45 protein-coding genes, 2 tRNA genes, 1 rRNA gene and 3 pseudogenes are annotated in these 44,608 nt (G+C 51.9%); 15 read left to right on the forward strand and 36 right to left on the reverse strand.

The genetic code is table 11. The features are described from left to right. Positions 1-277: 277 nt before the first annotated feature. On the reverse strand, positions 278-1,189 hold the full coding sequence (gene mak, locus EHN07_RS17340; RefSeq protein ID WP_124025288.1) for a fructokinase: 912 nt from the start codon (positions 1,187-1,189) through the stop codon (positions 278-280). A gap of 125 nt (positions 1,190-1,314) precedes the next feature. On the opposite strand from mak, the gene rdgC reads away from it, so the two are divergent. Then, entirely contained in the window at positions 1,315-2,226 is a 912-nt protein-coding gene (rdgC, locus tag EHN07_RS17345) for a recombination-associated protein RdgC (RefSeq protein ID WP_124025289.1), read from the forward strand. A 43-nt stretch (positions 2,227-2,269) separates the two neighbouring features. Here rdgC and ppnP read toward each other — a convergent pair whose 3' ends face one another. The 5 genes from ppnP to EHN07_RS17370 form a co-directional block, all read right to left on the reverse strand. After that, complete coding sequence (gene ppnP, locus EHN07_RS17350; RefSeq protein ID WP_124025290.1) at positions 2,270-2,563, reverse strand: pyrimidine/purine nucleoside phosphorylase; 294 nt, start codon at positions 2,561-2,563, stop codon at positions 2,270-2,272. 79 nt (positions 2,564-2,642) lie between these two features. Further along, the gene (locus tag EHN07_RS17355; protein WP_124025291.1) at positions 2,643-3,320 is read right to left on the reverse strand and encodes an AroM family protein; all 678 of its coding nucleotides are present in this window, start codon (positions 3,318-3,320) and stop codon (positions 2,643-2,645) included. 281 nt (positions 3,321-3,601) lie between these two features. Next, positions 3,602-3,793, reverse strand: a complete 192-nt coding sequence (locus EHN07_RS17360; RefSeq protein WP_124025292.1) for a YaiA family protein — start codon at positions 3,791-3,793, stop codon at positions 3,602-3,604. Between the two features lie 44 nt (positions 3,794-3,837). Further along, entirely contained in the window at positions 3,838-4,362 is a 525-nt protein-coding gene (aroL, locus tag EHN07_RS17365; protein ID WP_124025293.1) for a shikimate kinase AroL, read from the reverse strand. A gap of 79 nt (positions 4,363-4,441) precedes the next feature. Further along, positions 4,442-4,903, reverse strand: coding sequence for a YaiI/YqxD family protein (locus EHN07_RS17370; RefSeq protein ID WP_124025294.1), 462 nt, complete (start codon positions 4,901-4,903; stop codon positions 4,442-4,444). Positions 4,904-5,050: 147 nt separating this feature from the next. Between EHN07_RS17370 and proC the strand changes: the two genes are divergently transcribed. Continuing rightward, complete coding sequence (proC, locus tag EHN07_RS17375) at positions 5,051-5,860, forward strand: pyrroline-5-carboxylate reductase (RefSeq protein ID WP_124025295.1); 810 nt, start codon at positions 5,051-5,053, stop codon at positions 5,858-5,860. 233 nt (positions 5,861-6,093) lie between these two features. On the opposite strand, the gene EHN07_RS17380 is transcribed toward proC, so the two are convergent. From EHN07_RS17380 to EHN07_RS17390, 3 genes are all read right to left on the reverse strand, one after another. Next, complete coding sequence (locus tag EHN07_RS17380; protein WP_124025296.1) at positions 6,094-6,417, reverse strand: PsiF family protein; 324 nt, start codon at positions 6,415-6,417, stop codon at positions 6,094-6,096. A gap of 222 nt (positions 6,418-6,639) precedes the next feature. After that, positions 6,640-6,903: an anti-adapter protein IraP gene (gene iraP / locus EHN07_RS17385; RefSeq protein ID WP_124025297.1), complete on the reverse strand. Its 264-nt coding sequence runs from the start codon at positions 6,901-6,903 to the stop codon at positions 6,640-6,642. A 278-nt stretch (positions 6,904-7,181) separates the two neighbouring features. Beyond that, positions 7,182-7,880, reverse strand: a complete 699-nt coding sequence (locus tag EHN07_RS17390) for an extensin-like domain-containing protein (protein WP_124025298.1) — start codon at positions 7,878-7,880, stop codon at positions 7,182-7,184. A 133-nt stretch (positions 7,881-8,013) separates the two neighbouring features. On the opposite strand from EHN07_RS17390, the gene ddlA reads away from it, so the two are divergent. Continuing rightward, positions 8,014-9,114, forward strand: coding sequence for a D-alanine--D-alanine ligase (gene ddlA / locus EHN07_RS17395; RefSeq protein WP_124025299.1), 1,101 nt, complete (start codon positions 8,014-8,016; stop codon positions 9,112-9,114). 2 nt (positions 9,115-9,116) lie between these two features. Here ddlA and EHN07_RS17400 read toward each other — a convergent pair whose 3' ends face one another. Beyond that, positions 9,117-9,341, reverse strand: a complete 225-nt coding sequence (locus EHN07_RS17400; RefSeq protein ID WP_124025300.1) for a DUF2754 family protein — start codon at positions 9,339-9,341, stop codon at positions 9,117-9,119. A gap of 265 nt (positions 9,342-9,606) precedes the next feature. Here EHN07_RS17400 and EHN07_RS17405 point away from each other — a divergent pair, with 265 nt between their 5' ends. After that, a complete protein-coding gene (locus EHN07_RS17405) occupies positions 9,607-9,930 on the forward strand; it encodes a DUF2755 family protein (RefSeq protein WP_124025301.1) in 324 nt (107 codons plus the stop codon). Between the two features lie 51 nt (positions 9,931-9,981). On the opposite strand, the gene EHN07_RS17410 is transcribed toward EHN07_RS17405, so the two are convergent. The 4 genes from EHN07_RS17410 to lpxP all read right to left on the reverse strand — a co-directional run bounded on the left by EHN07_RS17410 (position 9,982) and on the right by lpxP (position 13,764). Beyond that, entirely contained in the window at positions 9,982-11,091 is a 1,110-nt protein-coding gene (locus EHN07_RS17410; RefSeq protein WP_167467332.1) for a DUF1615 domain-containing protein, read from the reverse strand. A gap of 128 nt (positions 11,092-11,219) precedes the next feature. Beyond that, positions 11,220-12,434: a peptide antibiotic transporter SbmA gene (gene sbmA, locus EHN07_RS17415; RefSeq protein ID WP_124025302.1), complete on the reverse strand. Its 1,215-nt coding sequence runs from the start codon at positions 12,432-12,434 to the stop codon at positions 11,220-11,222. A gap of 99 nt (positions 12,435-12,533) precedes the next feature. Next, the gene (locus EHN07_RS17420) at positions 12,534-12,929 is read right to left on the reverse strand and encodes an isochorismatase family protein (protein ID WP_124025329.1); all 396 of its coding nucleotides are present in this window, start codon (positions 12,927-12,929) and stop codon (positions 12,534-12,536) included. Beyond that, on the reverse strand, positions 12,838-13,764 hold the full coding sequence (gene lpxP / locus EHN07_RS17425; protein ID WP_124025303.1) for a kdo(2)-lipid IV(A) palmitoleoyltransferase: 927 nt from the start codon (positions 13,762-13,764) through the stop codon (positions 12,838-12,840). Before lpxP ends, EHN07_RS17420 begins: the two co-directional genes overlap by 92 nt. 420 nt (positions 13,765-14,184) lie before the next feature. On the opposite strand from lpxP, the gene ampH reads away from it, so the two are divergent. Then, complete coding sequence (ampH, locus tag EHN07_RS17430; protein ID WP_124025304.1) at positions 14,185-15,342, forward strand: D-alanyl-D-alanine-carboxypeptidase/endopeptidase AmpH; 1,158 nt, start codon at positions 14,185-14,187, stop codon at positions 15,340-15,342. 78 nt (positions 15,343-15,420) lie between these two features. Here the strand turns inward: ampH and proA are convergent, their stop codons facing one another. Beyond that, on the reverse strand, positions 15,421-16,674 hold the full coding sequence (proA, locus tag EHN07_RS17435; protein WP_124025305.1) for a glutamate-5-semialdehyde dehydrogenase: 1,254 nt from the start codon (positions 16,672-16,674) through the stop codon (positions 15,421-15,423). Between the two features lie 10 nt (positions 16,675-16,684). Further along, positions 16,685-17,788 (reverse strand): glutamate 5-kinase, encoded by a 1,104-nt coding sequence (gene proB / locus EHN07_RS17440; protein WP_124025306.1) that lies wholly within the window; start codon positions 17,786-17,788, stop codon positions 16,685-16,687. Between the two features lie 299 nt (positions 17,789-18,087). Here proB and phoE point away from each other — a divergent pair, with 299 nt between their 5' ends. Further along, entirely contained in the window at positions 18,088-19,143 is a 1,056-nt protein-coding gene (gene phoE / locus EHN07_RS17445; protein WP_124025307.1) for a phosphoporin PhoE, read from the forward strand. A 45-nt stretch (positions 19,144-19,188) separates the two neighbouring features. Here phoE and crl read toward each other — a convergent pair whose 3' ends face one another. The 3 genes from crl to gpt form a co-directional block, all read right to left on the reverse strand. Continuing rightward, positions 19,189-19,590: a sigma factor-binding protein Crl gene (gene crl, locus EHN07_RS17450; RefSeq protein WP_124025308.1), complete on the reverse strand. Its 402-nt coding sequence runs from the start codon at positions 19,588-19,590 to the stop codon at positions 19,189-19,191. A 57-nt stretch (positions 19,591-19,647) separates the two neighbouring features. Continuing rightward, positions 19,648-20,895 (reverse strand): esterase FrsA, encoded by a 1,248-nt coding sequence (frsA, locus tag EHN07_RS17455; protein WP_124025309.1) that lies wholly within the window; start codon positions 20,893-20,895, stop codon positions 19,648-19,650. Positions 20,896-21,008: 113 nt separating this feature from the next. Beyond that, positions 21,009-21,467 (reverse strand): xanthine phosphoribosyltransferase, encoded by a 459-nt coding sequence (gpt, locus tag EHN07_RS17460; protein WP_034493602.1) that lies wholly within the window; start codon positions 21,465-21,467, stop codon positions 21,009-21,011. Between the two features lie 266 nt (positions 21,468-21,733). Between gpt and pepD the strand changes: the two genes are divergently transcribed. Continuing rightward, positions 21,734-23,191 (forward strand): cytosol nonspecific dipeptidase, encoded by a 1,458-nt coding sequence (gene pepD / locus EHN07_RS17465; RefSeq protein WP_124025310.1) that lies wholly within the window; start codon positions 21,734-21,736, stop codon positions 23,189-23,191. 88 nt (positions 23,192-23,279) lie between these two features. Here pepD and dinB read toward each other — a convergent pair whose 3' ends face one another. From dinB to EHN07_RS17505, 8 genes are all read right to left on the reverse strand, one after another. Then, complete coding sequence (dinB, locus tag EHN07_RS17470; RefSeq protein WP_124025311.1) at positions 23,280-24,335, reverse strand: DNA polymerase IV; 1,056 nt, start codon at positions 24,333-24,335, stop codon at positions 23,280-23,282. A gap of 113 nt (positions 24,336-24,448) precedes the next feature. Next, positions 24,449-24,673 carry a (Na+)-NQR maturation NqrM gene (nqrM, locus tag EHN07_RS17475; RefSeq protein WP_124025312.1) on the reverse strand — a complete coding sequence of 75 codons (225 nt, stop codon included), beginning with the start codon at positions 24,671-24,673 and terminating at the stop codon, positions 24,449-24,451. An 11-nt stretch (positions 24,674-24,684) separates the two neighbouring features. Further along, entirely contained in the window at positions 24,685-25,908 is a 1,224-nt protein-coding gene (gene nqrF / locus EHN07_RS17480) for an NADH:ubiquinone reductase (Na(+)-transporting) subunit F (protein ID WP_124025313.1), read from the reverse strand. A gap of 12 nt (positions 25,909-25,920) precedes the next feature. Further along, positions 25,921-26,517: an NADH:ubiquinone reductase (Na(+)-transporting) subunit E gene (gene nqrE / locus EHN07_RS17485; RefSeq protein ID WP_124025314.1), complete on the reverse strand. Its 597-nt coding sequence runs from the start codon at positions 26,515-26,517 to the stop codon at positions 25,921-25,923. Positions 26,518-26,523: 6 nt separating this feature from the next. Beyond that, positions 26,524-27,162 carry an NADH:ubiquinone reductase (Na(+)-transporting) subunit D gene (locus tag EHN07_RS17490; RefSeq protein ID WP_167467333.1) on the reverse strand — a complete coding sequence of 213 codons (639 nt, stop codon included), beginning with the start codon at positions 27,160-27,162 and terminating at the stop codon, positions 26,524-26,526. Next, a complete protein-coding gene (locus EHN07_RS17495; protein ID WP_124025315.1) occupies positions 27,155-27,949 on the reverse strand; it encodes a Na(+)-translocating NADH-quinone reductase subunit C in 795 nt (264 codons plus the stop codon). The genes EHN07_RS17490 and EHN07_RS17495 overlap by 8 nt, the downstream gene beginning before the upstream one ends. Continuing rightward, a complete protein-coding gene (locus tag EHN07_RS17500) occupies positions 27,942-29,180 on the reverse strand; it encodes an NADH:ubiquinone reductase (Na(+)-transporting) subunit B (RefSeq protein WP_124025316.1) in 1,239 nt (412 codons plus the stop codon). The genes EHN07_RS17495 and EHN07_RS17500 overlap by 8 nt, the downstream gene beginning before the upstream one ends. A 3-nt stretch (positions 29,181-29,183) precedes the next feature. Next, the gene (locus EHN07_RS17505; RefSeq protein WP_124025317.1) at positions 29,184-30,527 is read right to left on the reverse strand and encodes a Na(+)-translocating NADH-quinone reductase subunit A; all 1,344 of its coding nucleotides are present in this window, start codon (positions 30,525-30,527) and stop codon (positions 29,184-29,186) included. Positions 30,528-31,010: 483 nt separating this feature from the next. On the opposite strand from EHN07_RS17505, the gene dpaA reads away from it, so the two are divergent. Next, the gene (dpaA, locus tag EHN07_RS17510; protein WP_124025318.1) at positions 31,011-31,748 is read left to right on the forward strand and encodes a peptidoglycan meso-diaminopimelic acid protein amidase; all 738 of its coding nucleotides are present in this window, start codon (positions 31,011-31,013) and stop codon (positions 31,746-31,748) included. Here dpaA and EHN07_RS17515 read toward each other — a convergent pair. Further along, positions 31,719-32,486, reverse strand: coding sequence for a class II glutamine amidotransferase (locus tag EHN07_RS17515; protein WP_124025319.1), 768 nt, complete (start codon positions 32,484-32,486; stop codon positions 31,719-31,721). The genes dpaA and EHN07_RS17515 overlap by 30 nt on opposite strands. A 69-nt stretch (positions 32,487-32,555) precedes the next feature. Beyond that, positions 32,556-33,137: a D-sedoheptulose 7-phosphate isomerase gene (lpcA, locus tag EHN07_RS17520; protein ID WP_124025331.1), complete on the reverse strand. Its 582-nt coding sequence runs from the start codon at positions 33,135-33,137 to the stop codon at positions 32,556-32,558. 213 nt (positions 33,138-33,350) lie between these two features. Here lpcA and fadE point away from each other — a divergent pair, with 213 nt between their 5' ends. The 3 genes from fadE to hpxZ all read left to right on the forward strand — a co-directional run bounded on the left by fadE (position 33,351) and on the right by hpxZ (position 37,309). Then, a complete protein-coding gene (gene fadE, locus EHN07_RS17525; RefSeq protein ID WP_124025320.1) occupies positions 33,351-35,795 on the forward strand; it encodes an acyl-CoA dehydrogenase FadE in 2,445 nt (814 codons plus the stop codon). Positions 35,796-35,904: 109 nt separating this feature from the next. Then, positions 35,905-36,672, forward strand: a complete 768-nt coding sequence (locus EHN07_RS17530) for an amidohydrolase (RefSeq protein WP_124025332.1) — start codon at positions 35,905-35,907, stop codon at positions 36,670-36,672. A 253-nt stretch (positions 36,673-36,925) separates the two neighbouring features. Beyond that, the gene (hpxZ, locus tag EHN07_RS17535; RefSeq protein WP_124025321.1) at positions 36,926-37,309 is read left to right on the forward strand and encodes an oxalurate catabolism protein HpxZ; all 384 of its coding nucleotides are present in this window, start codon (positions 36,926-36,928) and stop codon (positions 37,307-37,309) included. A gap of 143 nt (positions 37,310-37,452) precedes the next feature. Here the strand turns inward: hpxZ and EHN07_RS17540 are convergent. Then, positions 37,453-37,529 (reverse strand) — tRNA-Asp (locus EHN07_RS17540). Positions 37,530-37,663: 134 nt separating this feature from the next. Beyond that, positions 37,664-38,394 (reverse strand): annotated as a pseudogene (dnaQ, locus tag EHN07_RS17545) (DNA polymerase III subunit epsilon). Here dnaQ and rnhA point away from each other — a divergent pair. Next, positions 38,348-38,924, forward strand: a pseudogene (rnhA, locus tag EHN07_RS17550) (ribonuclease HI). The pseudogenes dnaQ and rnhA overlap by 47 nt on opposite strands. On the opposite strand, the gene EHN07_RS17555 reads toward rnhA, so the two are convergent. After that, positions 38,872-39,639, reverse strand: coding sequence for a methyltransferase domain-containing protein (locus EHN07_RS17555; RefSeq protein ID WP_124025323.1), 768 nt, complete (start codon positions 39,637-39,639; stop codon positions 38,872-38,874). The pseudogene rnhA and the gene EHN07_RS17555 overlap by 53 nt on opposite strands. A gap of 36 nt (positions 39,640-39,675) precedes the next feature. On the opposite strand from EHN07_RS17555, the gene gloB reads away from it, so the two are divergent. Continuing rightward, positions 39,676-40,431 (forward strand): hydroxyacylglutathione hydrolase, encoded by a 756-nt coding sequence (gloB, locus tag EHN07_RS17560; protein ID WP_124025324.1) that lies wholly within the window; start codon positions 39,676-39,678, stop codon positions 40,429-40,431. 72 nt (positions 40,432-40,503) lie between these two features. After that, positions 40,504-41,862 (forward strand): murein transglycosylase D, encoded by a 1,359-nt coding sequence (gene mltD / locus EHN07_RS17565; protein WP_124025325.1) that lies wholly within the window; start codon positions 40,504-40,506, stop codon positions 41,860-41,862. Between the two features lie 68 nt (positions 41,863-41,930). On the opposite strand, the gene EHN07_RS17570 is transcribed toward mltD, so the two are convergent. Together EHN07_RS17570 and EHN07_RS20730 are read right to left on the reverse strand one after the other, a co-directional pair. Further along, positions 41,931-42,734, reverse strand: a complete 804-nt coding sequence (locus tag EHN07_RS17570; protein ID WP_124025326.1) for an endonuclease/exonuclease/phosphatase family protein — start codon at positions 42,732-42,734, stop codon at positions 41,931-41,933. A gap of 150 nt (positions 42,735-42,884) precedes the next feature. Next, positions 42,885-42,980, reverse strand: a pseudogene (locus EHN07_RS20730) (hypothetical protein); the annotation flags it as partial. A 104-nt stretch (positions 42,981-43,084) separates the two neighbouring features. Between EHN07_RS20730 and yafC the strand changes: the two are divergent. Continuing rightward, complete coding sequence (yafC, locus tag EHN07_RS17575) at positions 43,085-43,996, forward strand: DNA-binding transcriptional regulator YafC (protein WP_124025327.1); 912 nt, start codon at positions 43,085-43,087, stop codon at positions 43,994-43,996. A gap of 160 nt (positions 43,997-44,156) precedes the next feature. Here yafC and EHN07_RS17580 read toward each other — a convergent pair. Continuing rightward, positions 44,157-44,233 (reverse strand) — tRNA-Asp (locus tag EHN07_RS17580). A gap of 188 nt (positions 44,234-44,421) precedes the next feature. Beyond that, positions 44,422-44,537: ribosomal RNA gene (gene rrf, locus EHN07_RS17585) — 5S ribosomal RNA — on the reverse strand. Between the last annotated feature and the right edge of the window lie 71 nt (positions 44,538-44,608).

Below are 44,608 nucleotides of genomic sequence, written 5' to 3' on the forward strand. Positions count from 1 at the left end.
GGGGTCGTTCGCGACCCGTTCCCGACGATCGCTCACTCACGTGGTTCCCGACCACGTGACCCCGACTGAAGGGCGAAAAACGGTGCGATTGAAGCCGGGAACAAGGGCGTCGCGTTAAGCCTTAGAAAGACATTAGCATCAGTGTTGCTGACACTCATAAAAAGATGTGACTAAGAGATAGCAACCTGGCTGAGGTTTTCTTAGTCAAAAAATTCCCGGCGAACAGGCCGGGGATTTATGCATAAGAGATAGTTTCAGAGGAAGGTCAGGACAAAAATTACTTCTCCAGCGGCCACAGCCATGCCGCACCGCGCACGCCGCTGGAATCACCGTGTACCGCTTTGCGGATTGGCGTCTCGAACTCGCCACCGAATACCCACGGTTTCACCAGCTGCGGCACCGTTTGATACAGCCGGTCGTTATTACTCATCCCGCCCCCCAACACGATAACATCGGGATCGAGAACGTTGACGATGTGCGCCAGCGATTTGGCGAGACGCATTTCATAGCGGGCGATCGCCAGCTCGGCAACCGGATCCTGCCGATCCACTAATTGCATAATCTCACTGCCCTTCAGCAGCTTGCCGCTCAGACGTTGATAGTCAGTGCTAAAACCGGTGCCTGAAATAAAGGTTTCAATACAGCCCTGTTTACCGCAATAGCATGACACTTCTTCACAAAAACGCTGCTCGTCTGCATCCATCCAGGGAAGTGGATTATGGCCCCACTCCCCCGCGGTGCCGTTGCCGCCAATTAAGCTGCGTCCGTTAATGGCGATACCCGATCCACACCCTGTCCCCACAATCACCGCAAAAACGATAGCCGCGCCCGCTGCCGCCCCGTCGGTGGCTTCGGAGACGGCAAAACAGTTGGCATCGTTTGCCAGGCGAACCTCACGGCTTAGCGCATCGCACAGGTCTTTATCGAAAGGCTGGCCGTTAAGCCAGGTGGAGTTGGCATTTTTTACCACGCGGGTATACGGCGAAATAGAGCCGGGAATGCCGATACCGATAGTTCCCCTTTCACCCGTGGCCTCTTCTGCCAGACGCACCAGCTCAACGATGGTGCCTATGGTTTGCTGATAATCATTTTTCGGCGTCGGCAGGCGATGTCGGAAAAGCTGTTGGCCGTCATCCGCCAGCGCGATAACTTCTGTTTTTGTCCCACCTAAGTCGATACCAATGCGCACGACGATGCCCTCATTTAATTAGTGTTATCAACAGAATAGAAGTGTGCCACCGTAAAGGCAATGAAACACAGCGGCCGATTCGCTATCATGCCCGCTGCGTTTAACTGACAGTCCGGGAAATAATCATGCTGTGGTTCAAAAATTTAATGGTTTACCGTTTAAGCCGTGACATCACGCTTTCAGCGGATGAGATGGAAAAACAGCTGGCCGCGTTTACCTTCACCCCCTGCGGTAGTCAGGATATGGCCAAAACCGGCTGGGTGCCGCCAATGGGGTCACACAGCGATGCATTAACCCATGTCGCCAACGGGCAGATTGTGATTTGCGCCCGTAAAGAAGAAAAAATTCTCCCGGCCCCGGTGATTAAGCAAGAACTGGAAGCGAAGATTAGCCGTCTTGAAGCCGAGCAGGCTCGTAAGCTAAAAAAAACCGAGAAAGATTCGCTGAAAGATGAAGTGCTGCACTCTTTACTGCCGCGCGCTTTTAGCCGTTTCAATCAAACCATGATGTGGATTGATACCGTAAACGGTTTGATCATGGTGGATTGCGCCAGTGCGAAGAAAGCTGAAGACACGTTAGCATTGCTGCGTAAAAGCCTTGGTTCGCTGCCGGTTGTGCCGCTGGCGTTGGAAACGCCGATTGAGCTGACGCTGACGGAGTGGGTTCGTTCAGGTGACGTGCCTGCAGGTTTTGCGCTGATGGATGAGGCTGAACTAAAAGCGATCCTGGAAGGCGGCGGCGTGATTCGCTGTAAGCAGCAGGATCTGGTATGCGATGAGATCGCAGCACATATCGAAGCCGATAAAGTGGTCACCAAATTAGCGCTCGACTGGCAGGAACGTATTCAGTTTTTAGTTGCTGATGACGGCTCGATCAAACGCCTGAAATTTGCCGATACTCTGCGAGAGCAGAATGATGATATCGATCGTGAAGATTTCGGCCAGCGCTTTGATGCCGATTTTATTCTGATGACCGGCGAGCTGGCGGCGTTGATTAAAAATCTGGTTGAAGCGTTAGGTGGGGAAGCCGAACGTTAAGCTAGTGCGCCCCTCTTCCCACAGGGAAAAGGGGCATGAAACTTTACTTATCAGCCAGATAGCGGCAAAGATAGGAAGTGGGTTCAGCCACCTGTAAATGGAATTCACTGTGCCCGGGAACATGAAACACGCTACCCGCCGCATAAGTTTTCCACTCGGTTTCGCCCGGGAGTAAAACGTGCAATGCGCCACTGATCACCGTCATCTCTTCAGGTTGAGCAGTACCGAAAGTGTATTCACCTTCAACCATCACCCCAACGCTCGCGCGGCCGGTGCTGCTGCTGGTAAAGCCAATAGATTTCACCTTACCGGAAAAGTACTCATTACTTTGAAGCATAGCCAGCCCCTTTTAAAATAGTTGAAAAAACAATATAGAGGGGATCCTGAGAGCCTGTCACGTAAATTATTGCCCGCTATCAGGTAAGCAACTCCGCGGCTAAACGCGCAATCAGCACGTTCGATAACAATACCGGAACCTGTAACGATTTTTGCAGCAAATCGCGATGTTTTTGATGAAAACCTAAACAATCCAACAGCAGCACATCGGCACCATTATTAACCAGTTTTTTTCCGGCATCGATGAGTTCCTGCTCGGTTCCATGAACCGGGTTTGCCAGCTCATACAGCGGTTCGTTGGCTAAATGCTGCCATTTTTTATGCTGGAATTTCAGCATCTCAGGAACAGGAATAATAATACCAACCTGGTGACCATCAACAATAGAGGCCACCAGAGGCGGGATTATGCGCTCAGGCTCCAGCAAAATACTATTACGCGCCGTAAGATTTGCGAAACGGTGGGAACTCATCAGTAAAATGACGGCAAAACCCTGGCTATCGAGCACTTCGATAGCCGCCTGCAAAGCCTGCTCCACTTTATTCTTACCCAGCGAGATCAAAAGATTACCGGATAAAAGCGTCAAAAGTAGCTCTTCCCCTGCTGCTGGCGCATATTTGGCCATCACTTCATCATCCGCAAGAGTGCCGAACAGGCTACATAGCTTGATTTGCTCGGCAGAGATATGATCGGTGAGGAGCGGCAGTATCTCACTGACCGGGACAATACCGATGGTGATGATTGCCAATGTCTGTTTCATGTTTCATTCCGCCTTTGTCCCATATCAGCTCTCCACTGCTGTACTGGTATCAATCCTCATAAAGGATACTCTGCTGAAGGTCGCTCAATAATCAACCACAAAGCGTAGCAGCATAGTTGCAGAGTATCTGCCGGAATCGTCAACGAAACGCCAACGGCATCATTACAACATCACGTTAATTAACTATTAACAAATGAATTAACTGAAAGTGGTGTTTTATCGTCAGGCCATTGAGCCGGTTTGCAATACGAGGAGGGAGTCATGGCATCCTTGCCGGGATATTACGTTTTTTGCGGGTCTTCATAACGCCGCCTGGCATCCAGCGCTTCCTGTTCGGTTTGGTGCTCGCTAATCAGCGTATCAGGGTGGGGATGGTCTGCACGGAGTTGATACCAGGTGACCGTTTGGTCTTTTGCACCCTTTTCAACGGCAACAATACGCGCTTCCCGGGGGTATGGAGGTCTGCTCGCCATCGCTCTTCCTTTGGTGATGAATGAGCGTTAAGTATAGCGAAGAATTAGCAGGCTCTAGCCGTATGCAATGCGGCGAGCACCGCCTCAACAATTTCCGCCGGAGGACGGGCGGCATCAACCACGTGGTGCGCGACCTGGTTATACAGCGCTTCACGCGCCGCGAGAACCTCGACAATCTCGTCGGTAATCGACCTGCCGGTAAGCGTAGGACGCTGGCCTTCTTCCGGGAATGCCGCTAAACGGGAAGCCAGGATCTGCGCCGGGGCGCGCAAATAGATGACTACACCCTGTTCACGCATAAACTGACGATTACTCTGCGCCAGAACCATACCGCCGCCGGTAGCGATAACCGTACCGGGTGCGGTAACACTTTGCAGGGCAGCAGATTCACGGCGACGAAAACCTTCCCAGCCTTCCTGAGCCACAATATCGGCGACGCTCATTTTGGTGCTGGTGAGAAGATAGTGGTCGGTATCAACAAAGTTACAGCCCAATGCCTGCGCTAAAGCAACACCGACGGTTGTTTTGCCGCAGCCTCGCGCGCCGACTAAATAAATGGGTTGAGTCATCGGTGGCTAATCCTTAGAAATTCGCCAAAGAGCATCATCATACCAGCAAGCTAGTACGCGTTGTAGCGTTACCTCGGTATTAAGCGCTTTTTGAACGACTGGCAGTGAGCAGCCATTTTTCCAGTTCGTTGGCAAACAGCTGGCGGTCGCGCTGGTTAAGGCTGTCCGGCCCGCCGGTCTGTACCCCACTGGCTCTTAATGTATCCATAAAATCACGCATCGTCAGGCGTTCACGAATGGTGGCTGGCGTATAAAGCTCGCCGCGAGGATTTAATGCAATAGCCCCCTTCTCCAGCACATCGGCGGCCAGAGGAATGTCTGCGGTGATAACTAAGTCACCTTTCGCACAGCGGCGTACGATTTCGTTATCTGCTACATCAAAACCGGAGGCCACTTGCAGGCTGCGGATAAAGCGCGACGCTGGAACTTTTATTGCCTGATTGGCAACCAGCGTGACCATGATTTGCGCGCGCTCTGCGGCACGGAACAGCACTTCTTTAATCACTTTTGGACACGCATCCGCATCCACCCAAATTTGCATCACGACTCCTGATAGTCGGTAGGAATGGGGCGATCTTGCCGTGCTTTTTCAGAATCGCCAACTTTATCTTTGCGCCTGGTTAGCCGAAGCCGCAGAAATCACGTTAAGCTATGCTCATCACACAACTCAAAACGATGGAGTGGGACTTTGGATAAGAAAATTGGGTTTATCGGTTGCGGCAACATGGGAAAAGCCATTCTTGGCGGCCTGATAGCCAGTGGACAAGTGCTACCAGGCAATATCTGGGTCTACACGCCATCGCCGGACAAAGTAGCGGCATTGCGCGATCGATACGGCGTGAATGCGGCGCAAAGCGCACAGGAAGTGGCACAAATCGCAGATATCGTTTTCGGGGCGGTGAAACCCAACGTGATGCTAAAGGTGCTGGGCGAAGTCAACTCCAGCCTGAATAAAGATACCGTAGTGATTTCAATTGCCGCGGGCGTGACGCTGGGCTCACTGGCGAAAGCGCTGGGACACGATCGCAAAATTATCCGCGCCATGCCCAACACCCCGGCGTTAGTCAACGCGGGCATGACCTCGATTACGCCGAACGCGCTGGTGACGTCAGAAGATATCGCCGACGCGGTGAATATTTTCCGCAGCTTCGGGCTTGCGGAAGTGGTAACGGAAAATATGATCCATCCGGTCGTTGGCGTCAGCGGTTCAGCACCGGCTTATGTGTTTATGTTTATCGAAGCGATGGCTGATGCCGCAGTACTCGGCGGAATGCCGCGTAAACAGGCGTATCAGTTTGCCGCCCAGGCGGTGATGGGGTCTGCCAAAATGGTACTGGAAACCGGGCAGCATCCGGGGGAGCTGAAAGATCAGGTTTGCTCGCCGGGCGGCACCACGATTGAAGCGGTAAAAGTGCTGGAAGAGAAAGGCTTCAGAGCCGCAGTGATGGAGGCCGTGGTGAAATGCATGGCGAAATCCGAGCACTTAGGCAAAGCATAATTCGCGCCCCTCTCCTGCCCTGGCTGTCTCTTCGTCACATCTTGATGAGCGTCAGCAACATTGACGCTCACGCATTGCTCAGGCTTAACGCGGCGAACTTGTCCCCGGCGTCAATCGCACCGTTTTTCGCCCTTCAGTCAGGCCCACGTGGTCAGGAAGGGTCCAGAAGGAAGTCTGCGCCGGGGGAAAGTATGATTTTTGGGTGAGCCAGCGAGCCGGCTCACCCATTCAGGCTATCGGACTTGTTTTTTCAGGCAAGCACTCATGAAAGTTTTTCGCGCCTCGCCGGACAATGTTTGCCTGCCCGCTTCGGCATTACACTCTTTCATTTTCTGCTGTTGTGGCGTCAGGCTTTTATCTGCTGGCGCCGACTGGCTGTTTTTCAGACAGCGACTCATGTAGGCCTTACGTTCATCCCCTTTCAGGGTTTGTGCGCTAGCCTGTTGGTTACAGGTGGTCATACGCTGCTGCTGCGGCGTCATCGTTTTCTCTGCCGCCATAGCCATACCAGACCCGACGACTCCCGCCAGTAACGCGATCGCTAATACGTTTTTCATAGCACCATCCTTTTTATTGTGGTGCGTTAATTTTGGTCGCTGGTGGCGAAAAACGCGAACGGTTAAGCCAGATATTGCGTAACTTATTACCCGGATACAACGCTGGCGGCCGCAATTTTGCAGGTAATATCGAGAAACCACATTGAGATAAGAATATGGGCTAGCGCATTGCTTAAATTATGCTAATAAATAATTAAGCAATTAATAAAACAGAAATAGCGACTATCCAATACAGGGATCGGCTAACAGCCGCGATAAATATTGTTTCAGCAGCGCGGTATCATACACAGAGACGGCATCATCTGGCCTGGTTTCGTTTAAAGCATCTTCAATATGTGTGACGATAGCCTGCCTGTCACCCTGTTCCATTCTGGCAAGCATCGCAAAAACCACTATTTCCAGCGCTTCAATCTGCGCCACGAATTCTTTCGACTCAGCTTCTTTTTCGGCAAGTTTAGCCAGTAATTCAGAAATAAGATTTTTCATAATTCCAGCCACCAGAGATGTGAAGCATGACGTTAGCATTATGATTTCCAGTTGCCTAGAGGGTGGCAAAATTATTTTTCCACTACTTTAACGATCTGCATCTAAACGCAAAAATATCACTAAAGAGTTATTCCATTTCTGACATTAATCGCCAACGTTATTGCCAACAGAACAGGCTTATTCGGTGCGCTCTTTAAATAAAAAATAGCTCAGTAATAACTGCAAGTTATTATGAGTGTGCTGACAAAACGGCAAGACGTTTATCATCCAGTGCAAATTTATCGACAAAGCCCATAGCCACGCATTCCCAGGTGGAAGTGGCTGGCATGGGCGGCGTTATACTCGGGCCCCAGCGCGTTTCCAAAAAAGGGGCACCCATTTTTGAATACCGCATGCAGGTATTCGCGCCCCTTTCCGCTGCCCTTCCACTCTTTCAGCACGCTAATTTGCTGCTGGTTGGCAAAACGGAAACCGCTGACGTCCAGAGCATCGGCTGTTGCATGCTCACTGCGGCGAGCATCCTCACGGTGATAAATATTTCGACAGGCGAAACTGCCCAGATGATTGATGCGCGTAAGCTTGCTGCCAACCTCTATCTGCGCGAGCGGCACCGCACGCTGGTGAACAAACATGGTGGTACTGAGTGCGAGCGGGCAGCTTGCCAGAAAGCTACTGCTAAGCCCTACGCTGCCAAAATCCTGCACCCGCACGACATTCGTCAGCGGGCAATTGCCCTTAGCGTCTGCGCTGCTGCGGAAATTCAGTTGCCCACGGGCTTTCGCCTGCTCTAACAGCGCAAGACATGCCTGCGGATGATTGGCCATCTGGCGCAATTTGTAGGTAGTCACCAGCGTCGGCGGGTCGTCAATGGAGAGCGGCGTAAACGGATTGTACTGCGCGGGCAGGCGCTCATACAGCCAGAACCCTGCGGCGACCATAATGGCTAAACCCATCACTCTTTTTACTCCTTTCGCCATTCCATCACCTGATTTTGTTTACGGAATAATCATTATAGAAGTTACGCGGTTTTAAGCGGCAGGAAGCACATGAATCCTCGTAATGAGCATGATATGTTGTCCGCCTTTGTTGAGTTTAAGGATGGGTTTGGGCATGGCAAAACTGCGGGTGGGTATCGTGTTTGGCGGCAAGTCAGCGGAACACGAAGTGTCGTTACAGTCGGCGAAAAATATCGTCGACGCCATTGATAAGTCAAAATTTGAAGTGGTGTTGCTGGGCATTGATAAACAGGGCCAGTGGCATATCAATGATGCGTCCAGCTATCTGTTAAACGCAGAAAACCCGGCGCTGATCGCCCTGAATCGTTCAGGAACGAATGTTGCCGTGGTGCCAGGGCTGACTGAAAACCAGCTGATTGACTCCTCCTCCGCTCAGCTTTTGCCGCCGGTTGATGTCATTTTCCCGATTGTTCACGGAACCTTAGGTGAAGATGGCTCCCTGCAGGGGATGCTGCGTATGGCTAACCTGCCGTTTGTTGGCTCCGCGGTGCTCGGCTCTGCCGTCAGTATGGATAAAGACGTCACCAAACGTCTGCTGCGCGATGCCGGGCTGAATATCGCGCCGTTTATTACGCTCACCCGCGCAAACCATAACAAAACCCGCTTTAGCGAAGTTGAAGCCAAACTGGGCCTGCCGCTGTTTATTAAACCTGCCAACCAGGGCTCGTCTGTCGGCGTCAGCAAAGTGAGCCACCCTGAGCAGTACGCTGCGGCGGTTGCGTTAGCCTTCGAATTTGACCATAAGGTCGTGGTGGAAAACGGTATTAAAGGCCGTGAAATTGAATGTGCGGTGCTGGGTAATGATGAGCCGCAGGCCAGCACCTGTGGCGAAGTGGTGGTAAGCCACGATTTTTACTCTTACGACACCAAATACATTGATGATAAAGGCGCACAGGTTGTGGTGCCTGCGGCAATTCCGGCGGAAATTAACGATAAGATTCGCCAGATAGCAATACGTGCCTATCAGACGCTGGAATGCAGCGGAATGGCGCGAGTGGATGTGTTCCTGACGGACGAAGGTGATGTCATTATTAATGAGATCAACACGCTACCGGGCTTTACCAATATCAGCATGTACCCAAAACTCTGGCAGGCAAGCGGTTTAGATTATCAGACGCTGATTACGCGCTTAATTGAGCTGGCCCTTGAGCGCCACCGGCAAGATTGCGCTCTGAAGAGTTCAATTACCGCCTGAGCCTACTCTTTCGCCGTCTCTTCGGGTTGCGGACGACGGCGAATGATAAACCCCGCCAGCCAGAAACAGATCACCCAGGTCACCAGCCCCACGGCGTAATTCTGCCAGCCTTCAGTTTTAAACCCCAGCAGGCCAATCACACCATTGAGAATAAAGATCAGGCCAATCGCTACGGCGTAATAGTGCCAGTCACGGCGCATTTTTGCAGATAATGTTTTCGCAGACATGGTGCCATCCGTCAGGACAAAAAAGAGCGGTTATTGTCGCACAGGCCGCGGCGAGAAACCGCACGTTACTGCGCAGCAGGCGCAAGATTGTTACCTAACTAGCCACTAAGTTACAGATATGTGATCTAAAACATAGATTGATAAACCAGGAATATTCTGCCCGCAAAATTACCAACAATCTGATATTGACAAAGCAGATGACCTGCCAGACTCATCGCAATCGCATCCGGATTCGAGTTGCTTTAGCTATGTGTGAGAGGTCGTGATGGCTGAGATGAGTTTGTCGAAACAGGTGGTTCCTGTTGAGCCCGTTTCAATAACCAAAACAGAGGGATCTACCCGCAGTAATCTGGCTTACGCGGTCTTCATTTTATTCTGCTTTTGGGTGGGTATGCAGTTCCTGAGTTTAGTGGTTCACGCACCCGGCGTGCTTGAACACCTCGCCCAGAGCAACGATGCGACACGTCCACGTATTGAAATGGGGCTGGTAGTCAGCACCGTCTTTGGTCTGGTGCCGTTTCTCGCAGGCTGCGCGCTGCTAAGTTTGATGGGGCTGGCGGTAAAATTTCACCATCGCCATCATTTCTAAGTCAAAAATGAGTAAACGCAGAGCCGATAACTCTGCGTTCCCGCTTAGCACTTACCGTTTCATACAGGCCGCGCGCCGCTCATCAACTCGTTTAGCAAACCACGCCGTTGTCAGATTGCGGGTAATTTTTGGACTTTCAAGGGTAATCCCCGGCAGTATTGCACGCGGTAACTTGTTACCCGCTTTTTTCTCCGCCAGAGCATAAACCTGCTGGTATAAATCCGTGCTCTCGAAGTCGATGCTGTCGCCTTTCTGCAGCGCCCGGTGGATCTGGCTTTCGCTCATATCAAGTTGGCCTGCCAGTTTCCTGACCGCCAGCTCCGTGCTGCCCGCCTTATCGGTATTATACAAAATTAAGTCGCCATCCAGCGCCAGCTTCACCCCGCTCGCTTTGCTGAGCGCACTCTGGAATGCAGCATTGCGGCTGGCATACCACCCGGCGTTAAAATCTGCAAAACGGTATAGCGGCTGAGGGTAATTTGCCGGGTAATTCAGCAGGTGATAAGTACCGAACCATAGACCCCCACGCCGGGAGAAGACTTCCTGGCGGACGGTGCCTTCCATCTTCCACGGATACCCCTCGGTATGAAGCTCCGCAAATGCGATACTGACCTGCATCGGGCCACCGGTATGTACCGGGTTCAGGTTGCCAAATAATTTTTGCCCCATCGGCACCATGCCGATGAAATCATCAAAAATCGCACTGAGCTGCCCTTCGGTTCTGACGCTATCCAGGCGTTCGCTATAGCTTTTTCCATTCGGCGATTTGATAAGTAAAGCGGTGTGGACCAGAAATACCGGAATATGCATTTTCTCGGCCCGGCGGTCGATCTCTTGCCAGGCAATTTTGCTGAGATTGGGCACCGAGGGATCGGGCACCAGATTAGACTCCTGTTGCGCCACCGCCAGTACCGAACAGATATTCTCTTCGGTTGGGGCGATGTTCTGGCTCTTAAACGTGGTAGCCAACTCTTTCGCCCAGCCGCTGCGATTCTTTACGCTGGCAGGAATTTTCTGCTTTACCACGGTTTCGACATCAACCGTTTTTGTGGTTTCCGAAACCGAGGGGGCAGTTTTAGTCGTACACCCCGCCAGCACAAATAACGCTGCCATGCCGAGGGTGAAAAGCCCATGCTGCCTGCTAAAGGTCAAAGTTGTCATCGCGTTCCGTAGGGATTATTTTTGCTGGTTCGACGAAATAATAGCCGTTCTGTGACCAGACGTTTATCAATAAACTTCAGCTGCGGGGAATGAATTAATCGGGCAGAAGTGACCTGCCCGACTCAGTGTTACACCGGCTCACCTGCTTTGAGCGGAATATCCTGCAACGTCAGCTCAAAGCTGCGCAGACGTTTGTAGATAGACATCAGTTCCACAAGCGTGGTCCACGAATTTATCAGATACTGGAATGAACCCCGAACCTGGCCAAATACGTTGGTAATTTGCGTCATCAGACCGAGCGTGATAGTCCCCGCCACAATCGACGGGAACAGCAAGATCAGGCCAAATACGTTATCAACCTGCAAGTAGAGAATGCGGGCAATGTTGAAGTACATATAGTGGAAGTACAGGCGGAAATAGTTCCTGCGAACCCCGTCGAACAGCTCTTTAACGGTTGGCGGAGAGGCACGAGAAGGGTCGTCTTCGCCATAAACCAGCTCTTTACGATAAGCCGCTTCCACACGTTGATTCTTGAACTCAAGCCCTGGCAGCTTGATCCCCACCGCCGCCAGCAAACCGGTCCCCAACAGCGACCAGATAATAGCAGCGATCACCAGACCGTAAGGGACATGCCCAACAACAGGCAGCTCAGGAACGTGGTCGGAAAGAGTCACCAGCACCGGTAAGAAGGCGATAAGCGTCATAATGGCGTTAATAAAGCTGACGCCCATATTTTCCAGCGTCGAGGCAAAGCGCATGGTATCTTCCTGCACACGCTGCGCGGCACCTTCGATATGGCGCAGCAGCTGCCAGTTCTCCATATAGTATTCGTTCATCGCGGTGCGCCAGCGGAAGACATAGTGGCTGACGAAAAAATTGTTCATCACGCCAACAATCACGGCAATCAACGCAATCCCCAGAAACACACCAATTTCATGATAGAACTGTTCGATGGTCACTTTATGCGGCGTACTAAGGGCCGTCTGGATGAGATCGTAAAACGGGGCATACCATGCATTTATCGCGACCCCCACTTCCACCAGAAACCAGGTGACGAAAACGATCAGCGAGGAGCCGAGAATGGACCAATACTGCCAACGGTGCGGGCTGTAGATAAACCAGAACAGAGCAAACACGCCTACACAGAGTGCGTAATAAGCATAAAACACCAGATAGCCCATCGACCAGAATCGGGCGGCGCTGATTGGCGCTTCGCCACCCGCGCCGGTGATATGCTCAAGCCACTGCCCTCCGCCAAACTGCCAGAAGATTATGGCGATCAGCGCCCAAATAAAAACCGACAGGAAAAACGCTGTCGGGCGTGGGAAAAACGATTTAAACATCTACAACACTCCTGAAAACAAACTCTTATTGTTATGAACCGTCGGGCACAATAAGGCTCGCGAAATGTTGTATCAAGAGATATCAGGCTACATGTTGTTTTACCACTCGCTGAGAATCTCTGCGGTCGTTTTTACCCGCAGGGGATTGCCAGGAATGATAAAGTCACGCCAGACATCGTTGTCATGCTCGATCAACACTTCAGCAAACGCTGCCTGACGATTTGCTGTGGTATGGGCATCAAGAGCGACAGCTATCGCATAGCCGCGACTGGCGCCGTTTTTAATAGTAGCGCCCACGCAATAAACCGTTGTACAACCGCAAACGACAAATTCGTTTATCTGGTGGCCACGGAGTATTTCTCCAGGCTTTGTGCGATAACACAAATCACCGGCTGATTGGGCCTTAAACGGTATAAAGCTTAGGTTCGCCCTGCGGCCGGGTTTTAAAGCGCCGATGCAGCCACAGATACTGCTCCGGGGCGCGCATGATTTCATGTTCAATTTTACGGTTCATGTATTCGGCGGCGGCCTGTTCATCATCGAGCGGGTAGTCACAAAACTCCGGTTCGATAACCAGCTGATAGCCTGACCCATCGGCCTTGCGGATCAGAACGATAGTCAGAATGGCGGGTTTTGCCAGGCGAGCTATGGTGTGGGTTCCATTAGTGGTTGCAGCCTGTTGTACCGCAAAGAAAGAGGCAAAAGAACTGCCTTTGGGGCCGTAATCTTGATCCGGGGCAAACCAGACGGCCTCGCCCGATTTAAGCGCTTTTACCATCCCTTTCAGATTACGGCGATCCAACATCGCTTTATTGGAGCGCGAACGGCCACGCGTCTGCACAAACTCCATCGCTTTGTTATTGTGCGGACGGTACATTGCCATCATCGGACGGCAAAGACCCATCACGCGGCCCCCCAGTTCCAGCGACATAAAATGCACGCCGATAGCCATCACGCCCTGCCCTTTTTCACAGGCCGCGGTAATATGTTGAAGCCCGCTGACTTCGAACCACTTACGCACGCGCGCATCTGACCAGAACCAGGCCATGCCGGTTTCAATCAGGCCCATACCAAGCGACGAGAAATTCTGCTCAACGATGGCATCAATCTGCGCATCGGTATACTGCGGGAAACAAAGTTTAAGGTTCTGGCGGGCAATAGAAACCCGGCGTTTGAGAAAACGCATCGAGGTTCGGCCAATCAGATCGCCCATTTTCAGCAGGACGGGGTAAGGCAGTTGCACCCACAGCCATAAAATAGCCAGACCAAACCAGGTCAGCCAGTAGCGGGGGTGCAGGAGTTCTGTTCGGAAGTGTGGTTTACGGGACATTATCAGCTTCTGTATGCGTAATAAGTGTGTATCGCATAAGGAAGTCATTCATTAGCGGTACAGCATGGTGCTATGACTAAGACGCCGCCTGGCGGTAATAGTTGCAGCAGTGTAATCAAAGATCTTCCGATCATACGCACTTTTTGATCAAGCCATGTATAGATGTTGTCAGTTTTTTTTAGATATTTCGCTTTCTGGTGTCAGCATCAGCAGTTATGAGCATGTGGCTACTCAAAAAACAGGCTGTTTAAATAAACTTGCTGGCTGCTGCCTGGCGGGTGCGGCAGGCAACATAGCCTCGCTGAAATGGCGCGTTACGTTTTTTCTTATTCCATACCTCTTTTTCCACGTTTGCGCAGCACCATAGCGTAGTATAAATACGATTAATCTCGCTTCACTTCGTTTAATGGGTTATCCGCGTTGAAAATTCGTCTCCCGCGCCTTGCCGCGCTCGTTATTGCTGCGCTGCCAATGTTGAGCTTTGCACAAACCTCTCCCGATCCTGTTTTTGCCGCAGAGATTGTGGACCGCTATGCCAACCATATCTATTACGGCAGCGGCGCAACCGGCATGGCTATCGTCGTTATCGATGGCAATCAGCGTGTGTTCAGCAGCTTTGGTGAAACCCGTCCCGGTAATAACGTGCGCCCACAGCTTGACTCGGTTATTCGCATCGCTTCGCTGACCAAGCTGATGACCAGTGAGATGCTGGTAAAAATGTTGGATCAGGGAAAAGTGCGGCTTAACGATCCGTTGAGCAAGTATGCTCCGGCTGGAGCCAGGGTCCCGACCTACCAGGGTAAACCTATCACCCTTGTCAATCTGGCAACCCATACCAGCGCTTTGCCTCGCGAACAGCCAGGCGGGGCGGCGCATCGAACCGTGTTTACCTGGCCGACTCGTGAACAGCGCTGGAACTGGCTTGCCACCGCCAGTTTAAAAAGCGTGCCGGGCACCATCGCCTCCTATTCAAATCTGGCTTTTGATTTGCTCGCCGATGCGCTCAGCCGCGCGGCAGGTAAACCTTATCCCGCCCTGTTCGAAGAGCAAATCACTCGTCCGCTGGGTATGAAAGATACTACCTTTACCCCCTCACCCGATCAGTGTAAGCGCCTGATGGTAGCCGAAAAAGGGGCCAGCCCGTGCGATAACGCTCTGGCGGCAATAGGTAGCGGTGGCGTTTATTCCACCCCAGACGACATGATGCGCTGGATGCAGCAGTTCCTCAGCTCTGATTTCCATCGCCGCAATACCCAGGCCGACAGAATGCAGTCGTTGATCTATCAGCGTGCTCAGCTCAGCAAAATTATCGGTATGGATGTACCAGGAAAAGCGGATGCGTTGGGGCTTGGCTGGGTCTATATGGCACCGAAAAACGGCCGCCCTGGCATTGTGCAGAAAACAGGCGGCGGCGGTGGTTTTATCACTTATATGGCGATGGTACCGGAAAGCAACGTCGGCGTATTTGTGGTTGTCACCCGCTCACCGTTAACCCGCTTTGTGAATATGAGCAACGGCGTGAATGATTTGGTGGCGGAATTAAGCGGCTTTACGCCGAAAATCAGCCCGGCTTCCTGATAAGAGAGCAGATTGGCCCTGGATGGATCAGGAAGGAAAACGTGCGGTTTTCCTTCCTGGTGACGATCGGCCGACTGGCTATGCACGAATCGTATCGTTACCGAAACCAATCCATTTATAGGTTGTCAGTGCTTCAAGCCCCATAGGACCGCGGGCATGCAGCTTTTGCGTACTGACGGCAACTTCGGCCCCCAGGCCGAACTGCGCACCATCGGTAAAACGCGTAGAGGCATTGACGTAAACCGCTGAGGAATCGACTTCATTCACAAAGCGGTTCGCATGGCTTAGCGTGCGCGTCAGGATGGCATCGGAGTGCTGGGTGCCATGCTGCCGAATGTGATCGATGGCATCATCCATATCGGCGACAACTTTCACATTCAGATGCAGCGACAGCCATTCATCATCGTACTCTTCCGCTTTTACCGGCAACACTTCTGCCGGGCCGTTTTGCAACAGTGGCAAAGATTTTTCATCAGCATGGAGCGTGACACCGGACTCTGCCATTTGCTGGCTTAATACGGGTAAGAAAGTTGTGGCAATTCCCTGATGCACCAGCAGAGTTTCAACAGTATTACAGGTGCTCGGGCGCTGTGTTTTCGCATTTACGATGATATTCAGTGCTGGTGTAAACTCAGCACTTTCATCAACAAAAATATGGCACACGCCAATGCCACCAGTGATTACCGGAATAGTGGATTGTTCACGACAGAGCTTATGCAGCCCGGCACCGCCACGCGGGATCAGCATGTCGATATACTTGTCCATACGCAGCATTTCATTGACCAGCGCCCGCTCCGGGCTTTCAATTGCCTGTACCGCCGCTGCGGGCAACCCACATTCAGCCAGCGCTTGCTGAATAACTTTTACCGTGGCGGCGTTGGTGCGCCAGGTCTCTTTCCCACCGCGTAAAATTGCCGCATTGCCTGTTTTCAGGCACAGCGAGGCGACATCAACGGTGACGTTCGGTCGTGCTTCATAAATCACGCCCACCACGCCCAAAGGCACGCGACGGCGCTCAAGACGCAGGCCGCTATCCAGCATGCCGCCATCCATTACCTGGCCGACGGGATCGGCCAGATGACACACCTGGCGGACATCATCGGCGATGCTTTTTAAACGCGCCGGTGTCAACAGCAGGCGATCGAGCATCGCTTCGCTCAGGCCGTTAGCTTTTGCCTGCGCTAAATCCTGCTCGTTAGCCGTCAGGATATTTTCAGCCTGTCGTTCCAGATAATCTGCGATACGTTCCAGCGCGCGATTTTTTTCGCGGCTCGAGAGCAGCGCCATCTGATAAGAGGCTGCTTTGGCAGCTTTACCCATTTGTTCCAGCATTGCCTGCTCCTTAGTTAACTATCATGTCGTCACGATGAACCGCCACCGGGCCGTATTCATAGCCAAGGATCTCATCGATTTGTTGGGAGTGATGGCCCGCAATGCGGCGTAAAGCATCGCTGTTATAACGGCAAACACCGTGGGCGACATCACGGCCTTCAAGGCTACGGATACGGATAACTTCCCCACGAGAGAAGTTTCCTTTCACGCTTTTAATCCCCTTAGGCAATAAAGAGCTGCCGCGTTCAAGCATCGCCGCCAGCGCGCCATCATCAACCGTGATTTCACCGGCAGGGGGGGCACCAAAGATCCAGCGCTTACGATTTTCTAACGGAGATTGCTGTGCATGGAAACGCGTACCGACAGCGGTCCCTGCCATCACATCACCGATTACGCCAGGTTTACTCCCTGCGGCAATGACTACCTCAATGCCGGCACGGCAGGCAACATCGGCAGCCTGCAGCTTGGTACCCATGCCGCCCGTTCCCAGGCCGGAAATGCTGTCGCCCGCGATGGCACGCAGCGCATCATCAATGCCATGCACTTCTTTGATTAACTCTGCGGCTGGGTTATTACGCGGGTCGGCGGTGAAGAGCCCCTGCTGGTCCGTTAACAGCAGCAGCTTATCGGCACCAGCCAGAATGGCGGCCAGCGCGGAAAGGTTATCATTGTCGCCAACTTTGATTTCAGCCGTCGCCACAGCATCGTTTTCATTGATGACGGGGACGATGTTGTTATCCAGCAGGGCGCGCAGGGTATCGCGCGCGTTCAGGAAACGTTCGCGATCTTCCATATCGGCACGCGTCAGCAGCATCTGCCCGACGTGAATACCATAGATAGAAAAGAGCTGTTCCCACAGTTGGATCAGCCTGCTCTGCCCTACCGCCGCCAGCAATTGTTTTGAAGCAATCGTGGCGGGAAGGTCGGGGTAGCCTAAATGCTCACGTCCCGCGGCAATCGCCCCGGAAGTCACAATAACGATACGATGCCCGCAGGCATGAAGTTGCGCGCACTGGCGCACCAGCTCAACAATATGAGCCCGATTCAGGCGGCGTGAGCCACCGGTTAATACGCTGGTGCCTAGTTTAACCACCAGCGTCTGGCTATCACTCATGATTCTCTGCCGTTTCAACAAAATGGGAAAATTAAAATGCCAGATGACGTTGTAACAGGACTGGTGCGGCTTGCCAACTCTCCTGAAAAGGAAAGCGCCAGCCACAGGCTAAAGGATCAGCTAACGTAGCGGCAAAGTTTTACACATTTATGACGTTGCAAATTAATTAATTTTATTTAGTCTTTATCTTATTCTGTCATAAATCCTTCATCTCCAGACGATAAAACTCTCTGCGTTTTTAACGGGATATTTCCCGATTAATTTAGCGCGTACCACACTTATACTTATTGGGATGAAAAATGAAAAAGTCCACGCTGGCATTAATGGTATTAGGTTTCCTTGCGTCATCAACTTCTTCTCAGGCGGCAGAAATTTATAATAAAGACGGCAATAAGCTTAATGTTTATGGCAAAGTTAAAGCAATGCATTACTTAAGCGATGACAACAGCAAGGACGGCGACCAGACTTATGTTCGTTTTGGTTTTAAAGGTGAAACGCAAATCAATGACCAATTGACCGGTTATGGTCAGTGGGAAGCTGAGTTTTCAGGAAATAAAGACGAAAGCAGCTCCACGACGAAAACACGTTATGCTTTTGCCGGGCTAAAATATGCCAATGTTGGTTCATTTGATTATGGCCGTAGCCTTGGTGCGTTATATGATGTGGAAGCCTGGACCGATATGTTCCCTGAATTTGGCGGTGACTCGTCTGCCAAAACAGATAACTTTATGACTAAACGTGCGTCTGGCCTGGCTACATTACGCAGCACAGATTTCTTTGGCGCGATAGATGGCCTGAACATGACGCTGCAATATCAGGGCAAAAACGAAGGCCGTGATGTGTCTAAGCAAAATGGTGATGGTTTCGGTAGCGCGCTGACCTATGATTTTGGCGGCAGTGACTTCCAGCTGGGCGGCGCCTATACCACATCTGACCGTACCGACGCACAGCAGGCTACGACACGTGGTAATGGCGATCGGGCTGATGCCTGGGCGACGGGCGTAAAATACGATGCGAATAATCTGTATGTCGCATCCATGTATTCTGAAACACGTAATATGACCCCAATTTCTGGGGGCTTTGCCAATAAAACGCAGAATTTTGAAGCGGTTATTCAATATCAATTCGATTTCGGCCTGCGTCCATCATTGGGCTATGTGCAGCAGAAAGGCAAGGATATTGAAAATATTGGTGATGCCGACCTGGTTAAATATATTGATGTTGGCGCAACCTACTACTTTAATAAAAATATGTCGGCCTTCGTCGATTATAAAATTAACCAGCTGGATGACAATAACCCGCTGGGTATTAAAAATGATGACATCGTCGCATTAGGTATGGTTTATCAGTTCTAACCTGTAAATACCCCTCCGTTCTCATCAAAGGACGGAGGGGTTAATTTATGCAGAAAGCTTAACCGGTTTTTCCGTAAAGTCTTCCGCAGGTACCAGAGCAAGTTCGAGAGTATTCAACAACGCAAACAAACGTTCATGGAAGCCACGTAAAGTCTGTTCAAGTCTTTCATTCACTTCCTCGTCTTTTGCCGAGGTTGCGCTCCACTTCCCGTCTTTGTCAAACAGACCAAAATGGTAAGTGTAGGTAAATTGCTTTTCCTGCGCTTCCAGCTCCATCCACCAGCCCCAGAATTCACGCTTTTCTGGCGCAGGCTTCACGTTGACGCACACAGCCAGGCAATCGAAGAAGAAACGGTTACCTTCACATTGCTCTTCCCGGATATAGGGGCCAAGCGCGGCGAATTTTTTAATCAATCTACTTTTCGGGTGTCCACTCGGTAACGTCATTGCGATCTCCTGTTGTGAAGCAACTGTTTTACCAAACCGCTGAAATTTAGCAAATCATTAACGTAATCTCTGCTTGATCCATCCGGTAATTTCTTTCAGCGCCTTGTCAAAATTTCGATACACCGGGTTAAACGGGATCGCTAACAGCTTACCATCCGCAGATGACGAAGTGATTAAACGCGAGTCGTCTTCAGGGCTAAAGGGATCGTTTACCCAGTAGCCAGAGAGCATCGGCGTTGGGCAGTGGCGCCCCAGCAGGCCCTGGGTTTTTAATGAATAGCGATTCAGCTCCACGCGCAACGCGTTATCCGAAGCGTCATTCATTCCAAGGCGGCTGGCCAGCACGTCAATATACATTTCCGGCACCTGCGCCTGGCGTGTGGCATCGCTAAGTAAGCTATGCACCACCGGCCCAAGACAGGCCACCGCTTTCAGACGCGATGCTTCGATATAGCCAAGGCGCACGGCGACGTTGGCGCCAAAACGGAAGCCAAACGCCGCCACGCGGGTGTGGTCAACCCATGGGATATTTGGCAACGCTTTTAAAACGTGCTGGTGTAACAGGCTGGAATCCTGGGTCAGTTTCCATTTAGAGGAGAAACCAACCGACGGCATATCGATGGTCAGCATCGCCATCCCTGCAGGGGCAAAATATTTCTCAAACAGGGTGTAATAATCGCTTTGCAGGGCGTCAAGACCGCCGCAGATTAGTACCGTCGGGAAAGGGCCCTGCCCCTCTTTTGGCATATGGAGGAACCCGGTGATGGTACCGCCGCCTGCGATAGGGAATTCAAGCTCCCGTAAACCACCGGCAAGACGAGGTGCGGCTTCTTCATAAGCACGATTGGCCAGAACCTGGGCCTGCTCCGCCAGTTGATCGCCCTTCAAATGTGGGTAGGCGGCGATGCTATAAAGATTAGCCGCCTGCAGCCAGTATTTGCCGCTTCGGACCTGGTCCGTTTCCTGATTGGCACGCTGCTGCCACACCATGGCCTGCTTCGACCATTCATAGATCCAGTTACCGCCGCGATAACCCACCACCGTATCAAACAAATCATCGCTGGTGCGCTCGCCGGTGTTAGCAGCGATTCGCGCCTGAACTTCAAGGATTTCGCGTGGGTCAACGCCGCGCCAGACCCAAAGCAGGCGGTTGATCATGCGGTACCACTGGGGAACGGCAGCACCGTCCAACGCCGACTGGATAACAGGGGCAGCCTGATGCTTAGTGCGCCGAACTAAGGTCGAGGTCTCGGGGTGCTTAAAGCGCGGTTTAAACAGGGTTTCGCTAAGATTGGCCTGCGACATCGTTATCTGCCTCCATACAAACGTCAGAAATGGGGCCATTGTACTCTGTCGGCTGCTAAATAACACAAACGCCCGGCGATGCCGGGCGTAAATCAATGCAAATCCTGAGGCTATTAACGACCAGCTAAAGGTGGAATAAAGGCAACCCCCATGTCCCACGGCTGCTCAATCCAGGTATCCTGCGGGATATCGATAACGTAATCGTCAACCAATGGCTGGCCAGCAGGCTTGGCGAAGATCGTGACGAAATGCGCTTTCGGGTACATTTCACGGATAGCCACAGCGGTGCCACCGGTGTCGACCAGGTCATCAATCACGATGAAGCCTTCGCCGTCACCTTCAGCGCGTTTGAGCACGGTCAGCTCGCGCTGGTTGTCGTGGTCATAGCTGGAGATGCAGACGGTATCAACATGACGAATCCCCAGTTCACGCGCCAGCAGTGCGCCAGGAACCAGGCCACCGCGGCTAACAGCAATAATGCCTTTCCACTGTTCAGCAGGAAGCAGACGGCTTGCCAGTTTACGCGCGTGAATTTGCAACATGTCCCAGGTGACGATGTATTTTTCGCTCATGTGAAATTATCCCAGCCAGTTATTAACGGCTTAAAAATGTTCAAAGGGGTTTTGGTTGCGCGAGATTATAGAGATCTGGCGCACTAAAAACCAGTGCTCAAGGCCTGCCCCCCTCGTTTTTACCTGCTTTAGGTCGTCACAGCCTTAGTTATAGTGGTATTCTCAGACCAGCGCACAATGCTTATTTGTGTTGTATTTTTATTAAGATCAATCCTGCGCTCTGCGAACCCCCTTAGCCAGCAGAGTCGATGTCAAGGAGACTTATCGTGTCTGAATTGTCTCAATTATCTCCACAGCCGCTGTGGGATATTTTTGCCAAAATCTGTTCTATTCCGCACCCTTCCTATCATGAAGAACAACTTGCGGAACATATTCTGTCATGGGCAAAAGAAAAAGGCCTGCACGTTGAGCGCGACCAGGTGGGCAATATCCTGATCCGTAAACCTGCCACCGCGGGGATGGAAAACCGTAAAGCGGTCGTCCTGCAGGCTCACCTTGATATGGTGCCGCAGAAAAATAACGACACCGTCCATGATTTCACTAAAGACCCGATTCAACCGTATATCGACGGTGAGTGGGTTAAAGCACGCGGTACGACGCTAGGTGCTGATAACGGCATCGGTATGGCATCCGCGCTGGCGGTGCTGGCTGATGAGAGCCTGTCTCATGGCCCACTTGAAGTGCTGCTGACCATGACCGAAGAGGCCGGTATGGACGGCGCGTTTGGTCTGCAGGCAGGCTGGCTGCAAGCCGATATCCTGATCAATACCGATTCTGAAGAAGAAGGCGAAATCTATATGGGCTGCGCGGGCGGGATTGACTTTATCTCTACCCTGCCGCTGCAGCGTGAAGCGGTTCCTGCCGGTTACGAAACCTATAAGCTGACCATTAAAGGGCTGAAAGGCGGCCACTCCGGCGGTGAAATCCATCTGGGTCTGGGTAACGCGAATAAATTGCTGGCGCGTTTCCTGTTTGCTCACGCCGCACAGCTGGATGTACGTCTAATCGATCTGAATGGCGGTACGCTGCGTAACGCTATTCCACGTGAAGGTTTTGCGACCCTTGCCGTTCCTGCTGACCAGGCGCAGCAGCTGAGATCGCTGGCTGACGAGTTCCTGTCAATTCTGAAAAACGAGCTGGCTGCAGTTGAGAAGAACATCACTGTGGTGCTTGAATCAGCCACCAGCGATAAGCAAGCGCTGACGACCAAAAGCCGCGATACCTTCCTCGGCTTGCTAAACGCTACGCCAAACGGCGTTATCCGTAATTCCGACGCGGTTAAAGGCGTGGTGGAAACCTCGTTAAACGTGGGCGTGGTCACCATGACTGACGAAAATGCAGAGATTATCTGCCTGATTCGTTCGTTGATTGATAGCGGTAAAGAGTACGTAGTTGACATGCTTAACGCCCTGGGCCAGCTTGCCGGCGCACAAACCGTGGCGAAAGGCAGCTATCCTGGCTGGCAGCCGGATGCCAACTCTCCGGTGATGCATCTGGTGCGTGAAACTTACCAGAAGTTGTTCAACAAGACGCCGAATATCATGGTTATCCATGCGGGGCTGGAGTGTGGTCTGTTCAAGAAACCTTACCCGGAGATGGATATGGTTTCTATTGGGCCAACCATCACCGGCCCGCACTCCCCGGATGAGCAAGTTCATATTGCAAGCGTAGGCCAGTACTGGATCTTGCTGACTGAGTTGCTGAAAGCCATTCCTGCTAAGTAAGCCACCCGTTAGCCATGCAAATCCTCTCAATGAGAGGATTTGCATGTGGCAATCCGCTGAAAATCAATAAGTTGATTTCCCTGGCTTTTTATAGCCCGAGCACCAGCTGGCGCTCCATCTGCGGGTCCAGCAACGTAACATGTAACCCCACCAGCCTTACCCCTCGCCCACCCCGACGCTCTTCCCACGTTTTCATCGCGGTGGCAATTAAATCTGCTTTATTGAGCTGCGGCCAGACATGCTCCTGGGTGGTTTGCTGGAAATCAGTAAACTTGAGTTTGATCCCCTGGCGGGCAATCAGTAAATCGGGTTTCACCTTTTTCAGACGTCGCTCAAGCTCGGGGTAGAGTAAGTCAATGATGGCCTCGCACTCCTGCCACTCATGGATATCCTCAGCCAGCGTTTTCTCAACTCCCACTGATTTACGCTGCCGCTCGCTGTTTATTTCGCGCTCATCGATGCCCTGACTGCGTTCCCATAACACGCGCCCAAACTTACCAAAACGTTTCAGTAATGAGGCTAAATCGGTGTTTTGTACGTCATAACAGGTGCGCAGCCCTAAACTTTCCAGCTTTCCCGCCGTCACTTTGCCCACGCCCGGAATTTTCCCCAGCGGCAAAGTTTGCAAAAAACCGGGAATCTCATCAGGGGTTATCACATATTGCCCGTTGGGCTTATTCAGGTCAGAGGCGATTTTGGCAAGAAACTTTACCGGAGCGATACCCGCAGAAGCAGTGAGATGAAGCTCATCGGCGATGGCCTGACGAATTTCCCTGGCCATCAGCGTCGCTGAACCGTGGCAGTTCAGGCTATCGCTCACATCCAGGTAGGCCTCATCCAGCGACAGGGGTTCGATAAGCGTGGTGTAGCGGCTAAATATTTCACGGATATGGTTCGAGGCGGCTTTGTATGCGTCAAAACGCCCCGGTAAAAGCGTCAGATGCGGGCATAATTTAAACGCCATTGCCGTCGACATCGCGCTGTGCACGCCAAATTTTCGCGCCGGATAATTAGCGGTGCTGATAACGCCACGCCGTTGCGCGCTGCCGCCAATCGCTAACGGGATATCCCGTAAGGACGGGTTATCACGCATCTCTACGGCGGCAAAAAAGCAGTCCATATCGACATGAATGATTTTACGCATACTTTTTACACCCGTTAGTTTACTGGATAAGTATACAGTTAAAATAACAGGAGAGGAAAGTCGCTATAGTCGCGGTAAAAAAAACCTCCCGGCATACGGGAGGTTTCAGAGGCTTATAAAATGCGGTTTTGCTGAAGTTTTGCCTGCCGCTCAGCTTTCGCGATGCGTTTCTTACGCGCATCGCATGGCTCAGGACAATTACAAACTTTCTCCATGCCAAGCGCGGCAATCCCTCCGCAGCTTCCCTGAAGCGTTTTGCGCTTCACAATCACGCCCAGCGACATACCGAATATCACCAGAATAAAAATGGCGAAGGTGGCTAAAAATACCGTCAGCATAGGTGCTCCCGTCAGCCGCCGAAGTCGTCGAGCATGATATTTTCATCCTCAACGCCCAGCTCTTTCAGCATCTTGATCACCGCAGCATTCATCATTGGCGGCCCACACATATAGAATTCACAATCTTCCGGAGCCGGATGGCTGCGCAGATAGTTTTCCAACAATACGTTATGAATGAAGCCGGTGTAACCCGTCCAGTTATCTTCAGGCTGCGGATCGGAAAGCGCCACGTTAAACGTGAAGTTCGGGTTTTCCTGCGCCAGTTTTGCAAACTCGTCTTCATAGAACATTTCACGCAGAGAACGGGCTCCGTACCAGAAGCTCATTTTACGCGTGCTGTGAAGGCGTTTAAGCTGATCGAAGATGTGTGAACGCATTGGTGCCATACCGGCGCCACCGCCAATAAACACCATTTCAGCATCCGTTTCTTTGGCAAAGAACTCACCAAACGGCCCGGAGATGGTCACTTTGTCACCCGCTTTCAACGACCAGATATAGGAGGACATAATGCCCGGAGGCGCATCTGGCACATTCGGCGGTGGCGTAGCGATACGCACGTTCAGCATAATGATGCCGGCTTCATCCGGGTAGTTCGCCATGGAATAAGCACGAACACACGGCTCTTTCACCACTGATTTGAAGCGGAAAAGGTTGAACTTATCCCAGTCGCCACGGTACTCCTCAGGAACGTCGAAGTCCTGATAGTTCACTTCGTGAGGCGGGCTTTCAATCTGGATATACCCCCCCGCACGGAATGGCACTACGTCGCCGTCAGGAATGCGCAGCTTCAGCTCTTTAATGAACGTTGCTTTGTTATCGTTAGAGATAACCTCACATTCCCATTTTTTCACGCCGAAGATCTCTTCCGGCAGCTCAATTTTCATATCCTGCTTAACCGCCACCTGACAGGCAAGACGGCACCCCTCTTTCGCTTCACGCCTGGTGATATGCGAAAGCTCGGTTGGCAGAATATCACCGCTGCCTTCTTTAATCGTCACCCGGCACTGCCCGCATGAGCCACCGCCGCCGCAGGCTGAGGAGATAAAAATCCCCTGGTTTGACAGCGTATTAAGCAGCTTGTCACCTGCCGGTGCATGAAACTGTTTATCTGCCTCGTTGTTAATCTCAATCAGCACATCGCCGGAGTTCACAAGCTTTGACTTGGCAAACAGAATCATCAGCGCCAGAGCCAGAACAATTAGCGTGAACATCACCACGCCAAGAATAATTTCCATACTTTTTCGCCCTTATAGCTGCACACCGGAGAATGACATAAAGCCCAGCGCCATTAATCCAGTGGTGATAAAGGTAATTCCCAAACCACGCAATCCTGCGGGCACATTGGCATACTTCATCTTTTCGCGAATACCAGCCAGCGCGACGATTGCCAGCATCCAGCCCACGCCGGAGCCGATACCGTAAACAATGGATTCGCCAAAGCTGTAATCACGCTGCACCATAAACGACACGCCACCAAAGATGGCGCAGTTAACGGTAATCAGCGGCAGGAAGATACCTAGCGCGTTGTAGAGCGCCGGGAAGAAACGATCGAGGATCATTTCGAGGATTTGCACCAGGGCGGCAATCACGCCAATGAAGGTGATAAAGTTGAGGAAACTAAGATCTACCCCCTCAACCAGCGCGCCGTCACGAAGCACCAGGTTATAAACCAGGTTATTCGCAGGTACTGCAATCCCTAAAACAACGGTGACCGCAATTCCCAGGCCAAATGCCGTGGATACCTTCTTGGAAACCGCAAGAAAAGTACACATGCCGAGGAAGAACGCGAGCGCCATGTTTTCGATAAACACCGCGCGCACAAACAGACTAATCATATGTTCCATAGTCAGTTAGTCCTTTTCCTGCTGCGCAGGCTTCAGCGTACGCAGTGCCCAGATAAGCAGGCCGATAATAAAGAATGCACTCGGCGCCAGCAGAAACATCCCGTTTGGCTGATACCAGCCACCGTTCTGCACCGTTTCTAACACCGTGATACCAAATAGCTTGCCGCTTCCGATAAGCTCACGCAGGAAGCCCACCAGCAGCAGAATAACGCCATAGCCGAGGCCGTTACCGATACCATCCATAAAGCTCGCCAGCGGCGGTGACTTCATGGCGTAGGCTTCGGCACGCCCCATAACGATGCAGTTAGTAATGATCAAACCGACAAACACCGATAGCTGCTTGGAGATCTCGTAAGCATAAGCGCGCAACACCTGATCCACGACGATAACCAGCGAAGCAATAATCGCCATCTGCACGATGATGCGCACACTGTTTGGGATCAGGTTGCGGATCATTGAGATGAACATGCTGGAAAACGCGGTCACCACTGTTACCGCGATGGTCATCACGAACGCGGTTTCCAGTTTCGTCGTCACCGCCAGCGCCGAACAAACGCCGAGTATTTGCAAGGCAATAGGGTTGTTATCCACCAGCGGGCTAACCAGTACCCGCTTGACCTCTTTCATGTCTGACATATCAGCCATTGTTGAGCGCTCCTTCACGAACCTGTTTCAGGAAAGGGCCAAAACCAAGCTCACCCATCCAGAAATCAAAAGTGTGTTGTACTCCATTTGCCGTAAGCGTGGCGCCGGATAAACCATCTACCCCGTATTCATCGCCCTGACGCGCCCCGCCTTTTACTACGCGTAGCGCTGGCTGGCCGTTGTCGTCCAGCAATTTCTTACCGACCCACTTCGCCCGCCAGGTTGGGTTTTCAATTTCCCCTCCAAGCCCGGGGGTTTCCCCCTGATCGTAGTAAGTGATGCCTTTCACCGTGCGGCCATCCGTTTGCAGGGAGACAAAAGCGTTCATCATCGACCACAAACCTTTGCCATAAACCGGCAGGACAACTTCCTGCACTTTGTTTTGCTCGTCACGCACCAGATAGATTTCCACGATGTTGCTGCGGCGTTTGATCCCGGCGCGGTCATCATTTGACGCAAGCTCTACGCTTTGCTGCGGGTCACGCAGTGCGGCGGCCTGGTCGAACTTAGCCGGGTCTTTATCGAGCATTTCACCAGATTTCAGATCCAACAAACGCGGTGTAATGCGGGATTCAAAAGTCGTTTTCACCGCCTCGCCGCTCATCTTTGGGGTGGCAAGGCCTGCCACGTCCAGAATGTTGCGCTGTTTATCCAGGGCTTTTTGCTGCTGCTGACGCGATTTCAGACCAACGGCTGAACCGGCCACCACCACGGAGCACACCAGACAAAGCACCAGCACCACCAGCAGCGTTCTGCCAATGCTATCGTTACTTTTCATTTCAGCCACGCGACTTCCTCCGCTTGATATTGGCTTGCACCACCAGGTAATCGAACAATGGCGCAAAGAGGTTGGCGAACAGGATCGCCAGCATCATCCCTTCTGGATAGGCCGGGTTAACGACGCGAATCAGGACGCACATCACACCGATGAGTGCCCCGTACCACCATTTACCTTTATTGGTAAACGAGGCTGAAACCGGGTCGGTTGCCATGAACATCATGCCGAAAGCAAAGCCACCCAACACGAGGTGCCAGTACCACGGCATCGCAAATAGCGGGTTGGTTGCAGAACCAATGAAGTTAAACAAGGTTGCAGTGGCAATCATGCCGAGCAAAACGCCCGCCACAATGCGCCAGGAGGCTACGCGGCCAAACAGAATAATGGCACCGCCAATCAGGATCATCAGCGTGGAAACTTCACCAATGGAACCCGGAATGTTACCCAGGAAAGCATCCATCCAGGTGACAGGTTGGCCTGTGACAACATTAACTAATGCTTCGCCGCCACCATGAGACCACTGTGAAAGCGGAGTCGCACCGGAGAAACCATCCGCCGCAGTCCACACCAAATCACCAGAGATTTGCGCAGGGTAAGCGAAGAACAGGAACGCGCGCCCCGCCAGTGCCGGGTTGAGGAAGTTACGCCCTGTCCCACCGAAGATCTCTTTCGCAATCACCACGCCGAAACTGATACCCAATGCCGCTTGCCAGAGAGGTAACGTCGGCGGAACCACCAGCGCAAACAGGATGGAGGTCACGAAGAAACCTTCGTTAACTTCATGTTTGCGGATGATGGCAAACAGCACTTCCCAGAAACCGCCGACCAGGAATACCGTCATGTAGATTGGCAGGAAGAAGACCGCACCCAGGGTCATCATGCTTATCCAGCCGGCATCAGGCGTGAAGTTCACCCCCAGCCACTGCGCAACGGCATAATGCCAGTCAGCAGCAATCACCTGTTGGAGCTGCTCTGCGCCGTACATCTTGTTCAGCGCCGGAATAGTTTGCAGCCCGACGTTGTACATCCCCCAGAACATGGCGGGGAAGACCGCAAACCACACCAGAATCATCATGCGCTTCAGATCGATGGCATCACGAACGTGGGAGGCTCCCGGCGTGACGATGCCTGGCGTATAAAACAGCGTCGCCGTCGCTTCAAAGAGCGGGTAATATTTTTCTAGCTTTCCGCCTTGCGTAAAGTGCGGCTCTAGTTTTTCAAATAAATGCTTCAAGCCCATGACTTATCCTTCCTGCTCGATGCGGGTTAACACCTCGCGTAGCACCGGGCCATACTCGTATTTCCCAGGGCAAACATAGGTACAAAGCGCCAAATCTTCTTCATCCAGCTCCAGGCACCCCAGCGCCTGCGCGCTGTCGGTGTCTCCCGCCAGTAAGTCGCGCAATAACATGGTTGGCAGAATATCCAACGGTATCACCCGTTCATAGTTACCAATGGGCACCATTGAACGCTCGCCGCCGTTGGTATCTGTTGAGAAGTTAAATAATTTACGCTTCAGGAAGTGGCCCACTGTCGTGCGGGTAATCGAGAATTTATCGACCCCTGGCATCACCCAGCCAAACAGCTCTTTTTCACGCCCTTCTTTCAGAACGGTGACCTGCAGGTGGAAACGGCCAAGCCAGGCCCGCGGGCCTGCAGCATGGGTTCCACTGAGTACCGAACCGGAAACAATGCGATTTTCGCCCGCGGCGAGTTCGCCGGCCGTCAGCGCTTCGAGTGAAGCCCCTAAACGGGTGCGGATCAAGCGAGGCTTGTTAACCTGCGGCCCGGCTAGCGCGATGACGCGTTCGGTCCACAGTTCGCCTTCAACGAAGAGTTTGCCGATGGCAATAACGTCCTGGTAGTTAAGATGCCAGACTGTTTTTTGCAGGCTGACCGGCTCCAGGAAGTGAATATGCGTTCCGACTAACCCAGCAGGATGTGGACCGGCAAATTCATTAAAAGCAATCTGCCCGACGGAATGGCCACCCAGCTTGCCACCGCTCGCCTGGCAGACGTGAATTTTGCCATCGGTCAGCCGGGACAATACCGTTAATCCCGCATCAAACATGGCGCGATGCGCACGAATGATGGGTTGCGGATCGGCAGCTAACGGGTTGGTATCAATGGCCGTCACAAAAATGGCGGCAGGCACGCTGGCGGGCTGCGGCGTTTTACTAAACGGGCGGGTACGTAGCGCAGTCCACAAGCCTGAAGAGAGCAGCTGCGCCTGGACAGTTTCACGCGGCAGCCCGGCAAGGCTTTCAGGGGTGAAACGCTCGAAAACCACCTGATCATCGCTTTGCACCTCAATCACCAAGGATTGCAGTACGCGGCGTTCACCACGATTAATGGCCGCTACCGTTCCACTCGCAGGCGCGGTAAAAAGCACGCCAGGATTCTTTTTATCTTCGAAGAGAGGCTGCCCTTTCAATACCTTGTCGCCTTCCTGCACCAGCATAGAAGGACGCATACCCACGTATTCTTCACCGAGCAGGGCCACGAAAGGTATCGCCGGGCCGTCATGAATTTGCTGCTCCGGCAAGCCGGCAATAGGCAAATCCAGCCCTTTTTTGATTTTTATCATAAGGTTATCACGTTTAAAATTGGCTTAAACATACCGACAAAAAACTGTAGCCGACAACGGATGGTCGAAACAGGGTTCAACCGATGCGACACATAAGGCGGATAAAACAGGAAACGCATCCATTCACTATTGCGAGAGGGAGGTATAAGCCGCCCGGATAACCGGGGCAGCTGACTGATGGATAGTTTCCGTTCATATCCGCAGGTCAACATTCGGCGGGGATTTTACCATCATTAGCGGCTATAAGGGGCAGAAATCAGCGCAAAGATATGCAGCAATGCGAGCTGTTACGCAAAAAATACCCGATCCCGCTTTATCGGCATATTACTTAACGGCTATTTATATGTACCAGGGATCCGTTTCAGGCTTGCGAAAATTCGCAACGATGCTAATGTGAGCGCTCCTAATCCAGAGCATTCTGATTTCGGGTCTCTTTTTGCCGTCCTGGCATTTGGTATAAGTTTTATCAAGGAATAAAGCAGTATGCGTAAGATCGCACTCGTTATTGCGATGCTTCTGATGCCGTGTATGTCGTTTGCAAGCTTTCTGAGCGGCAATACCTCAACCACGCCCGTCAGTAAAGAATTCAAGCAGCAACTTATGGGCTCTCCTGTTTATATTCAGATATTTAAGGAAGAGCGCACGCTGGAGCTATATGTGAAGATGGGCGAACAGTATCAACTGCTCGACAGCTATAGCATCTGCAACTATTCCGGCGGCTTAGGGCCAAAACAGCGTCAGGGTGACTTTAAAAGTCCTGAAGGTTTTTATCACGTAACCCGTAGCCAGCTAAAGCCTGATAGCCGTTTCTATAAAGCCATTAATATCGGCTTCCCGAACGAGTTCGATCGCCAGCACGGTTATCAAGGCCAGTATCTGATGATTCATGGTGCCTGCGTGTCGGTTGGCTGCTATGCCATGACGGACACCAACATTGATGAGATTTTTCAGTTTGTTACCGGTGCGCTGGTCTTCGGCCAGCCGGGCGTACAGGTCAGCATCTACCCCTTCCGCATGACAGATGCCAACATGCAGCGCCATAAGTACTCTTATTACATCAACTTCTGGAAACAGCTGAAGCCGGGTTATGACTACTTCGTGGCGAATCGCCAGCCGCCTGCCGTTTCAGTCGTCAACGGTAATTATGTGATTGGTAAGCCGCCTGTTGCAACGACACAGCCGCAGCTGGCATCAAACTACCCGCTCCCCGAAACAAAATAGTTCCGACTCGCCTGGCGCAATTTTGTGCCAGGCTTCATTACCCGTCAGGGGCTGAGTGGCGATCACCGTGACCACATCGTTAAGCGTGGTCTCTTGCTGAAAGTCAATTTCCACATCCTGGTCCAGCAGTTTTGCCACGCCAAACGGCGCCCGTCGCGTAATCCAGTATAAGTTGGTGGAACAAAACGCCATCACGTAGCGCCCATCTGACAACAGCATATTGAACACGCCCTTTTCCCGCAGCTGCAGCGCAAGTTCGGTGATATAGCGGAACACGGCCTGCATATTGCCAGGCGTGCGCGGGTAACGCTGCGTCAGCTTATGGAGCAGCCAGCAAAAGGCCTGTTCGCTGTCCGTTTCGCCAATGGGGCGAAATGGCCCGGTATCCAGCGAGCGGTGGCCTTTGAGCTGACCGTTGTGGGCATAGGTCCAGTTGCGGCCCCATAACTCACGCGTAAAAGGGTGGGTATTCTCAAGAGCGACTTTTCCACGGTTCGCCTGGCGAATATGGGCGACCACCGAACAGGATTTGATCGGATAATCCTGCACCAGTTTTGCGATGGGAGAATTAAAACTCGGCTGCGGATCTTTGAATGTACGACAACCTTTACCTTCATAGAAAGTAATGCCCCAGCCGTCTTTATGCGGCCCCGTTCCCCCACCCCGCTGCACCAGGCCGGTAAAGCTAAAGCAAATATCCGTTGGTACGTTGGCGCTCATCCCGAGCAGTTCGCACATATTAACCTCCCACGACTTTTAAGCCCCCTCCCCCTCCCCTGAAGGAGAGGGGACAAGGTCGGGCAAAACTTAAGCCTTAACCATCTCTTTTTCGATAAGCTGGATCAGGATATGAATCACTTTGATGTGAATTTCCTGAATACGATCGGCATAACCAAAATGCGGCACGCGAATTTCGATATCCGCCTCACCCGCCATTTTGCCGCCGTCTTTGCCGGTCAGGGTGATGACTTTCATGCCTTTAGCGCGGGCGGCTTCAATCGCTTTAATCACATTGCCGGAGTTGCCTGAAGTGGAAATCCCCAGTAACACATCGCCCTCACGCCCTACCGCTTCCAGGTAACGGGAGAAGATGTAGTCGTAGCCGAAATCGTTGCTCACGCAAGAAATGTGGCTGACGTCAGAAATCGCAATGGCCGGGTAGCCCGGACGGTTTTCGCGATAGCGCCCGGTCAACTCTTCAGCAAAGTGCATGGCGTCGCAATGCGAACCGCCGTTGCCGCAGGACAACACTTTACCGCCGGCTTTGAAGCTATCCGCTAACAGCACGGCTGCACGCTGAATAGCGTGAATGTTCGCGTCATCTTTCAGGAAGTTAGCCAGGGTGTCGGCTGCTTCATTCAATTCATTACGAATAAGATCCTGGTACATGAGGATGTCCTTGAGCAGTTTTCGATTGATTAACCCCGGCAGTTTACCGGATAGCGCGAGAATCGCCATATCCTCCTGCATTTGCCGTTTTGTGCGCTAACAATGTGAGCGAGGTTGTAATTATTTTGTGAATACATTGCTAAAGAAAAGCACATAAACTAAAACCAATACATCTAAGTGGTCAGACCTCCTACAAGCAAGGGAGTTTCCTTTATGTTAATTTTGAGTATTGTCGCAACCGTTGTGCTCCTCGGTGTGCTTTTCTATCACCAGGTCAATTTACTGCTCAGTAGCGCCATTCTGCTGGCGTGGGCGGCAGCGCTTGGTTTCGTCGGAATCTGGTCAATCTGGGTATTGGTCCCGCTGGCGATTATGATGGTGCCGTTTGTCTTCACGCCAATACGTAAATCGCTGATTTCCGCCCCGGTCTTCCGTAGCTTCCGCAAAGTCATGCCGCCCATGTCGCGCACCGAAAAAGAGGCTATCGACGCCGGTACCACCTGGTGGGAAGGCGACCTGTTCCGCGGTAAGCCTGACTGGGAAAAACTGCATAACTACCCGCAGCCAAAGCTGACTGAAGAAGAGCAAGCCTTTATCGACGGCCCGGTTGAGGAAGCCTGCCGTATGGCGAATGACTTCCAGATCACCCACGAAATGGCCGATTTACCGCCAGAGCTGTGGGCCTATTTAAAAGAACATCGCTTCTTCGCGATGATCATCAAAAAAGAGTACGGTGGGCTGGAGTTTTCCGCTTATGCGCAAGCTCGCGTGCTGCAAAAATTGTCTGGTGTTTCCGGGATCCTGGCGATAACCGTCGGCGTACCTAACTCATTAGGCCCGGGTGAACTGCTGCAACATTACGGTACCGAAGAGCAGAAAGATTATTACCTGCCGCGCCTGGCGCGCGGGCAAGAGATCCCATGCTTTGCCTTGACCAGCCCGGAAGCAGGTTCCGATGCAGGCGCGATCCCAGATACCGGCGTAGTCTGCATGGGCGAATGGCAGGGCCAGCAGGTTCTCGGTATGCGTCTGACCTGGAACAAGCGCTATATTACGCTGGCGCCTATCGCCACCGTTCTGGGTCTGGCATTTAAACTCTCCGACCCGGACCATTTGCTGGGCGATGAAGAAGATCCCGGTATTACCTGCGCGTTGATCCCAACGCATACCCCGGGGGTGGAAATTGGCAAACGCCACTTCCCGCTCAACGTACCGTTCCAGAACGGCCCAACCCGCGGTAAAGATATTTTCGTCCCGATCGATTACATCATTGGCGGGCCGAAAATGGCCGGTCAGGGCTGGCGTATGCTGGTTGAATGTCTCTCCGTTGGCCGTGGCATTACTCTGCCGTCCAACTCAACCGGCGGATTGAAATCGGTTGCTATGGCAACCGGCGCTTATGCCCACATCCGCCGCCAGTTCAGGATCTCTATCGGTAAAATGGAAGGGATTGAAGAACCACTGGCGCGTATTGCCGGTAACGCATACGTGATGGATGCAGCGGCTTCACTTGTTACGTATGGGATTATGCTCGGTGAAAAACCGGCGGTTCTGTCGGCTATCGTGAAGTACCACTGTACCCACCGCGGCCAGCGCGCCATTTTGGATGCGATGGATATCGTCGGCGGCAAAGGCATTATGCTGGGTAATTCAAACTTTGTGGCCCGTGCCTATCAGGGTGCGCCTATCGCAATCACCGTTGAAGGCGCCAATATCCTGACCCGCAGCATGATTATCTTCGGCCAGGGCGCTATTCGCTGCCATCCATATGTTCTCGACGAGATGACGGCGGCACAAAACAACGACGTTAACGCATTTGATAAGCTGCTGTTTAAGCATATTGGTCACGTGGGCAGCAACAAAATGCGTAGCCTGTGGCTCGGTTTAACCAACGGTCTGACCAGCGCCACGCCGACCAGAGATTCAACCAAACGTTATTATCAGTATATGAACCGCCTGAGCGCTAACCTTGCGTTGCTCTCAGACGTATCAATGGCGGTGTTGGGCGGCAGCCTCAAGCGTCGCGAACGCATCTCCGCACGTCTGGGCGATGTGTTGAGCCAGCTGTATCTCGCATCTTCAGTGCTCAAACGCTACGAGGACGAAGGCCGCCACGAAGCAGATTTACCGCTGGTGCACTGGGGCGTGCAGGATGCGCTGTATCAGGCAGAACAAGCGATTGACGGCCTGCTGCGTAACTTCCCGAACGCATTTGTGGCCAGCATGCTGCGTGTCGTTATCTTCCCATTGGGCCGCCGTTACAACGCACCATCGGACAAACTGGACCATAAACTGGCGAAGATCATGCAGATCCCATCGGCAACCCGTTCACGTATCGGGCGTGGCCAATACCTGACGCCAGGCGAGTTCAACCCGGCGGGTCTGCTGGAAGAAGCGCTGATGGACGTCATGGCCGCTGAGCCCATTCATCTGCGCATCAGCAAAGAAACCGGGCGTAATTTCTCGTTTACCCGCCTGGATGAGCAAGCTAAGCAGTGGCTGGCGGAAGGGCGAATCAACGCGGAAGAAGCGGCGATCCTCACCAAAGCGGAAGCCAGCCGTCTGCGCAGTATCAACGTCGATGAGTTTGAGCCGGAGGAGCTGGCAACCCTGCCGGTAAAGGTGCCGGAAAAGCATCGTAAGATTGAAGCCGCATAAGCAGGTTATGCTCTAAAAACCCCGCTCGCGGGGTTTTTTATTGCCCAACAAAAGCCAGCGAACTCATGCTAAAGTAAATACAACACTGCTTATCATGAGGCTTCCGATGGTGTCTGGTTTGAAAATTACTCTGCTGCAACAGCCGCTAGTCTGGATGGATGGCGCAGCTAACCTGCGTCATTTTGATGTGCAGCTGGATAGCATTCACGGCCGCGACCTGATTATCCTGCCTGAAATGTTCACCACCGGTTTTGCTATGGAGGCCGCCACACAATCGCTTACGGAAGAAGAAGTGATTGACTGGATGCAGTTTAAAGCCCAGCAAACTCAGGCTATGATTGCCGGAAGCGCCGCTCTCCAGACCGAACGTGGGCCGGTAAACCGTTTTCTGCTGGTACAGCCTGATGGCAAAGTGCATTTCTATGATAAACGCCACCTGTTCCGCATGGCGGATGAGCATCATCATTATCAGGCAGGCAACGAACGGGTCATTGTTGAATGGCGCGGCTGGCGTATTCTGCCGCAGGTTTGCTACGACTTGCGCTTCCCGGTGTGGTCACGCAACCGCAACGATTACGATCTGGCGCTGTATGTGGCTAACTGGCCTGCCCCACGGTCGCTGCACTGGCAAAGTTTGTTGATTGCTCGGGCGATTGAAAACCAGGCCTATGTCGCTGGCTGCAACCGCGTTGGCACTGACGGTAACGGGCATCATTACCGTGGCGACAGTAAGATCATTAACCCGCAGGGGGAAATTCTGGCGAATGGCGAAGCCCATCAGGCAATGCGTCTTGACGCTGATTTGTCACTGATTGCGTTACAGGAATATCGTGACAAGTTCCCCGCCTGGCAGGATGCCGACCCTTTTAGTTTGTAACTTCCCCCGCCTTCCCCTGTGCGTCGTCCACCGCCAGGGGAGATTAAAAACGGCAGCAGATAAAAAATATGATCTGCTTATCGCCTCCACACCCCGTGCAATGCCACACTAATTGACCAGCAAACTATGCGTATGAACGGAGCCGATCTGCCCATGAAAGCCAGTATCGGGTTGTTGATTCTTTCCCCGGGCCACTCATCTGCCTGAAATACAGGGTATGCTGGCAGGGAAACCACCAGGTAAGGTAAATATTATGATGCGAGACAATATCGATCGCCCGGCAATCGTCAATGAGGTGAGTGCCGCTTTTTACCGCTACGAGCAGGCGTTAATCAACAACGATGTTGCGGTACTGGATGAGTTATTCTGGTCCGATCCGCGCACCGTGCGTTACGGCATCAGTGAGAATCTGTATGGCATTGATGAAATTAGAGCCTTCAGAAATACCCGCTCTTCACCAGGATCAGAGCGCCTTTTGCAAAATACCACTATCACCACTTACGGTGATGACATGGCGGTAGCCAGCACGGAATTTACCGGCGAAGGCAGCGGTAAGATTGGCCGCCAGATGCAAACCTGGGTCAAATTTCCTTACGGCTGGCGCATAGTCGCCGCACACATCAGTTTGATCGGTTAAAGATTATGGGCGTGTTGGCCGCTAGCGCTGGCTGGCGCATGCTGAAAAAGTCACTGTGATGTGGGATATAGCGAACAAGCTGGGGTTTCGAAGGAGTAAAACGACGAAAGCCTGAATCATTGCTGATTCAGGCTTTCTAATTGTGGCGGAACGGACGGGACTCGAACCCGCGACCCCCTGCGTGACAGGCAGGTATTCTAACCGACTGAACTACCGCTCCGCGTTTTGTTCCCCGTCGGGAACGAGGCAGATAATACGGATAGCTCCGGTGAGCGTCAACGTTTTTTCTTATAAAACTAATCGTTTGCCGTTAATTTCACCGGAGTGGTGATTTTTACTCCATCAACGCTGTTTTTACATCCGCCACAGACAACTTCCGCCCTTTTTTTCCACCAGGTCGAGCCGCGATTCATGCGCCTCCAGCTCGGCTTCGCTGGCACGAATAACGCGGATACCGGAACTGCGGCGCACAACACGCTCAATCCCGTTATTCCCACTGCGCTGCTGCACGTCCCCTTCCATGGCAAACTTCAGCGACGTTTGCCCGCCGGTCATCATTAAATAGACGTCGGCCAGGATTTGGGCATCGAGCAGTGCGCCGTGCAGCGTACGCTTGCTATTGTCTATTTCGTAACGCGAGCATAACGCATCAAGGCTGTTACGCTTGCCCGGGAACATCTTACGGGCGAGCGCCAGGCTGTCGGTAACTTTGCAGAAGGTATTGGTTTTGGGATATCGCGTTTGAGTTTGCCGAACTCATAGTCCATAAACCCGATATCAAACGATGCGTTATGGATAACCAGCTCTGCGCCACGGATGTAATCCATAAACGAGTCGGCAACCTGATCAAAGGTGGGTTTATCTGCCAGAAACTCATCGGCAATGCCATGCACGCCGAACGCTTCCGGGTCCACCAGCCGATCAGGCTTTAAGTAGACATGGAAGTTATTCCCCGTCAGGCGGCGGTTGATCACTTCAACCGCGCCAATTTCAATAATACGGTGCCCTTCGTAGTGAGCACCGATCTGGTTCATACCGGTGGTTTCTGTATCGAGGACGATCTGTCGTGTAATTGCTGTGCTCATGGCGCTCGTTTATGTCAGACTTGGTTTTTTTAATCACAGGAAGTCTACCAGAGATGCGCAAACAGGTAGAAATTTTCACCGATGGTTCATGCCTCGGTAACCCGGGGCCGGGTGGGTATGGGGCTATTTTACGCTATAAACAGCACGAAAAAACTTTTAGCGAAGGCTTTCGCTTAACCACCAACAACCGTATGGAGTTGATGGCGGCAATCGTGGCGCTTGAAGCGCTGGTTGAACATTGCGATGTGGTACTAAGCACCGACAGCCAGTACGTGCGTCAGGGAATTACCCAGTGGATTCATAACTGGAAAAAACGCGGCTGGAAAACGGCCGATAAAAAACCGGTCAAGAATGTCGATTTATGGCAGCGCCTGGACGCCGCATTAAGCGAGCATAAAATCAGTTGGGAATGGGTGAAAGGCCATGCCGGTCACCCTGAGAACGAACGCTGTGATGTTCTCGCCCGCGAGGCGGCCTCTAATCCAACTCGCGAGGATGTGGGCTATCAGCCGGAGACGACGACGCTTTAGTCGTTTCACGAAACTGCCGGGTTGCGCCCACCGCTGAACGAATGGGCGTTTTTGCTTTGCGGCTTTTCATGGGGTTAAGCGTAAGTGGCAAAGTCCGCTTACGCGCCACAATCACATGCATACATCCCAATGCCGGAAGGTGAGCGCTGAGCAGTTTGCCACCTTGTTTACTCCAGGGTAAAACCTGGAAACTGCGCTGGTGCATCACTTCAAAATTGAGCAGCGCCAGCCAGTCAGCCAGCCTCATCGGCGTGAACATCCGACAATGATAGGGCATCCGCTTACGGACAAATGGCACGGCTTTGCCCAGGCCCAACAAGCTCACCGGGTTAAAGCTGCTGAGCATTAACCATCCATCATCGATCAACACCCGATCGGCTTCGCGCAGTAGCCCATGAGGATCCTGGCACCAGGGTAAGGTATGAGCCAGCATACAGGCATCGACGGATTTAGCCGCAAAAGGCAAATGTAGCGGATCGGCATTCACCTGCAGCCGTTCGCCTTGTAGAGCAACATTAACCTGATGTGAAATAGCGCAGGCTTCCGTGTTAATTTCAGTGCTTAAATGACCAATCTTCAGCAGATGGAAACCAAACATCTTCGCAAGCCATGGCTGAAGCTGTGTTTCCAGCGCCTCACGGTAGTACTCGCCCCAGGGCAGCTCTCCCCAGTGATGCGGTGAACTGAAATATTCAGGTATCCTTGCCGGTTTCATCACTACCTACTTAGCGCAATTCAAAGAGGTTGAATTATGAATCTTAACAGTATTTCCGCATTGCAGGACAACTACATCTGGGTTCTCAATAATGAACAGGGTAAATGCATCATCGTTGACCCGGGTGAGGCTTATCCGGTGTTAAAAGCGCTTGATGAGAATCACTGGCAGCCAGAAGCCATTTTACTGACGCACCACCACCACGACCATGTTGGCGGCGTAAAAGAACTTGTCAAAAAGTACCCGGGCCTTGTGGTATACGGTCCCGAAGAGACGCAAGATAAGGGAACGAACCGGGTAGTCAGAGAAGGTGATACGGTCAATATTTTAAAGTATGAATTTAGCGTAATTGCTACACCCGGTCACACTTCAGGACATCTCTGTTTCTATAGTGCCCCTTATCTTTTTTGCGGCGATACAATGTTTTCCGGCGGCTGCGGCAGGCTTTTTGAAGGTACTGCACAAGATATGTATCAATCCTTTCAAAAACTTAATCAACTACCCGCTGAAACATTGATTTGCTGTGCGCACGAGTACACGCTTTCAAATATAAAATTTTCCTTATCTATTCTTCCCGGCGATGACGCATTAAACCGATACTGTCGAAAAGTTAAGGAGTTACGTGCAAAAAACCACTCAACCTTACCGAGTTCCCTGCAAAATGAGCGCGAAATAAATTTATTTCTCAGAACCGATGATATTGATTTAAAAGAAAAAGCCAGCAGAGAGGCAAACTTGCAACAACCACAGCAAATATTCGCCTGGTTAAGGGCAAAGAAAGATGCTTTCTGAATATTCTGGTTGTGTTGCAGGAAAGCGGAAGGTATTCTTGCTCGTCTTTTAAGCAACGATTGACACACACACATGAAGGCAAAAGCGATATTACTCGCCTCTGTCCTGCTTGTGGGGTGCCAGGCGTCAAGGCATGACGGCAACATCCAACAGCACGCACAGAGTCTGTCTGCAGCGGGTCAAGATGAAGCAGGAAAGTACACGGGTTCGCGATGGATGGACGATGGGACATACCTCGCAGATAACCAGAACTTGTGGAACTTCATTGGCGACGAGCTAAAGATGGGGATACCGGAGAATACCCGGATCCGCGAACAGAAACAGAAGTACCTGAAGAATAAGAGCTATCTCCACGATGTAACATTACGGGCAGAGCCGTATATGTACTGGATTGCCGGGCAAGTTAAGAAACGTAACCTGCCAATGGAACTGGTACTGCTACCCATAGTGGAGAGCGCTTTTGACCCCCACGCTACCTCTTCTGCGAATGCCGCTGGCATCTGGCAGATTGTACCAAGCACGGGGCGTAATTATGGTTTAAAGCAGACCAAATCATACGATGCACGTCGTGATGTAGTGGCTTCCACCACTGCCGCACTCGATATGATGCAGCGTCTGAACAAGATGTTTGACGGCGACTGGTTGTTAACCGTGGCGGCGTACAACAGCGGCGAAGGTCGTGTACTGAAGGCAATGAAAGCGAATAAAGCTCGTGGCTTACCTACGGATTTTTGGTCGCTTTCACTGCCACGGGAAACCAAAATTTATGTGCCAAAAATGCTGGCGTTGAGTGATATTCTCAAACACAGCAAAAAGTATGGGGTACGCTTACCGACCACCGACGAAAGCCGTGCGTTAGCGCGTGTGGAAGTGAGCGATCCGGTCAGGCTTGCTCAGGTTGCGGAAATGGCGGGGATGCCACTAAGCACGCTGAAAACCTTCAACGCCGGGGTGAAAACTTCGACTGTGGGTAACAATCAGCGTTATGTGATGGTGCCTAAAAAGCATGCCGAACGGCTAAAAGCCTCTTTGGCTGCGGGTGAAATTGCAGCTGTGCAACCGAGCATGGTCGCTGATAACAGCGTCTCCATCGGTGGCAGTAAATCTTATCGTGTTCGTTCAGGTGATACCTTATCGAGCATTGCATCGCGCTTAGGCGTAAGCACCAAAGATTTGCAGAGCTGGAACGGTATCCGCGGCGCACACATTAAAGTCGGCCAAACTCTTAGCGTTAAAAATGACGCACAGCGTTTAGCTAATAACGATAGCATCACTTATAAGGTGCGTAAGGGTGACTCCTTGTCGAGTATCGCAAAACGTCACGGTGTGAACATCAAGGATGTTCTGCGCTGGAACGATGATACGGACAATCTGAAACCAGGCGATCGGTTGACGCTGTTCGTAAGCAACAACTCTACACCTGATACCTGATTGTTAATCAAAGAAAAAGGCACCTTTTCGGGTGCCTTTTTTGTTTCTGTTTCACAGCATTAGATCTCTTACTTTAGCTCAGGTTTGCCGGGACAGAACTCGACAAGCAGAGGGTTGTGATCGGAGGCGCGAGTCACCAGCACAGAGGCTTCCGTCACGTTTAAGCCGCGGTAAAATACAAAATCAAGTGGGCGACCAAAAGCGCGACGGCGATGGTCGTCAGTAAAACGGACTTCACGCAAAGCCATCTCACGCGCGAAGCGGTATAGCGCATTCATCCTCGGACGACTCCACGCATTAAAATCACCCGCCATAATAATGGGCCCGGTATGGTGACCGATTTGATCGCCAATCGGCCCGAGCTGCTTACTGTAAACATCGACGCCAAGACTGAAATTCACCGCATGGATATTAACCACCATCAGCAAGCGTCCATCAGGCAACGGGTAAACCGTTACTAATGCAGATTTAGACAGGCGTAAAATGGGCTCACGTTCGCGTAAGGGGCAACAGTAAACAGGATGCGCAGCAGAAAGCGTCATCACCCCTGATGGGTGCTGAGGCAGCACAAATGCCGGCACCTGGTCGGCAGCCAGATAATTGCTGGTGGCAAACCTGACCAGCTCGGGAGTCGTTTGCGCCTCCTGTAACAGCACAAGATGGGCATCTTTACCGAAGTTTTGCAGCACTGAAAGCCATTCGGCACGCTGCTGCTTGAAAATATTCCACACTAGTACTTTTAAAGAAGCTTCACTGGGTAAAGGTTCTCCGGGCGGCAATGCCTGGCCAATAGTGGCAAACGAGCCAGGAGGCAGAATGCGTTCTACTGGCTGACCGGCAACATATCTCATGGCATAAGTATTTTTGCGCACGTTTCTACTGATGACCTCTAACCTGAAGAAGCCTCCAGATCGAAGGCTATCTTTCAGTTATAGGGGCTTTGCTGCCGAGTTTCAACGACCAATTCAAACCATTACCGAACCAAACCGTAAGTCCCTGCTAGCAACCTTGTGCTGATAGGGTTGATCGGCAATGGTGGGTACCAGCCCAACAATAACAAATTTGGCGGTACCGATTGCGAATGCAATGATAGTCAGTGCCCAGAGCGCCAGAGACATGATTTACTCTATACCAGATGTCTTTTGATGACACCCAGTATGGCACGATGGTTAAATAACAAAAAAAGGTAAAATATCAATACAATTTTGCTTCAGGAGCAACAATGAAGGCGTCCTCGGAAGAACTGGCGATCTTTGTCGCCGTGGTAGAAAGTGGAAGTTTTAGCCGTGCGGCGATACAACTTGAACTGGCTAATTCCGCAGTTAGCCGCTCGGTGAAGAAACTAGAAATGAAGTTGGGTGTTACGCTGCTTAATCGCACCACACGCCAGCTGAGTCTCACCGAGGAAGGTGAACGCTATTTCCGCCGTGTACAGCAAATTTTGCAGCAGATGGCGGCAGCGGAAAATGAGCTGATGGAGACGCAGCAAAGCCCGCGTGGCTTATTGCGTATAGATGCCGCCACCCCTGTTATGTTGCACCTTTTAATACCGCTAATTAACCCCTTTCGCGAGCGCTACCCGGAAATAACGCTATCTCTCGTCTCCTCGGAGACCTTCATTAACCTGATTGAGCGTAAAGTGGATGTAGCCATTCGTGCGGGCACTCTGACTGATTCAACGCTGCGGGCGAGGCCGCTTTTTACCAGCCAACGTAAAATTATCGCCTCCCCGGAATATTTAGCACGTTACGGTATGCCGCAGCAGGCAGAGGATCTTCAGGATCATCTTTGCCTGGGTTTCTCAGAGACGGAGAGTCTGAATAAGTGGCCAGTAGCCCAGGCTGACGGGCTGCGCTATGACATTACGGCGGGAATCACCTCGAATAGCGGTGAAACCCTCAAGCAGCTATGCCTGGCCGGCAATGGCATTGCCTGTTTGTCTGACTATATGATTAATAAAGAAATAGCTGAAGGGAAGTTTGTGGAATTGCTGACAGACAGACTGCTGCCGGTGGAAATGCCTTTCAGCGCGGTGTACTACAGCGATAGAGCCGTCAGTAGCCGCATCAGGGCATTTATTGATTTCCTGAGCGAATATGTGCAACAGACCTCGCAGGGGCTGCAAGGAAAATGAACCCTATCCTGGAGTCAGACTCTCCGGGCTAACCCGCTAAGCGACAGCCAGCATAACTTATGCCTCTAATAGAAGAATCTACACCTGTAGCAATAGAGATATTTTGCAAATTTCAGACAGCAAAAAGCCCTGAGTCTAAAAGACTCAGGGCTTAAATAAGTGGCGGAACGGACGGGACTCGAACCCGCGACCCCCTGCGTGACAGGCAGGTATTCTAACCGACTGAACTACCGCTCCACCGAATTTCTTTCTTGTTACCACCAGATGTCACATTCTGGCTCTTACTGCTTTGAATTTGGAGCCTGGCAGTTGATGAACTTCGTTCACCCTACGGGCTGTTGCTTCGCAACGTTCAGGCTTCGCCTGTCCTACTCTCTGAGAGTAGAGAACTGCCCCGTATCACCAGGATACAACTTTAATTTAGAGCCTGGCAGTTCCCTACTCTCGCATGGGGAGACCCCACACTACCATCGGCGCTACGGCGTTTCACTTCTGAGTTCGGCATGGGGTCAGGTGGGACCACCGCGCTAGTGCCGCCAGGCATATTCTGTTTCATCAACCGTTACAGGTTATCTGTAACCATCGACTTAAAATCTCGGTTCAGGCTGAAAA

The organism is Buttiauxella warmboldiae, assembly GCF_003818135.1.
In the GTDB taxonomy this organism is placed as follows: domain Bacteria; phylum Pseudomonadota; class Gammaproteobacteria; order Enterobacterales; family Enterobacteriaceae; genus Buttiauxella; species Buttiauxella warmboldiae.

What these genes read in the sequence shown, in the direction of transcription:
- proB (WP_124025306.1), bottom strand. Translation starts at nt 17,788, where the DNA reads ATGAGTGATAGCCAGACGCTGGTGGTTAAACTAGGCACCAGCGTATTA.
- EHN07_RS17490 (WP_167467333.1), bottom strand. Translation starts at nt 27,162, where the DNA reads ATGGCTGATATGTCAGACATGAAAGAGGTCAAGCGGGTACTGGTTAGC.
- ppnP (WP_124025290.1), bottom strand. Translation starts at nt 2,563, where the DNA reads ATGCTTCAAAGTAATGAGTACTTTTCCGGTAAGGTGAAATCTATTGGC.
- EHN07_RS17400 (WP_124025300.1), bottom strand. Translation starts at nt 9,341, where the DNA reads ATGTCTGCGAAAACATTATCTGCAAAAATGCGCCGTGACTGGCACTAT.
- crl (WP_124025308.1), bottom strand. Translation starts at nt 19,590, where the DNA reads ATGACGTTACCGAGTGGACACCCGAAAAGTAGATTGATTAAAAAATTC.
- phoE (WP_124025307.1), top strand. Translation starts at nt 18,088, where the DNA reads ATGAAAAAGTCCACGCTGGCATTAATGGTATTAGGTTTCCTTGCGTCA.
- gpt (WP_034493602.1), bottom strand. Translation starts at nt 21,467, where the DNA reads ATGAGCGAAAAATACATCGTCACCTGGGACATGTTGCAAATTCACGCG.
- EHN07_RS17370 (WP_124025294.1), bottom strand. Translation starts at nt 4,903, where the DNA reads ATGCAAATTTGGGTGGATGCGGATGCGTGTCCAAAAGTGATTAAAGAA.
- EHN07_RS17355 (WP_124025291.1), bottom strand. Translation starts at nt 3,320, where the DNA reads ATGAAACAGACATTGGCAATCATCACCATCGGTATTGTCCCGGTCAGT.
- nqrM (WP_124025312.1), bottom strand. Translation starts at nt 24,673, where the DNA reads ATGCTGACGGTATTTTTAGCCACCTTCGCCATTTTTATTCTGGTGATA.
- hpxZ (WP_124025321.1), top strand. Translation starts at nt 36,926, where the DNA reads ATGATGCGAGACAATATCGATCGCCCGGCAATCGTCAATGAGGTGAGT.
- dinB (WP_124025311.1), bottom strand. Translation starts at nt 24,335, where the DNA reads ATGCGTAAAATCATTCATGTCGATATGGACTGCTTTTTTGCCGCCGTA.
- dpaA (WP_124025318.1), top strand. Translation starts at nt 31,011, where the DNA reads ATGCGTAAGATCGCACTCGTTATTGCGATGCTTCTGATGCCGTGTATG.
- nqrF (WP_124025313.1), bottom strand. Translation starts at nt 25,908, where the DNA reads ATGGAAATTATTCTTGGCGTGGTGATGTTCACGCTAATTGTTCTGGCT.
- rdgC (WP_124025289.1), top strand. Translation starts at nt 1,315, where the DNA reads ATGCTGTGGTTCAAAAATTTAATGGTTTACCGTTTAAGCCGTGACATC.
- EHN07_RS17360 (WP_124025292.1), bottom strand. Translation starts at nt 3,793, where the DNA reads ATGGCGAGCAGACCTCCATACCCCCGGGAAGCGCGTATTGTTGCCGTT.
- EHN07_RS17555 (WP_124025323.1), bottom strand. Translation starts at nt 39,639, where the DNA reads ATGAAACCGGCAAGGATACCTGAATATTTCAGTTCACCGCATCACTGG.
- EHN07_RS17515 (WP_124025319.1), bottom strand. Translation starts at nt 32,486, where the DNA reads ATGTGCGAACTGCTCGGGATGAGCGCCAACGTACCAACGGATATTTGC.
- yafC (WP_124025327.1), top strand. Translation starts at nt 43,085, where the DNA reads ATGAAGGCGTCCTCGGAAGAACTGGCGATCTTTGTCGCCGTGGTAGAA.
- EHN07_RS17380 (WP_124025296.1), bottom strand. Translation starts at nt 6,417, where the DNA reads ATGAAAAACGTATTAGCGATCGCGTTACTGGCGGGAGTCGTCGGGTCT.
- EHN07_RS17405 (WP_124025301.1), top strand. Translation starts at nt 9,607, where the DNA reads ATGGCTGAGATGAGTTTGTCGAAACAGGTGGTTCCTGTTGAGCCCGTT.
- aroL (WP_124025293.1), bottom strand. Translation starts at nt 4,362, where the DNA reads ATGACTCAACCCATTTATTTAGTCGGCGCGCGAGGCTGCGGCAAAACA.
- fadE (WP_124025320.1), top strand. Translation starts at nt 33,351, where the DNA reads ATGTTAATTTTGAGTATTGTCGCAACCGTTGTGCTCCTCGGTGTGCTT.
- lpxP (WP_124025303.1), bottom strand. Translation starts at nt 13,764, where the DNA reads ATGTCCCGTAAACCACACTTCCGAACAGAACTCCTGCACCCCCGCTAC.
- EHN07_RS17390 (WP_124025298.1), bottom strand. Translation starts at nt 7,880, where the DNA reads ATGGCGAAAGGAGTAAAAAGAGTGATGGGTTTAGCCATTATGGTCGCC.
- EHN07_RS17505 (WP_124025317.1), bottom strand. Translation starts at nt 30,527, where the DNA reads ATGATAAAAATCAAAAAAGGGCTGGATTTGCCTATTGCCGGCTTGCCG.
- iraP (WP_124025297.1), bottom strand. Translation starts at nt 6,903, where the DNA reads ATGAAAAATCTTATTTCTGAATTACTGGCTAAACTTGCCGAAAAAGAA.
- lpcA (WP_124025331.1), bottom strand. Translation starts at nt 33,137, where the DNA reads ATGTACCAGGATCTTATTCGTAATGAATTGAATGAAGCAGCCGACACC.
- mltD (WP_124025325.1), top strand. Translation starts at nt 40,504, where the DNA reads ATGAAGGCAAAAGCGATATTACTCGCCTCTGTCCTGCTTGTGGGGTGC.
- sbmA (WP_124025302.1), bottom strand. Translation starts at nt 12,434, where the DNA reads ATGTTTAAATCGTTTTTCCCACGCCCGACAGCGTTTTTCCTGTCGGTT.
- ddlA (WP_124025299.1), top strand. Translation starts at nt 8,014, where the DNA reads ATGGCAAAACTGCGGGTGGGTATCGTGTTTGGCGGCAAGTCAGCGGAA.
- EHN07_RS17410 (WP_167467332.1), bottom strand. Translation starts at nt 11,091, where the DNA reads ATGACAACTTTGACCTTTAGCAGGCAGCATGGGCTTTTCACCCTCGGC.
- proA (WP_124025305.1), bottom strand. Translation starts at nt 16,674, where the DNA reads ATGCTGGAACAAATGGGTAAAGCTGCCAAAGCAGCCTCTTATCAGATG.
- EHN07_RS17500 (WP_124025316.1), bottom strand. Translation starts at nt 29,180, where the DNA reads ATGGGCTTGAAGCATTTATTTGAAAAACTAGAGCCGCACTTTACGCAA.
- frsA (WP_124025309.1), bottom strand. Translation starts at nt 20,895, where the DNA reads ATGTCGCAGGCCAATCTTAGCGAAACCCTGTTTAAACCGCGCTTTAAG.
- EHN07_RS17420 (WP_124025329.1), bottom strand. Translation starts at nt 12,929, where the DNA reads ATGAAATCATGCGCGCCCCGGAGCAGTATCTGTGGCTGCATCGGCGCT.
- gloB (WP_124025324.1), top strand. Translation starts at nt 39,676, where the DNA reads ATGAATCTTAACAGTATTTCCGCATTGCAGGACAACTACATCTGGGTT.
- nqrE (WP_124025314.1), bottom strand. Translation starts at nt 26,517, where the DNA reads ATGGAACATATGATTAGTCTGTTTGTGCGCGCGGTGTTTATCGAAAAC.